This is a genomic window from Actinomyces urogenitalis, from assembly GCF_002861525.1.
Classification (GTDB): domain Bacteria; phylum Actinomycetota; class Actinomycetes; order Actinomycetales; family Actinomycetaceae; genus Actinomyces; species Actinomyces urogenitalis.
In genome coordinates this window covers 1-54,671 of record NZ_PKHA01000006.1, presented here as the reverse complement: position 1 = coordinate 54,671, position 54,671 = coordinate 1, and the positions used below count along the sequence as shown (strand labels likewise).

General features: G+C 69.9%; 55 protein-coding genes, 2 tRNA genes, 1 other RNA gene, 1 pseudogene and 1 riboswitch (1 of these 60 running past the window's edge). Of the genes and pseudogenes, 34 read left to right on the top strand and 25 right to left on the bottom strand.

Annotated elements, in window-relative coordinates; translation table 11 throughout:
- The 6 genes from CYJ26_RS06845 to CYJ26_RS06820 form a co-directional block, all read left to right on the top strand.
- Positions 1-650, top strand: partial view of a protoporphyrinogen/coproporphyrinogen oxidase gene (locus tag CYJ26_RS06845; protein ID WP_101638178.1) — the final stretch only. 976 nt of this gene lie to the left of the window's left edge; only the last 650 of its 1,626 coding nucleotides appear in the window; the start codon falls outside the window, past its left edge; its stop codon occupies positions 648-650.
- Positions 647-1,855, top strand: coding sequence for a hydroxymethylbilane synthase (hemC, locus tag CYJ26_RS06840; RefSeq protein ID WP_006547964.1), 1,209 nt, complete (start codon positions 647-649; stop codon positions 1,853-1,855). Before CYJ26_RS06845 ends, hemC begins: the two co-directional genes overlap by 4 nt.
- On the top strand, positions 1,852-2,766 hold the full coding sequence (locus CYJ26_RS06835) for a uroporphyrinogen-III synthase (RefSeq protein WP_101638177.1): 915 nt from the start codon (positions 1,852-1,854) through the stop codon (positions 2,764-2,766). Before hemC ends, CYJ26_RS06835 begins: the two co-directional genes overlap by 4 nt.
- Before the next feature lie 70 nt (positions 2,767-2,836).
- Positions 2,837-3,892 carry a porphobilinogen synthase gene (gene hemB, locus CYJ26_RS06830; RefSeq protein WP_024035431.1) on the top strand — a complete coding sequence of 352 codons (1,056 nt, stop codon included), beginning with the start codon at positions 2,837-2,839 and terminating at the stop codon, positions 3,890-3,892.
- A gap of 102 nt (positions 3,893-3,994) precedes the next feature.
- Positions 3,995-5,464 carry a glutamate-1-semialdehyde 2,1-aminomutase gene (gene hemL / locus CYJ26_RS06825; protein WP_034236002.1) on the top strand — a complete coding sequence of 490 codons (1,470 nt, stop codon included), beginning with the start codon at positions 3,995-3,997 and terminating at the stop codon, positions 5,462-5,464.
- 177 nt (positions 5,465-5,641) lie between these two features.
- Complete coding sequence (locus CYJ26_RS06820; protein WP_006547959.1) at positions 5,642-5,893, top strand: PspC domain-containing protein; 252 nt, start codon at positions 5,642-5,644, stop codon at positions 5,891-5,893.
- A gap of 20 nt (positions 5,894-5,913) precedes the next feature.
- On the opposite strand, the gene CYJ26_RS06815 is transcribed toward CYJ26_RS06820, so the two are convergent.
- From CYJ26_RS06815 to trxA, 3 genes are all read right to left on the bottom strand, one after another.
- Positions 5,914-6,771 (bottom strand): macro domain-containing protein, encoded by an 858-nt coding sequence (locus CYJ26_RS06815; RefSeq protein WP_101638176.1) that lies wholly within the window; start codon positions 6,769-6,771, stop codon positions 5,914-5,916.
- A 39-nt stretch (positions 6,772-6,810) separates the two neighbouring features.
- Positions 6,811-7,302, bottom strand: coding sequence for a Dps family protein (locus CYJ26_RS06810; RefSeq protein WP_024035976.1), 492 nt, complete (start codon positions 7,300-7,302; stop codon positions 6,811-6,813).
- Positions 7,303-7,398: 96 nt separating this feature from the next.
- Positions 7,399-7,779 (bottom strand): thioredoxin, encoded by a 381-nt coding sequence (gene trxA / locus CYJ26_RS06805; RefSeq protein ID WP_006547956.1) that lies wholly within the window; start codon positions 7,777-7,779, stop codon positions 7,399-7,401.
- Positions 7,780-7,795: 16 nt separating this feature from the next.
- Between trxA and CYJ26_RS10840 the strand changes: the two genes are divergently transcribed.
- From CYJ26_RS10840 to CYJ26_RS06785, 5 genes are all read left to right on the top strand, one after another.
- Positions 7,796-7,972 carry a hypothetical protein gene (locus CYJ26_RS10840; RefSeq protein WP_219619542.1) on the top strand — a complete coding sequence of 59 codons (177 nt, stop codon included), beginning with the start codon at positions 7,796-7,798 and terminating at the stop codon, positions 7,970-7,972.
- A gap of 25 nt (positions 7,973-7,997) precedes the next feature.
- The gene (locus CYJ26_RS06800; protein ID WP_101638175.1) at positions 7,998-9,065 is read left to right on the top strand and encodes an acyltransferase family protein; all 1,068 of its coding nucleotides are present in this window, start codon (positions 7,998-8,000) and stop codon (positions 9,063-9,065) included.
- 51 nt (positions 9,066-9,116) lie between these two features.
- Positions 9,117-9,539, top strand: coding sequence for an acyltransferase family protein (locus tag CYJ26_RS06795; RefSeq protein WP_048685195.1), 423 nt, complete (start codon positions 9,117-9,119; stop codon positions 9,537-9,539).
- A 14-nt stretch (positions 9,540-9,553) separates the two neighbouring features.
- Positions 9,554-9,937, top strand: coding sequence for a DUF418 domain-containing protein (locus CYJ26_RS06790; protein ID WP_034236007.1), 384 nt, complete (start codon positions 9,554-9,556; stop codon positions 9,935-9,937).
- Positions 9,938-10,035: 98 nt separating this feature from the next.
- A complete protein-coding gene (locus CYJ26_RS06785; RefSeq protein WP_101638174.1) occupies positions 10,036-10,956 on the top strand; it encodes a trypsin-like serine protease in 921 nt (306 codons plus the stop codon).
- A gap of 133 nt (positions 10,957-11,089) precedes the next feature.
- Here the strand turns inward: CYJ26_RS06785 and CYJ26_RS06780 are convergent, their stop codons facing one another.
- Together CYJ26_RS06780 and CYJ26_RS06775 are read right to left on the bottom strand one after the other, a co-directional pair.
- Positions 11,090-12,199 carry an aspartate-semialdehyde dehydrogenase gene (locus CYJ26_RS06780; protein ID WP_006547950.1) on the bottom strand — a complete coding sequence of 370 codons (1,110 nt, stop codon included), beginning with the start codon at positions 12,197-12,199 and terminating at the stop codon, positions 11,090-11,092.
- Positions 12,200-12,208: 9 nt separating this feature from the next.
- A complete protein-coding gene (locus CYJ26_RS06775; RefSeq protein ID WP_034236008.1) occupies positions 12,209-13,744 on the bottom strand; it encodes an aspartate kinase in 1,536 nt (511 codons plus the stop codon).
- Positions 13,745-14,154: 410 nt separating this feature from the next.
- Here CYJ26_RS06775 and CYJ26_RS06770 point away from each other — a divergent pair, with 410 nt between their 5' ends.
- Positions 14,155-15,801, top strand: a complete 1,647-nt coding sequence (locus CYJ26_RS06770; protein WP_101638173.1) for an ABC-F family ATP-binding cassette domain-containing protein — start codon at positions 14,155-14,157, stop codon at positions 15,799-15,801.
- A 181-nt stretch (positions 15,802-15,982) separates the two neighbouring features.
- On the opposite strand, the gene recR is transcribed toward CYJ26_RS06770, so the two are convergent.
- From recR to ffs, 3 genes are all read right to left on the bottom strand, one after another.
- A complete protein-coding gene (gene recR, locus CYJ26_RS06765) occupies positions 15,983-16,588 on the bottom strand; it encodes a recombination mediator RecR (RefSeq protein ID WP_006547946.1) in 606 nt (201 codons plus the stop codon).
- A gap of 1 nt (position 16,589) precedes the next feature.
- Positions 16,590-19,355, bottom strand: a complete 2,766-nt coding sequence (locus CYJ26_RS06760) for a DNA polymerase III subunit gamma and tau (protein ID WP_101638172.1) — start codon at positions 19,353-19,355, stop codon at positions 16,590-16,592.
- Between the two features lie 67 nt (positions 19,356-19,422).
- Positions 19,423-19,517, bottom strand: an RNA gene (ffs, locus tag CYJ26_RS06755) — signal recognition particle sRNA small type.
- Between the two features lie 183 nt (positions 19,518-19,700).
- Here ffs and CYJ26_RS06750 point away from each other — a divergent pair.
- From CYJ26_RS06750 to CYJ26_RS06730, 5 genes are all read left to right on the top strand, one after another.
- A tRNA-Ser gene (locus CYJ26_RS06750) sits at positions 19,701-19,788 on the top strand.
- Positions 19,789-19,940: 152 nt separating this feature from the next.
- Positions 19,941-20,600: a hypothetical protein gene (locus CYJ26_RS10735; RefSeq protein WP_006547931.1), complete on the top strand. Its 660-nt coding sequence runs from the start codon at positions 19,941-19,943 to the stop codon at positions 20,598-20,600.
- A 54-nt stretch (positions 20,601-20,654) separates the two neighbouring features.
- Positions 20,655-21,269, top strand: a complete 615-nt coding sequence (locus tag CYJ26_RS06740; RefSeq protein WP_101638171.1) for a septum formation family protein — start codon at positions 20,655-20,657, stop codon at positions 21,267-21,269.
- Between the two features lie 107 nt (positions 21,270-21,376).
- The gene (locus CYJ26_RS06735) at positions 21,377-21,715 is read left to right on the top strand and encodes a hypothetical protein (RefSeq protein ID WP_006547929.1); all 339 of its coding nucleotides are present in this window, start codon (positions 21,377-21,379) and stop codon (positions 21,713-21,715) included.
- Between the two features lie 56 nt (positions 21,716-21,771).
- A complete protein-coding gene (locus CYJ26_RS06730; RefSeq protein ID WP_101638170.1) occupies positions 21,772-22,407 on the top strand; it encodes a LytR C-terminal domain-containing protein in 636 nt (211 codons plus the stop codon).
- Positions 22,408-22,528: 121 nt separating this feature from the next.
- Here the strand turns inward: CYJ26_RS06730 and CYJ26_RS06725 are convergent, their stop codons facing one another.
- On the bottom strand, positions 22,529-23,929 hold the full coding sequence (locus CYJ26_RS06725; protein ID WP_101638169.1) for a uracil-xanthine permease family protein: 1,401 nt from the start codon (positions 23,927-23,929) through the stop codon (positions 22,529-22,531).
- Positions 23,930-24,105: 176 nt separating this feature from the next.
- Between CYJ26_RS06725 and CYJ26_RS06720 the strand changes: the two genes are divergently transcribed.
- The 3 genes from CYJ26_RS06720 (at position 24,106) to CYJ26_RS06710 (ending at position 26,236) form a co-directional block, all read left to right on the top strand.
- Complete coding sequence (locus tag CYJ26_RS06720) at positions 24,106-24,513, top strand: DUF4190 domain-containing protein (RefSeq protein ID WP_244902039.1); 408 nt, start codon at positions 24,106-24,108, stop codon at positions 24,511-24,513.
- A gap of 70 nt (positions 24,514-24,583) precedes the next feature.
- Positions 24,584-25,324: a glutamine amidotransferase-related protein gene (locus CYJ26_RS06715; protein ID WP_006547925.1), complete on the top strand. Its 741-nt coding sequence runs from the start codon at positions 24,584-24,586 to the stop codon at positions 25,322-25,324.
- Positions 25,325-25,360: 36 nt separating this feature from the next.
- Positions 25,361-26,236 (top strand): Sir2 family NAD-dependent protein deacetylase, encoded by an 876-nt coding sequence (locus CYJ26_RS06710; RefSeq protein WP_006547924.1) that lies wholly within the window; start codon positions 25,361-25,363, stop codon positions 26,234-26,236.
- Positions 26,237-26,281: 45 nt separating this feature from the next.
- On the opposite strand, the gene CYJ26_RS06705 is transcribed toward CYJ26_RS06710, so the two are convergent.
- The 5 genes from CYJ26_RS06705 to CYJ26_RS06690 all read right to left on the bottom strand — a co-directional run bounded on the left by CYJ26_RS06705 (position 26,282) and on the right by CYJ26_RS06690 (position 29,297).
- Positions 26,282-26,965, bottom strand: coding sequence for an SDR family oxidoreductase (locus tag CYJ26_RS06705; protein WP_006547923.1), 684 nt, complete (start codon positions 26,963-26,965; stop codon positions 26,282-26,284).
- Positions 26,966-27,064: 99 nt separating this feature from the next.
- A complete protein-coding gene (locus CYJ26_RS06700; RefSeq protein WP_006547922.1) occupies positions 27,065-27,481 on the bottom strand; it encodes a type 1 glutamine amidotransferase family protein in 417 nt (138 codons plus the stop codon).
- A gap of 9 nt (positions 27,482-27,490) precedes the next feature.
- Entirely contained in the window at positions 27,491-27,646 is a 156-nt protein-coding gene (locus CYJ26_RS11050) for a type 1 glutamine amidotransferase family protein (RefSeq protein ID WP_231550179.1), read from the bottom strand.
- Positions 27,647-27,705: 59 nt separating this feature from the next.
- Positions 27,706-28,557, bottom strand: coding sequence for a phosphorylase family protein (locus CYJ26_RS06695; RefSeq protein ID WP_006547920.1), 852 nt, complete (start codon positions 28,555-28,557; stop codon positions 27,706-27,708).
- A 194-nt stretch (positions 28,558-28,751) separates the two neighbouring features.
- Positions 28,752-29,297, bottom strand: coding sequence for a MurR/RpiR family transcriptional regulator (locus CYJ26_RS06690; RefSeq protein ID WP_006547919.1), 546 nt, complete (start codon positions 29,295-29,297; stop codon positions 28,752-28,754).
- On the opposite strand from CYJ26_RS06690, the gene CYJ26_RS06685 reads away from it, so the two are divergent.
- The 3 genes from CYJ26_RS06685 (at position 29,286) to CYJ26_RS06675 (ending at position 34,095) form a co-directional block, all read left to right on the top strand.
- A complete protein-coding gene (locus CYJ26_RS06685; protein WP_006547918.1) occupies positions 29,286-29,804 on the top strand; it encodes a lyase family protein in 519 nt (172 codons plus the stop codon). The two genes, CYJ26_RS06690 and CYJ26_RS06685, sit on opposite strands and share 12 nt — an antisense overlap.
- 77 nt (positions 29,805-29,881) lie before the next feature.
- Positions 29,882-32,602: an ATP-dependent helicase HrpB gene (gene hrpB, locus CYJ26_RS06680; RefSeq protein ID WP_101638168.1), complete on the top strand. Its 2,721-nt coding sequence runs from the start codon at positions 29,882-29,884 to the stop codon at positions 32,600-32,602.
- Positions 32,603-32,733: 131 nt separating this feature from the next.
- On the top strand, positions 32,734-34,095 hold the full coding sequence (locus CYJ26_RS06675) for an amidohydrolase (protein ID WP_006547915.1): 1,362 nt from the start codon (positions 32,734-32,736) through the stop codon (positions 34,093-34,095).
- 48 nt (positions 34,096-34,143) lie between these two features.
- On the opposite strand, the gene CYJ26_RS06670 is transcribed toward CYJ26_RS06675, so the two are convergent.
- Entirely contained in the window at positions 34,144-35,853 is a 1,710-nt protein-coding gene (locus CYJ26_RS06670) for a DUF885 domain-containing protein (protein ID WP_101638167.1), read from the bottom strand.
- A 150-nt stretch (positions 35,854-36,003) separates the two neighbouring features.
- Here CYJ26_RS06670 and CYJ26_RS06665 point away from each other — a divergent pair, with 150 nt between their 5' ends.
- Positions 36,004-36,672, top strand: a complete 669-nt coding sequence (locus CYJ26_RS06665) for a low molecular weight protein-tyrosine-phosphatase (protein WP_101638166.1) — start codon at positions 36,004-36,006, stop codon at positions 36,670-36,672.
- Here the strand turns inward: CYJ26_RS06665 and CYJ26_RS06660 are convergent.
- Positions 36,653-37,657, bottom strand: coding sequence for an alpha/beta hydrolase (locus CYJ26_RS06660; protein ID WP_034235003.1), 1,005 nt, complete (start codon positions 37,655-37,657; stop codon positions 36,653-36,655). The two genes, CYJ26_RS06665 and CYJ26_RS06660, sit on opposite strands and share 20 nt — an antisense overlap.
- Before the next feature lie 147 nt (positions 37,658-37,804).
- Positions 37,805-37,897: riboswitch (SAM riboswitch) on the top strand.
- Positions 37,898-37,901: 4 nt separating this feature from the next.
- Here CYJ26_RS06660 and CYJ26_RS06655 point away from each other — a divergent pair.
- From CYJ26_RS06655 to CYJ26_RS06645, 3 genes are all read left to right on the top strand, one after another.
- Complete coding sequence (locus CYJ26_RS06655) at positions 37,902-38,981, top strand: methionine ABC transporter ATP-binding protein (protein ID WP_101638165.1); 1,080 nt, start codon at positions 37,902-37,904, stop codon at positions 38,979-38,981.
- The gene (locus CYJ26_RS06650) at positions 38,978-39,709 is read left to right on the top strand and encodes a methionine ABC transporter permease (protein WP_006547910.1); all 732 of its coding nucleotides are present in this window, start codon (positions 38,978-38,980) and stop codon (positions 39,707-39,709) included. The genes CYJ26_RS06655 and CYJ26_RS06650 overlap by 4 nt, the downstream gene beginning before the upstream one ends.
- 102 nt (positions 39,710-39,811) lie before the next feature.
- Positions 39,812-40,711, top strand: coding sequence for a MetQ/NlpA family ABC transporter substrate-binding protein (locus CYJ26_RS06645; protein ID WP_006547909.1), 900 nt, complete (start codon positions 39,812-39,814; stop codon positions 40,709-40,711).
- Positions 40,712-40,870: 159 nt separating this feature from the next.
- Here the strand turns inward: CYJ26_RS06645 and upp are convergent, their stop codons facing one another.
- Positions 40,871-41,509 (bottom strand): uracil phosphoribosyltransferase, encoded by a 639-nt coding sequence (upp, locus tag CYJ26_RS06640; RefSeq protein ID WP_006547908.1) that lies wholly within the window; start codon positions 41,507-41,509, stop codon positions 40,871-40,873.
- Between the two features lie 136 nt (positions 41,510-41,645).
- Here upp and tadA point away from each other — a divergent pair, with 136 nt between their 5' ends.
- Positions 41,646-42,077, top strand: a complete 432-nt coding sequence (tadA, locus tag CYJ26_RS06635) for a tRNA adenosine(34) deaminase TadA (RefSeq protein ID WP_048682659.1) — start codon at positions 41,646-41,648, stop codon at positions 42,075-42,077.
- A gap of 135 nt (positions 42,078-42,212) precedes the next feature.
- Positions 42,213-42,301, top strand: a tRNA-Ser gene (locus tag CYJ26_RS10730).
- Positions 42,302-43,570: 1,269 nt separating this feature from the next.
- Here the strand turns inward: CYJ26_RS10730 and CYJ26_RS06630 are convergent.
- From CYJ26_RS06630 to nrdF, 3 genes are all read right to left on the bottom strand, one after another.
- Complete coding sequence (locus CYJ26_RS06630) at positions 43,571-44,404, bottom strand: formate/nitrite transporter family protein (protein WP_006547906.1); 834 nt, start codon at positions 44,402-44,404, stop codon at positions 43,571-43,573.
- Positions 44,405-44,502: 98 nt separating this feature from the next.
- The gene (locus CYJ26_RS06625; RefSeq protein ID WP_006547905.1) at positions 44,503-45,471 is read right to left on the bottom strand and encodes a hypothetical protein; all 969 of its coding nucleotides are present in this window, start codon (positions 45,469-45,471) and stop codon (positions 44,503-44,505) included.
- A gap of 278 nt (positions 45,472-45,749) precedes the next feature.
- Positions 45,750-46,724, bottom strand: coding sequence for a class 1b ribonucleoside-diphosphate reductase subunit beta (nrdF, locus tag CYJ26_RS06620; protein WP_006547904.1), 975 nt, complete (start codon positions 46,722-46,724; stop codon positions 45,750-45,752).
- A 188-nt stretch (positions 46,725-46,912) separates the two neighbouring features.
- Here nrdF and CYJ26_RS06615 point away from each other — a divergent pair, with 188 nt between their 5' ends.
- Positions 46,913-47,578 carry a nucleoside/nucleotide kinase family protein gene (locus CYJ26_RS06615; RefSeq protein ID WP_034235019.1) on the top strand — a complete coding sequence of 222 codons (666 nt, stop codon included), beginning with the start codon at positions 46,913-46,915 and terminating at the stop codon, positions 47,576-47,578.
- 57 nt (positions 47,579-47,635) lie between these two features.
- Positions 47,636-48,352 (top strand): acetolactate decarboxylase, encoded by a 717-nt coding sequence (gene budA, locus CYJ26_RS06610; RefSeq protein ID WP_006547902.1) that lies wholly within the window; start codon positions 47,636-47,638, stop codon positions 48,350-48,352.
- 104 nt (positions 48,353-48,456) lie between these two features.
- Here budA and nrdE read toward each other — a convergent pair whose 3' ends face one another.
- Genes nrdE through nrdH form a run of 3 tightly spaced genes read right to left on the bottom strand, consistent with a single transcriptional unit; the run spans position 48,457 to position 51,333 of the window.
- Positions 48,457-50,610 (bottom strand): class 1b ribonucleoside-diphosphate reductase subunit alpha, encoded by a 2,154-nt coding sequence (nrdE, locus tag CYJ26_RS06605; protein WP_006547901.1) that lies wholly within the window; start codon positions 50,608-50,610, stop codon positions 48,457-48,459.
- Positions 50,595-51,068, bottom strand: coding sequence for a class Ib ribonucleoside-diphosphate reductase assembly flavoprotein NrdI (nrdI, locus tag CYJ26_RS06600; protein WP_006547900.1), 474 nt, complete (start codon positions 51,066-51,068; stop codon positions 50,595-50,597). The genes nrdE and nrdI overlap by 16 nt, the downstream gene beginning before the upstream one ends.
- Positions 51,069-51,087: 19 nt before the next feature.
- Positions 51,088-51,333: a glutaredoxin-like protein NrdH gene (gene nrdH / locus CYJ26_RS06595; RefSeq protein WP_006547899.1), complete on the bottom strand. Its 246-nt coding sequence runs from the start codon at positions 51,331-51,333 to the stop codon at positions 51,088-51,090.
- 547 nt (positions 51,334-51,880) lie between these two features.
- Between nrdH and CYJ26_RS06590 the strand changes: the two genes are divergently transcribed.
- The 3 genes from CYJ26_RS06590 (at position 51,881) to CYJ26_RS06580 (ending at position 53,741) form a co-directional block, all read left to right on the top strand.
- A complete protein-coding gene (locus CYJ26_RS06590; protein ID WP_006547898.1) occupies positions 51,881-52,399 on the top strand; it encodes a transcription repressor NadR in 519 nt (172 codons plus the stop codon).
- A 155-nt stretch (positions 52,400-52,554) separates the two neighbouring features.
- Positions 52,555-52,941, top strand: a complete 387-nt coding sequence (locus tag CYJ26_RS06585; protein WP_101638164.1) for a DUF4956 domain-containing protein — start codon at positions 52,555-52,557, stop codon at positions 52,939-52,941.
- A 14-nt stretch (positions 52,942-52,955) separates the two neighbouring features.
- On the top strand, positions 52,956-53,741 hold the full coding sequence (locus CYJ26_RS06580; RefSeq protein WP_006547896.1) for a polyphosphate polymerase domain-containing protein: 786 nt from the start codon (positions 52,956-52,958) through the stop codon (positions 53,739-53,741).
- A 69-nt stretch (positions 53,742-53,810) separates the two neighbouring features.
- Here CYJ26_RS06580 and CYJ26_RS06575 read toward each other — a convergent pair whose 3' ends face one another.
- Together CYJ26_RS06575 and CYJ26_RS06570 are read right to left on the bottom strand one after the other, a co-directional pair.
- The gene (locus CYJ26_RS06575) at positions 53,811-54,467 is read right to left on the bottom strand and encodes an Ig-like domain-containing protein (protein ID WP_006547895.1); all 657 of its coding nucleotides are present in this window, start codon (positions 54,465-54,467) and stop codon (positions 53,811-53,813) included.
- A 33-nt stretch (positions 54,468-54,500) separates the two neighbouring features.
- A pseudogene (locus CYJ26_RS06570) lies at positions 54,501-54,671 on the bottom strand (IS3 family transposase); the annotation flags it as partial.

Below are 54,671 nucleotides of genomic sequence, written 5' to 3'. Positions count from 1 at the left end.
CGATCGAGGTCCCGGTGGGATCCCCGATCGCGCGGGTCATGCTCGTGGTGCGCAGTGAGGAGCTTGACGCCGCCCCGGTGGGCTCCGGGCTGCTCGTGGCGCCGCTGTCCCCTGGGCAGGTGGAGACCTCCTGCCCCGTCGGCGCCAAGGCCCTGTCCCACCTCAGCGTCAAGTGGCCCTGGATCGGGGAGCAGCTGACCGCGCTGCACGGCCCTCACGTCCACGCCCTGCGCCTGTCCTACGGCCGCCCCGGCGAGCCGCGCCCCGAGATCAGCCTGGACCAGGCGCTGGAGGACGCCACGGTGCTCACCGGCCTGACCTCGCCGCTGCGGCGCGAGGACGTCATCGCCCACATGACCGTGCGCTGGGACGGGACCCTGCCGCCGGTCACCCCCGCCTACCGCGAGCGCACCGCCCGGCTCGTCGGCGACGTCGCCACCCTGCCCGGTCTGGCCGTCACCGGAGCCTGGGTGGCGGGAACGGGGATCGCCGCCGTGGTCGAGCACGCCCGCGCGCAGGCTGCTCGCCTGTCCGGCCCACCCGGGCAGGAGTCCGCGCAGGCAAGCCCCGCCTTGCCCGCAGCGGGTAACGTCGCTCAGGCCGACGGCGCCGCGCCGTCCTCCCTCCACCCCGACCAGGAGCAGGCATGAGCACCGTCCGACTAGGCACCCGCGGATCAGCCCTGGCACTGACCCAGTCCGGGCTCGTCGCCCGGATGCTGGAGCAGGCCGCGGCCCTGGCGGGGCAGGAGCTCCACGTCGAGCTCGTGCCCGTGCGCACGCGCGGGGACGTCGACCCCACGGCACTGTCCCAGCTCGGTGGGGTCGGGGTCTTCGCTACCGCACTGCGTGAGGCCCTTCTGGCCGGCGAGTGCGACCTGGCCGTCCACTCCTACAAGGACCTGCCCACCGCGGCGGTGCCGGGCCTACGGATCGCCGCTGTGCCGGCCCGCGAGGACCCGCGCGACGTCCTGTGCACCCGCGCCGCCACCCTGGGCCTTCATGACCTGCCTGCCGGCGCCCGCGTGGGCACCGGTTCTCCCCGGCGCTCCGCCCAGCTGCTCGCTCAGCGCCCGGACCTGACGATCGTGCCGATCCGCGGCAACGTCCCCACGAGGCTGGCGCGCGTGGTGGGCTCCGTGGTCAGTGCCGACGGCCCCATGGGGGCTACCGCTGAGCCGGACCTGGACGCCGCGATCCTGGCCCTGTCCGGGATGAGGCGGCTGGGCCTGGAGGACTACGCCAGTCAGCCGTTGGCCGCACGCTGTGGCGCCCGCTCCCAGGTCGAGGTGCAGGGCATCCCCGACGGCGGCTCCGCTGCCGGGTCCCCTGCCACGACCGAGCCGTGGATGCTCCCAGCCGCGGCCCAGGGGGCGCTCGCCGTCGAGACACGAGACCGCGTCTCCTGCGAGCTGCCCGTCCTCACGGTGGCGCTCGCCCTGGTCGACGACCCAGTGACCCGTGCCTGCGCTGACGCCGAGCGCTCCCTCATGCGCTGCCTCGCCGCGGGCTGCGCCGCACCTGTGGGCGCACTGGCCCGCCCCCTCGACGTAGCCGGCGAGCCTGCTGCAGGCCGTGACCTGCCCACCGAGCCCGGTACTGCCTTGGAACCCGGCCCTGACCAGGCGCCCGCCATCTGCCTGGAGGCCCTCGTGGCCTCGCTCGACGGCACCCAGCTGCGCCGCGCCAGCGCCACCGGGACGCTGGAGGAGGCCGAGGACCTGGGGCGCTGCGTCGCCGAGCGGCTCCTGGCCGACGGCGCCGCCCAGATCACGGACCTGCAGGCCTCCAAGGGCAGTCCCGGAGCAGGCAGCACCGGCCCGCAGGCCGCCGCGAAGGGGACCGACCGTCGATGACCGCCTCGGTGACCACCCCACCTGCCGGGAGCACACCGCCAGACCCTACTCACAGCGCGGCTCAGCCACTGGCCGGCCGTCGCGTGCTCCTGGGCCGCTCACGCCCCGCTGACCCCTTCGCCCGGGTCCTGCGTGAGGCCGGGGCCGAGGTTGACACCCTGGCCCTGACGGTGACGAGCCCGGGCACGCCTGAGGAAGTCGAACGAGCTCACGCGCTCATCAACTCCGGGTGGCCGCAGTGGGTCGTGGTCACCAGCGCCCAGACCCTTGAGGTCCTTGACCTCTCCCGGCTCGGCACCTCGGAGGAGGCCAACGGTGGTGCCGTGCGGGGCGACAGCCAGGACGGTGTCTCGGCCCGATCCTGCGAGGACGGATGCCTGCTCCTGCCACCCACCCGCCTGGCCGCCGTCGGACCACGTACGGCCCATGCCCTGGCGGCCGTCACCGGCCGCCAGCCCGACGTCGTCGGAGGCTCGGACGCCGAGGCGCTGGCCCAGGCCCTGGAGGAGGCCGGGGTGGGACCCGGCACGCGGGTCCTGCTGCCGCAGTCAGCCCTCGCCCGCCCGGTCCTGGCCGAGCGGTTGGAGGATCTGGGCGCACAGGTTCAGCGTGCCGCTGTCTACACCACCGTCACGGCTCCTGCCTCCTGCCTGCCCCCGGCCTTCGCGACGCACTGGCGCGGTGGCGCCTGGGACGCCGTCGTCCTCACTGCTGGCTCCGCGGCCCGGGCCCTGACCGAGCTGGCAGGACCAGCTCCGGCCAGCACCGCCGTCGTCACCCTCGGCCGCCCCAGCCAGCTGGCCGCGCAGGCGGCAGGGCTCAAGGTCGCGGCGCTCGCCCCGACCCCGACGGCTGAGGGTGTCCTCAAGGCCCTCTGCCAGGTGCTGGAGCGGCAGGCCCCACCACCCTGAGCCGGCCAGCTGGCCCTGCCTGACCTCCTGCCCGTCCTCATCCACCCCCACGACTCACCAAGGACTCCCCATGACCGACTCCTCCACCTCCCCCGCCGCCGACTTCCTCTCCTCCCGCGGCGTCCCGGCCCCCCAGGCACCCACCGTGCGCCCGCGGCGACTGCGCACCACGCCCGCGATGCGCGGGCTCGTGACTGAGACCCGCGTGAGCCCGGCCCAGCTCATCTACCCGGCCTTCGTGCGCGAGGGGATCAGCGAGCCCCAGGCCATCGCGGCGATGCCCGGGCAGTACCAGCACACCCTGGACTCTCTTCGTCGCGAGGCCGTGGCGCTGGTGGAGGCCGGCGTGGGCTCGATCGACCTGTTCGGCGTGCCCGAGGTGCGCGACGCCGCCGGCACCCAGGCCTGGGCGGAGGACGGCATCCTCAACCGAGGGATCGCCGCCGTGCGCAAGGAGGTGGGAGACGCGCTCGTCGTGTGTGCGGACACCTGCCTGGACGAGTTCACCGATCACGGGCACTGCGGCCTGGTACGCGGGCAGGAGGCGGGACACCGGGCAGGCGAAGTAGACAACGACGCCACCCTCGCCCTCTACCAGGCCATGGCCGTCTCCCAGGCGGAGGCCGGCGCCCACATGGTCTCCCCCTCGGGCATGATGGACGGCCAGGTCGCAGCGATCCGCCAGGCCCTGGACGCCACCGGACACGAGGACGTGGCCATCATGGCCTACTCCGCCAAGTACGCCTCGGCCTACTTCGGGCCCTTCCGCGAGGCCGTGGGCTCCACGCTCAAGGGCGACCGGCGCACCTACCAGCAGGACCCGGCCAACCGCCGCGAAGGGCTTCGCGAGGCCATGCTGGACGTGGCTGAGGGCGCCGACATCGTCATGGTCAAGCCCGCCGGCCCCTACCTTGACGTCCTGGCCGACGTCGCCTCCTCCTCCCCGGTGCCGGTGGCCGCCTACCAGGTCTCGGGCGAGTACGCGATGGTCGAGGCCGCGGCCGCCCAGGGATGGATCGACCGCAAGCGCGTCATCATGGAGGCGGTCACCGGCATCGTGCGTGCCGGGGCCGACACTGTCCTGACCTACTGGGCTCGCGAGGTCGCCCGGCTGCTGGCCCGCTGAGCCTAGCCTCCTGCGCCCTGACGGCGAGCAGCGCAGACAGCGCGTCCACCGCCGTCGTCCCTTATCCCACCGACTCCTGCCACCAAACGGAAGGTCCCGACCATGACCACCAACCAGCAGCTCTTCGACGACGCCCGCGCCCTCATCCCCGGCGGCGTGGACTCCCCTGTGCGCGCCTTCGGCTCCGTGGGCGGGGCGCCGGTCTTCATTGACCACGCGGCCGGCGCGCGGGTCACCAGCGCCGAGGGACGCGAGTACGTCGACCTCGTGGGCTCGTGGGGACCGGCGCTGCTGGGGCACTCCCACCCGGCCGTCGTGGCCGCGGTACAGGAGGCTGCGGCCAAGGGGCTGTCCTTCGGGGCTCCCACCGAGACTGAGACCCTGCTGGCGCGCGAGGTGCGAGGCCGCGTGCCAGCAGCCGAGCGAGTGCGCTTCGTGTCCACCGGGACCGAGGCCACGATGACCGCCATCCGGCTGGCGCGTGGGTTCACCGGGCGCGACCTCGTGGTCAAGTTCGCCGGTTGCTACCACGGGCACTCCGACGGCCTGCTGTCAGCCGCGGGCTCCGGTGTGGCCACGGGTGGGCTGCCCGGCAGCGCTGGCGTGCCGGCCGCTATCGCTTCCCAGACGATCGTGCTGCCCTATAACGACGTCGATGCGCTGCGCGAGTGCTTCGCCGCGCGCGGGGAAGAGATCGCCGCCGTCATCACCGAGCCGGCGCCGGCGAATATGGGCATCGTGCCGCCTGCCCCTGGCTTCAACGCCGCGATCCGGGAGGTGAGCGCAGCCCACGGCGCGCTCATGATCGCTGACGAGGTCCTCTCCGGCTTCCGCGTGGGACCGGCCGGCATGTGGGGCCTGGAAGCCCTGGACGGGTGGGCTGACGCCGGGGCGAGCGGGAGGCTCGCGACCCCAGCCTGGCCGGCGCCCGAGGACGCGGCCGGCCGCAGCGACGCCGGTCCTGCGGCCGTGGCGCCGTCGTCGGCCAGCACGTGGGGCGAGGACTGGCGTGAGCGCGCGGCGTGGGTGCCGGACCTGCTGACCTTCGGCAAGGTCGTGGGCGGCGGGATGCCGCTGGCGGCGGTGGCCGGGCGCGCTGAGGTCATGGAGATGCTGGCGCCCCTGGGGCCGGTGTACCAGGCGGGGACGTTGTCCGGTAACCCGCTGGCCACCGCCGCAGGCCTGCTCACGCTCCAGCTGGCCAACGACGCCGTCTACGCCACGGTGGCGCGCCGTTCCCAGCAGATCGGGGAGGTCATCAGCCAGGCGCTCTCCGCTGAGGGCGTGGCGCACCGGGTCCAGCGCTCGGGATCCCTGTTCTCCGTCATGTTCGGGACCGAGGCGGCCGAGCACGGTGTGCGGGACTATGACCAGGCGCGCGCTCAGGAGACCTTCCGTTTCGCCCCCTTCTTCCACGCCTTCCTGGAGGCCGGCGTGGCGCTGCCGCCGAGCGTCTTCGAGGCCTACTTCGTCTCCGCCGCCCACGGCGAGGCCGAGCTGGAGCGGATTGCTGAGGCTGCGCCGTCGGCCGCCCGCGCTGCGGCCCAGGCCAAGGCGCCGGCGCAGGAGTAGCGGCTCCGACCCCCTACTCCTCCACCGACCACGTGCGCCACGTCCGACCATCGCATTCGCGCACATACCGTGGTCGGTGGCGGATCGGGTGGTCGGTGGACACATAGGTGGTCGGCCAGGGCTCAATCAGGGCAGGCCCTGATATCGGGGCTGCGTGGCAGAGCCCAGACTGGAGCCATGACACAGCAGTACCCCTCCTCCGCCGCGACCGCCGCCCCCAGCTTCTCCGAGCGCCTCGAGAGCTGGCGGACCCACCTCCCCCACCGTTCCCGTCGCCGCCTCATCGGCGGAGTGTGCGGGGGCCTGGCCGAGGCATGGGGCGTGGCCCCCACCGTGGTCCGCCTGGGGGCTCTCCTGGCCGCGCTCCTGCCCGGGCCGATGTGGGTCGCCTACGCCGCCGCCTGGGTCCTCATGCCCGAGGCCGACTGACCGCGCCGAGGCCCGCTGCCTCACAGCGTGGCGAGAGCGGCCTCGTAGGCCCGGACGTCAACCTCAGCGAAGGCGCAGATGACGATCCTCAGCGTCGAGTCCGGGTGCCGGTCCAGCCATCGGCCGATCGTGTCAAGGACCAGCGGCGCCGCCTCCTGCTTGGGGTAGCCAAAGACCCCGGTGGACACCGAGCACAGGCCGACGCTGTCGAGCCCGGCGCCCTCGGCCGCGTCCAGGACGCTGCGGTAGCACGAGGCGAGCAGGTCGCGGTGCTCCTGGGTCACTCCGTGGGTGACGATCGGCCCGACGGTGTGGATCACGTGGGCAGCCGGCAGGTGGTAACCGCCAGTGACCAGCGCGCGCCCGGTCTCCTCGGGGCGGCCCTCGCGAGAGTCCATGTAGCGCGCGCACTCCGCCCGCAGCCCAGGGCCGGCCGCCGCGTGCAGGACGTTGTCGATGCAGCGGTGGCCGGGCACGAAGCACCCGAGCATCGCCGAGTTCGCGGCGTTGACGACGCCGCCCGCACGCAGCGTCGTCAGGTCGCCTCTCCACAGGGCCACCTGGGTCCCGAGCCGGCCGGAGACGCCGTGCGTCGCCACCAGGGTCCGCACGGTGAGCGCGTCAGGACTGCCTGCTGAGGCCACTCGCTCACGGCTGCGCGCAGCCAGGAAGTCATCGAGCTCGCGGGCGACGGCGTCGTCAATCGGGGCAGGAGCGCGCACGGTGAGCAGCGCGTCCAGATAGGCGCGCATCGAGCGCGGCGTCATCCGCGCCAGCTGGGCGTCACTGGGCTGGGTGACGAGATCGCCCGCCGTGACCTGCTGCGCGAAGTAGCGCGTGAGGCGGGTCAGGCGGGCGAGCTCGTCAGCTGGGGTCATAGGACCAGACTAGGCAGTGCGCCAGGTCTGGGCACGCACTCACTCAGCGGCGTAGTTCTGGGAGGCGAGGAACCAGGCCTGCTGCTCCAGCTTGAGGGCGATGTCCTCGATGATGCCCGAGGACATCGGGTCAGTCTCGTCGACGACCTTGTGGATCTCACGCAGGGTGGTCACGGTCGCGTTGATCGCCGAGACGGCGTAGTCGACGGCGTCGGAAACGATGACGAGCTCGGCCGGAGCGGCCGGAAGGCTGGAGTCAGCCACCGCGGCGGGTCGGCCGTCCGGGACCGCGTTGAGGGCGCGCATGCGCTCGGCGATCTCGTCGGAGGCCTCACGGGCGATGTCAACGACGACGTCGAGGTTGAGGTGGATGGAGCGGAAGCCCTGGCCCACGACGTTCCAGTGGACCTGCTTGCCGACGAGGCTGAGGGCGGTGACGTCGGTCAGGGCGCGCTGGAAGGCTTCACGCAGCTCAGGGGTGGCCGTGAAGGTGGGCAGGACAGCGGGGGCAGTGACGTTCTTGGTACTCATGGCTCCTACTTTACATCAGCGTCAATCAAAAATACAGGAGTTGATAACTGTCTCTTAGAAGGTGGGATCCTCTCCCAGCCCCCCTCGGCCGGGCGCTCAGCCCTCAGCCTGCTCGCCAGCCTGCTGAGCGGCGATCTTGGCCTTGACCTCATCCATATCGAGCTCCCGCGCCTGAGTGATCAGCGCGTCCAGAGCCTTCGCGGGCAGGGCGCCGGCCTCACGGTAGATCAGGACGTCGTCACGGAAGACCATGAGGGTCGGGATCGAGGTGATACCCAGCGCTCCAGCCAGCGCCTGCTCAGCCTCGGTGTCCACCTTGGCGAAGGTCAGGTCCGGGTTGGCCTCGGAAGCCTTGTCGAAGATCGGGCCAAACTGGCGGCAGGGACCGCACCAGGAGGCCCAGAAGTCGACCAGGGTGATGCCCTCGCCGCGGACCGTCTCGTTGAACTGCTCGCCGGTGATGTTGATCGTGGCCATGGTGGCTCCTTAGGTCGTGAACGGCACCGCGACAGGCGATGCCCGGCTGCTGCCAACACCCACGCTAACCGATAGCACCGCCTATGTATTCCTCCCTCTCAATCAGTCTTCACTCATGGAAATGACCCTCCGCCACGACAACCTGGTCCAGGCCGTCCAGGACGCGATGTGGCAGCCGGTCTATCCGGGCTGAGCACCGAGCTGACAGACTGCAGCCCATGCCGGACCCGCAGCAGCCCACCCTCCCCTCCACGCCCGCGCGCCAGCGAGTCATCGGGCTCGACGTCGCCCGCGCCCTCGCGCTGATCGGGATGGTCAGCGCCCACCTCCTGGCGACGGGAGGCCCTGCCCTCACGGTGACGGACGGCTTTCCCTCTGCCCTGTTCGCCGTCCTGGCCGGGATCTCTCTCGCTCTCATGTCCGATCGCGGCGTGAGGGTGGGAGGGGCGGCGCTGGCCACGAGCCGTCACAGCCTCCTGGTGCGCGGCCTCGTCCTCATCCTCCTTCACCAGGTACTGACGGCGGTCAACGGCCCGATTCAGGTGGTGCTGGAGGCCTTCGGCATGGCCTACCTGGCCATGGCCTGGATGCCGCGGTGGCGCACCCGGACGCTGTGGCTCGCCCTGGCGGTGCTGGCGCTGGCCTCCGGCACCATCCACGCCGTCATCCTCACCTTCTACCCGCCGGTGCCCGCGGTCCTGGACTACCCCTACCCGCTGCTGGGCTGGATGACCTACATGAGCGTCGGTCTGCTCCTCCACCGGCTGGTCCTGCACTCACCCCGACGCCAGGTGGCGCTCCTGGCGCTGTGCGCGCCGGTGGCCGTGGCCGGGACGCTGGTGCGCGAGCACACCGCGCTCGGCCTGCCATCGCTGCTGGAGACGCAGGGAGGTATCCGCGGTGTCCTCTGCCTCATCGTCGACCCCACCTCCCACTCCGCAGGCCTGGCGGACCTGGTGACGACGACGGCGGGCTCACTGGCCGTCATCTGCCTGTGCCTGCTGCTCTTCCGCCATCAGGCGTGGTGGTCCTTCCCCCTGCAGGCCATGGGCTCGATGTCCCTGACCGTCTACGTCGCACACGTCGCCTCCGCAGGACCCGTCATGGCCCGCTCCACTCTGACCTCCTACCCGCTGCTGGGATGGGCCACGATCGTCCTGGCTCTCGTGCTGCCCACGCTCCTTCGCCTGCGCTGGCGCCGCGGCCCGCTGGAGGAGCTCATGCGGCGCCTGACCCGCATCGCCACCAACCCGGCTCTGCCACCCCGTTCCTTCCATCACAGGTAACGGACAGGTTCTTTACGCTGAGCCAACCTCCGGGCTGACAGCCTCGGCTGCGTGCTACAGAGACAGTCACCTACCTCACCACCGTCCACGCGTCCGAGCGACGCCGCAGCCCGCCAGCCTCAGGTGCTGGGCCACGGGGCCGCGGTGCCCTCACGCCCACGCATCATCGGCCTGGACATCGCTCGGGCCCTGGCGCTGGCAGGGATGGTCAGCGCCCACCTCATCTCGATCGACGGACCGGTCGCGATGCTCACCAGCGGCTTCCCGGCGGGCTTGTTCGCCCTCCTGGCAGGCACCTCGCTGGCGCTGATGTCTGAGCGCGGGGTCGCCCGCGGTGGAACCACCTTGGCCCGCAGCCGCCACAGCCTCATCGTACGCGGCGTCCTGCTCGTGGCCGCGCCCGTCACCGCCACCGGGATCGTCCTGCGTGAGCGCGTCCAGGTGGGTTACCCCCCGGCGAGTCAGCGAGCCTGAGCTCCCTGCTGCCCGTGGCTCTCGGCCCCGGCGCCCACACAGGCGGCCTGGCTGACGTGGTGATGACGACGGCGGGAAGCCTGAGCGTCGTGTGCCTGTGCCTGCTGCTCTTCCGCCACCAGACCTGGTGGTCCTTCCCCCTGCAGGCCATGGGCTCAATGTCCCTGACCGTCTACACCGCCCACATCCTCACCGCCGGGCCCACGCTGTCCGCCCACGGGCTGGGCACCTACCCGGCGCCGGGATACGCCACCGTGGCCTTCGCACTGGTCCTGCCCACGCTCCTTCGCCTGACCTGGAGCCGCGGCCCGCTGGAGGAGCTCATGCGGCGCCTGACCCGCATCGCCACCAACCCCGAGCTCCCACCGCGGCAGGTCAACCACCGCGCGCGCTCGTGACCCTCCCGTCCCGCCAATGCATCCAGGACGCGCACCAGGCTGCACGCCCACCTCGACCTCCCTGGCCCCGACGAGGCCAGAGCATTGAAAGGAACACCATGACCCGTACCCGCACGATGACGGCCACGGCCCTGCTGGCGCTGCTCGCCCTGGCACCGGTCAGCAGCGCCCAAGCGCTGGAGAGCCCTCACATGGCCCCGGACAACGCCGAGTCCGCCACGGTGGTGTCAGAGAAGATCACGGACAAGGGCCAGTTCGGCGACTGCACCGGCACGGCGATCGCGCCGCAGTGGGTGCTCACGGCCCGGCACTGCGTCGAAGCGGCCGAGGGTGCCAAGGCCTCGGGCGCGGTGAGGGTCGGCAACGGGGACAACACCCGCGAGATCCCCATCGACCGGTGGGAAGTGGCTCCCGGAGGGGACGTGGCTCTCATGCACACCACCGAGGACATGGGGTTGAGCCACTACGCGGAGATTGACGACCAGGCGTGCTACTCCGGCCAGGCCACCGCCTACGGCTGGTCGCCGTCAGGCAGCGGCAAGGGCAAGCAGCTGCCGGTCGCCAACGCGACGATCACCGGCAAGAGCCAGTACAACCTCTATGAGGGCACGCCCGGCATCAAGGCCCAGATGGAGGAGGGCGCAGCGATCCAGGGAGGCGACTCCGGAGGCCCGCTCTTCTACGAGGGCAAGGTCACCGGCGTCGTCACCGCCAGCATCAACCCTGTGGCGGACGCTGCGGCAGGAAAGAGCGGGGACGGAGCGCTGCCTGACAGCGACGTCGACGTCAAGCAGACGCGCGACGCGGTCTACAGCCCTGTCGCCGACCAGAAGGAGTGGATCACCAAGACGATCTCGGGGCAGGAGTCGGCTTCCACGGCACAGGGTTCGTCCTCCGAGGCATCCTCCTGCACGTCTATCAGCCCCGCCGTGCTCATCGGCGGCGCGGTCGTCGCCGGCCTGGGTGGTGCAGCAGTGACCGGGCTGTTCCTACGGCGCGGACAGCGCGCGGCCCAGTAGCCACCGGTGGGCAGGCACGTGCCACTGAGCCTGCCCGCCGGGTCCGGGCCCGTCGACCCACCAGAGCCCGGACACGGACGCGTCGGGGGCGTGCGCAGTGATGAGACTGCGCACGCCCCCGACTCCTGTCAGATCAGGAACGCGCCTGGCCCAGCTCGGCGGCCACCAGCTCAGCGATCTGGACGGCGTTGAGGGCCGCCCCCTTGCGCAGGTTGTCTCCGACGGCGAACAGCGAGATGCCATGGCCCTCGTCCCACGCCTGGTCCGCGCGCACGCGGCCCACGAAGGTGCCGTCGCGGCCGGCACCCTTGAGGGGGCTCGGCACCTCCTCGTAGGTGACGCCGGGGGCCTGGCGCAGCAGCTCGATGGCGCGCTCGGCGCTGATCTCCCGCTCGAACTCGGCCGAGACGCTTACTCCGTGACCGGAGAAGACCGGGATACGCACGCAGGTGCCGGAGACCTTGAGATCGGGGATCCCAAGGATCTTGCGCGACTCGTTGCGCAGCTTCTGCTCCTCATCGGTCTCCCGCGAGCCGTCGCCGGCGTCGTTGCCCGCCCAGGCGACGGCGTTGAAGGCGATGGTGTCCACGTAGACGCTCGGCTCCGGGAAGGTCACGGCTCGCCCGTCCAGCGCCAGGCCCTCCAGGTCGCCTCCCTGCTCGACGACGGTGCGCACCTGGCCGGCCAGCTCGGCCACGCCTGCGCGTCCCGAGCCGGAGACGGCCTGATAGGTCGAGGCGATGAGGCGCTTGAGTCCGGCCTCGTCGTGCAGGACCTTGAGGGCCGGCATGATGGCCATGGTGGTGCAGTTGGGGTTGGCGATAATGCCCTTGGGGCGCACGCGCGCAGCCTCGGGGTTGACCTCGCTGACCACGAGCGGGACCTGCGGGTCCTTGCGCCATGCGGAGGAGTTGTCCACCACGACGGCGCCGGCGGCGGCGAACCTCGGGGCGTACTCCTTGGAGGCGGCGCCCCCTGCGGAGAAGATGGCGACGTCGATCCCGGCCAGGTCCGCCGTCGCCACGTCCTCGACCTGGACACGGGCTCCGCGGAACTCCACCACCTGCCCGGCTGAACGAGCCGAGGAGAAGAAGCGAACCGAGCGGGCCGGGAAGTCACGCTCGTCCAGCATGGCGCGCATGACGCGCCCGACCTGACCGGTGGCGCCAACGACCGCGACGCACACGCCGTCGGCCGGGCCGACGTACTCGTTGACGACCTCAGACACTGTCTGCGAGCTCATGGGGTTACCTCACCTTCCGGTTCCGCCGTAGACAACCGCCTCGGCGGTCGACGCATCGAGGCCGAAGGCAGAGTGGACAGCGCGCACGGCCTCGTCGAGCACGGAGTCGTCGACCACGACCGAGATACGGATCTCGGAGGTGGAGATCATGTGGATGTTGACCCCGGCCTCGCTCAGCGCGCTAAAGAGCTTGGCCGAGACCCCCGGGTGAGAGCGCATGCCGGCGCCCACGAGGGAGAGCTTGCCGATGTCAGGGTTGAAGTGCAGGGAGCGGAAGCCGAGCTCCCCCTGAGCGGCCTCCAGGGCAGCGCGAGCGTCCGCCGAGTCGCCGTCGGGGCAGGTGAAGGAGATGTTCGTCAGGCCCGTGCCCTCGGCGGAGACGTCCTGGACGATCATGTCGATATTGGCGTCCGTACCCGCGACGATGGCGAAGATCCTGGCGGCGGCGCCGGGAACGTCCGGCACGCCCACGAGTGTGATCTTGTCCTGGCTGCGGTCGTGGGCGATACCGGAGATGACGGGAGCTTCCACGTTGTCCTCCTTTGCGGACGGGCGGGGGCGGGCCTTGGCGCGGGTCTGGATGGCGCGAGAGTGGGCGGCGCCGACGTTCGAGGCGTCCGGCGCGGGCGTGCCGGCGGGGGCGACGACGCGCCCGAGGACGCCGTCGAGGCGGGCGGTGGGCGCCGGAGCGTCAGCGCCGTCGTCGGCTGAGTCGGGCTGTGCGTGCGGTGCGGGCTGCGCGGCCTCGGTGTCCGCCTCGACGACGGCGTTGAGGCGCTCGGCCACGGCCGGCGGGATAAAGCCACCCTCGCGGCGGCCGTCATAGATCCAGGTGCCGGTCTTGTCTGAGAAGGACGAGCGCACGTGGATCGGTACGCCGAAGCGGCGGGCGTACTCCACCGCGCGCAGGTGGAGGATCTTGGCGCCGTTGGCCGCCATCTCCAGCGTCTCTTCGCTGGTGATGGACTCAATGCGCCGGGCCGTGGGGACGATCCGGGGGTCGGCGGTGAACAGGCCGTCGACGTCAGTGTAGATCTCGCACACGTCAGCGTTGAGGGCGGCTGCCAGGGCGACGGCGGTGGTGTCCGAGCCGCCACGGCCGAGCGTGGTGACGTCCTCGACCTCGTTGATGCCCTGGAAACCGGCGACGATGGCGACGGCGCCCATCTGGATGGCGCGGGCCACGCGCTCGGGCAGAACTCCCACGATCGAGGCCTTGCCGTACTTGGAGTCCGTCAGCACGCCGGCCTGGGCGCCGGTGTAGGCACGGGCCGGCACGCCCAGCTCACCCACGGCCATGGCCAGCAGCGCCATGGAGATGCGCTCGCCGGCAGACAGGAGAATGTCCATCTCACGAGCGGGTGCCTCAGTGGTCAGGGCGTCGGCCATGTCGAGCAGGTCGTCGGTCGTGTCACCCATGGCGGAGACCACGACGACGACCGTGTTGCCGGCGTTACGCGTGGCGACGATGCGCCGGGCGACGCGTCGCATCGCCTCGACGTCACTGACTGACGAGCCGCCGTACTTCTGCACGACCAGTGCCATGTGCTACTCCCGTGGTTCCACCGCCGACACACCGTGGCCGCGCTCGTGACAGGCGGCCTCGCAGGTCTCGCAGATCGCTCAGTGCGGGCAGCCCACCTCAGCGTGGCTGCAGGTCAGCATACGGCGTGTCCAGGAAGTGGGCCGCCCCAGTCCTCCATGCTGAGACAGTCAACCTGGCAACGACGTTCAGATCACAGATACTCCTAGGACCGCTCCTGCTAGCCTGCGTGCCATGGAGCTGATTGAGGTCGACAGAGCGTAACCGCGCCGCTCGCTGCTGAGCCTGCGCACCCGCCTGTCTACGAGCCCACCTCTCACCCACCCCCTGGCGAGCCTGGCCTCATGACGCCCTTGCGCCGTCATCCTTGCCGGCCACGCCCGCTGTGGGGCCCGCACAGAAAGCACCTGTCATGCCACAGCATCCTTCTCACCCGCGCTCTCACGCCCCGTTCGCCGGCCCTGCATCCTCACGCGCTGCCGTCACCCTTGACGCCCTCACCTTCGCCTGGCCCGACGGCGAGACCGCGCTGTCCGCCGTCTCCGGCACCTTCCCCGTGGGCCGCTCCGGCCTCATTGGTCGCAACGGCTCAGGCAAGTCCACCCTCCTGCGACTGATTGCCGGAGAGCTGGCGCCCACCTCGGGGCGGGTGGGCACCGAGGGAGAGGTCGCCTACCTGCCCCAGACCCTCACCCTGGAGCAGGAGACCACGATCGCTGACCTGCTCGGCATCGCACCGGTGCTCGCCGCGATCCGCGCCGTGGAGGCCGGGGATGCCAGCACCGAGCACTTCGAGGCCATCGGCGAGGACTGGGACATCGAGGCCCGCGCAGACCAGGCCCTCAGCCTCATCGGGTTCTCAGCCGCTGACCTCGGCCGCCGCGTCGCCACGCTCAGCGGCGGGGAGGCCATGCTCGTAGCCATCACCGGCCTGCGCCTGCGCGGCGCCGAGGTCACGCTCCTGGACGAGCCGACCAACAACCTGGACCGCCCCACCCGCCAGCGCGTGGCTGAGATGGTGGACTCCTGGCCGGGCACGCTCGTCGTTGTCAGCCACGACCTAGAGCTGCTGGAGCATATGGAGCACACCGTCGAGCTCTACGACGGCGAGCTGACTACCTTTGGCGGGCCCTACTCGGCCTGGAAGGAGCACCACGAGGCCGAGCAGGCGGCGGCCCAGCAGGCCGCCCGCAACGCCAAGCAGGCCCTCAAGGTGGAGAAACGCCAACGAGTGGAGACCGAAACCAAGCTCGCACGCCGTGCCCGCACCGCCAGGAAGGCGGCGCGCGACGGCGGGGTAGCCCGGATCGTGGCCGGGAACCTGCAGCGCAACGCCCAGGTCTCCGCGGCCGGGCTGCGCTCCACCATGGACTCCAAGGTGGCTGCCGCCCATGCCGCTCTGGACGCGGCCGACGCCCGGGTGCGCGACGAGGAGGCGATCCACCTGGAGCTGCCTGAGCTTGAGCTGCCCCGCGGCAGGCGGCTGCTGGAGATCTGCGCCGAGGAAGGCGACGTCGTCATCCAGGGACCTGAGCGCGTGGCGCTGACTGGGCCGAACGGGTCAGGAAAGACCGCCCTGCTACGCCAGCTCCTGTCTGGCGAGCAGGCTGCCTCGGGACGCCCACACGGTCGCCTGCTCACCGAGAAGGTGGGCTACCTTCCCCAGCGCCTGGACAACCTGGAGCGGTCGGCCAGCGTCATGGACAACGTCCGGACCGTCGCGCCCGGCACACCGTCAGGCACGATCCGCAACCGGCTGGCTCGGTTGCTGCTGCGTGGCGACGCCGTCGACCGCCCGGTGTCCACCCTCTCGGGCGGTGAGCGCTTCCGCGCGTGCCTGGCCATGCTCCTCCTGGCCGACCCACCCGCTGATCTGCTCATCCTGGACGAGCCGACGAACAACCTCGACATCGCCAGCGTTGAGCAGCTGGTCCAGGCGCTCGCCGCCTATCGCGGGGCGCTGCTGGTGGTCAGCCACGACGAGGTCTTCCTCAGCCGGCTCGGGATCCAGACCCGTCTGGAGCTGGACGGACGCGGCCGCCTGCACCGCCGGCACTGAGGCGGGCCGCCCTCGGGCCTGCGCCTACCAACACCGGCGCAGGCCCGAGGCCGCTCCGCGCCCGGATCGGGCTCGTGGAGCCCTGGCACAGGTCAGCCACGAGGCCAGTGCCTCCTTCTCCCGAGCGGTCGATGTCCAGTTCACCGGCAGGCTGCCCGCCGGCACCTGCACCGAGAGAACCTCAGCCCTCGACCCGGCGGCGACCCTCGAAGGCTCGCCCGAGGGTGACCTCGTCGGCGTACTCCAGGTCGCTGCCCACCGGCAGGCCCGAGGCCAGCCGTGAGACCGGGACCTCCATGGTGCGCAGCATACGGGTGAGGTAGGCGGCGGTCGCTTCTCCCACGACGTCGGGGTCGGTGGCGAGGATGACTTCCTCAACATCTCCTCCCAGCCGCGCCAAGAGCTCTCGCACGCGCAGGTCATCTGGACCAACACCGTTGATCGGGTCGATCGCACCACCGAGCACGTGGTAAAGGCCGCGGTACTCCCGCGTGCGCTCAATGGCGACGACGTCCTTGGGCTCCTCGACCACGCAGATGACCCGCTGGTCCCGACGAGGGTCGCGGCAGATCGCGCACTGCTCGGACTCGGCGATGTTGCCGCAGGTCTCGCAGAAGCGCACCCGCGCCTTGACGGCCCGTAGGGCCTCGATGAGGCGCTCGACGCTGGAGGAGTCGGCAGACAGGACGTGGAAGGCCAGACGCTGGGCGGACTTGGGGCCGATGCCAGGAAGCTGGCCGAACTCGTCAATGAGGTCCTGGACGGCTCCTTCGTAGACCGCTGGCATCTCAGTACTCCTCCGGGTTCACGATGATCTCCTCCAGGACAGTGGCGCCCAGCAGGCGCTTGACGACCTCCAGGCCAACCACCCCGGCCTCCTCGGCGTCCTCGTCATCCTCACTGGGGACGTCATCCTCCAGGGAGACCGTCCGTAGCTCGGCCGATCCTGGGGGCGGAGCCTCTCCCCGCGCGGCGGCCCGCGCGGCCGCCATGGCAGCAGACACTGAGGCGGAGGAACCGCGCGAGGCCCGTCCGGTGCCCCACGCCTCCCCTGGCCCGTCCGGGTCACCCGGTTCCTCAGGCAGCGGGACGCCGTCGGAGAAGGTTGGTGTGGCAGGACTGACGGCCCCTGCGGGCTGCGCGCCGGCCGAGGGTGCGGCAGGCGCTTGATCACTCGGTCCGAGCGACGACGAGGCCCCGCCGGGAATCTCCGGCAGGGCATGAAGGCGGTGGACGGTGGCGAGACGAGGTTCCTCCTCCGTCTGCTCCTCTGGTGGTGAGGATCCTGCCGGGCGGGAGGAGCCTGGGTCCGCTACCGGGTGCGGGGAGGAGACCGTCGCGGGCGTCACCTTCTCGCGAGCCGGATCCCCCGGGGCAGCGACCGCGGTCCGCGGAGTCTGCGGGGACTGAGGCAACAGGTGGTCAGGTCCAGGCTCCGCGGCTCGTGTGGTCTCCGCCGTCTCCTGGGGGCGCGGCGGCTGAGACGCCACGGGTGACTCACTCTGTGAGGAGGCAGGTGGTGAGGAAGTAGAGGAAGCGGGTGGGGCGTCCTCATGGCGCGCTCGCCCGATCGGCGCCACCTCTCCCCATCCCACGGGCTCCGGCTCTGCGGGAGCCTGTGCTGGTGAGGGCGCCGCCTGGGCGCTCGGGACGCTGCGAGCCGGTCCCGCCGGCGCCGCGCCGCCACCGTGTGTGCCAGGAGCGGGCGCGCTCGGGCCGCTCGGGCCGTCTCCACCGGAGGGACCGGAGGGACCTGCGGACGGCCCGTCCGGGCCGACGAGGACCGCGTGAACCTCAACCTGCAGCCCCAAGGCCTGGTGAATCGCCTCAGCCAGGACCTGGGCATGACCGCCGTTCTCAAAGGCGTTGACAAGTCCGGGCGCCGTGAAGAGCACCTGGAAGACGCCACGTGCGAGCGCCCCTGGCTGAGCGTGCTGCTCCACCAGCGCCCAGGTGGCGCGGCGCGTGCGCTTGGCCGAGTCCAGGACCTCCGCCCACCGGGTGCGGATCATCTCTGCCTCAGCAGCCTCGGGAACCGAGGAACGTGGCGCGGAGGAGGAAGCCGGTGCTACGGACGCTGCCACCGGGGCACTCGCTACTGCCGGCGCACTAGGGGCCGCCGGCGCACTAGGGGTCCCCAGCGCAGCGGAAGCGGGTGCCGGTGACGCGGGTGACGCGGAGGGAGGGGCCTCCTGCGGCCCTTGCGCAGCGGCGCCGCCGGGCGCGCCTGCGGGACGGGTCTGCGGCGTGCCAGTCTCCTGGGCGTGCACCGCGGCGGCCTGTCGGGCGAGCTGGGCGGCCAGGGCGCGCCCCTGGCCCGCCGTGGCCTCCTGCGAGGGGACCGGGCCTGTCGGCGCCGAGGCTCCCGGGGCGGAGGATCCCGGGGCTGGGCGGGCAGGAGCGGCAGGCCGCGCAGCCGCTGCGGAGGCCGCGGGCTGCGGAGACTGAACCTGCTGCGAGGGCACGAGCAGACGTGCCATGAGCAGCTCCAGCTGCAGGCGGGGAGAGGTGGCGCCCACCATCTGGGTCAGCGCCTGCGCCGTCATGTCCGCGTAGCGTGACAACGCTCCTGAGCCCAGGGTGCGAGCCTGGACCTCCATACGCTCCAGCTCGTCTGCTGGCAGGGAGCCGAGCGCCGGTCCTGCCTCAGCCCCGGCCAGGGCGATCACCAGAAGGTCTCTCAGGCGCTGGAGCAGGTCCTCGACGAAGCGACGGGGATCGTGACCGGAGGCGATCACTCGGTCCACCACCCGGAAGACTCCGGCGCCATCGGCCCCGGCGATCGCGTCCACGCACTGATCGAGCATGGTGGTGTCCGTGTAGCCCAGCAGGGCGACGGCACGCTGGTAGTCCACCTCGCCGTCGACCGCACCGCCGATGAGCTGATCCATGACGGACAGCGTGTCTCGCACGCTTCCACCGCCAGCGCGGGTGACCAGAGGGAAGACCCCAGGGCCCACCTGCACGCCCTCAGCCTGGCACAGGTGCGCCAGATACCCATCCAGGATGTCCGGCGGCACGAGCCGGAAGGGGTAGTGGTGGGTCCGCGAGCGGATGGTGCCGATGACCTTCTCAGGCTCAGTGGTGGCGAAGATGAACTTCACGTGAGCCGGCGGCTCCTCCACCAGCTTGAGCAGGGCGTTGAAGCCCTGCGGGGTGACCATGTGCGCCTCGTCGAGGATGAAGATCTTGAAGCGGTCACGCGCCGGGGCGAAGGAGGCACGCTCACGCAGGTCACGAGCGTCGTCAACACCGTTGTGGCTGGCGGCGTCGATCTCCACGACGTCCAGGCTTCCGGGGCCACCGGTGGCCAGGTCCCGGCATGAGGGACAGATGCCGCACGGGGTGTCCGTGGGGAACTGCTCGCAGTTCAGGCAGCGAGCCAGGATGCGGGCCGAGGTGGTCTTGCCGCAGCCACGCGGACCGGAGAAGAGGTAGGCATGCGTGACGCGGTCCGCACGCAATGCCGCCATGAGCGGGGCAGTCACGTGCTCCTGCCCGATGACGTCCTGGAAGGTGTCTGGGCGGTAGCGGCGATACAGAGCGGTGGTCACGGTCCGACTCTAAACGGGACCACCGACACGATGCGACGCTCTCAGAGATCGAGCACCGCCACAGAGACGTCAGGACCCCCCGTGCACCCGTCAGAGCCCGCTTACCCTTGCTACCTTCCGGTCCTGGGGGATTCACTGGATGACGCCGCACGAGGGGCCGGAAGACAGTGTACCTGACGCGCGCGACTGCTCATCCCCAGGCCGTGCCCGCCCCTGGCACACATGAGGTCAGCACGCGGTCGTGACCGATGCCACCGTCACGGGCTGGCACCAGCAGGCAGCGTTCCGATATATTCCATTCCCGTTGCACGTACTGTCGCTCCACCGTCAGTACGTGGGACACCTGGAGGATTCGCCTAGTGGCCTATGGCGCACGCTTGGAAAGCGTGTTGGGTGCAAGCCCTCGGGGGTTCGAATCCCCCATCCTCCGCCACCACCTTTCCCCGGAACCGCAACGGTTCCGGGGATCCTTGTTTTCAGCGATCAACACGCGCGATCACCCCCCCCCCCCAGGCCACCACCCACGACTGCGGCCGCCACCCGGACTACCCTGGCCACACCGGACACTTCCCCTCAGGTATGCCCATGAACCACCCCACCTCCTCCCTCCGCTCTCGCGCCCTGAGCCTCCTTCCCCTCCTCCTCTTTGCACCGCTGGCCGCCGGCTGCGCCGCGGACTCCCCGCTCCCCGTCACCGCAACCACCGCCGCCAGCCCGCGCGACACCGCCTCCACCTCCGCGCCCTCGTCCACCCCGTCCGAAACCGCCTCGGCCGCCCCACTGACCAAGGATCAGCCCCTGGCCTCAGCCGCTCCCGCCACCAACCCCAACCTCCCGGCCGGCGCCTACGCCGGGGCCGGCGGTCCCCTCCCGGCCAAGGCGACCCCACTGGTCCCCAACGCCAGCGGAGTCGCCTCCTTCAAGACACCGTCGGGCAACATCGGCTGCGACATCTCCGCCACCTCCGCCGGCTGCGGCGTCATGTCCTACATCACCGACGAGACCTACGGCACCGCGCCCATGACCGGCGACTCGAAGTGGTGGGTCAGCCTGGACGCTCAGGAGATCGGCCTCAAGGGCGACGCCCCCTGGTTCGACTACCCCGGCACACCCACGGCAACCTACGGCGCGCTGGTGTACTTCGGCACCACCGTGTGCGCCAGTGAGGAGGCCGGCCTGACCTGCTGGAATACGACGACGCACCACGGCGCCTTCATCAACCGCGACGCCACCACCTTCTTCTGACCCGGCTGACGGCGTCGTCTTTGTCCGCGCCAGCGTCTTTGACAGGCTTGGCCCATGCGCGCACCTGCTCATACCCTCGCCACTCACGCCGCACTCGTCGCTCTCCTGGCCGCCGGCCTCGGTGCCTGCTCGGGTGGCACAGCGGCCACGGGAAGCACGTCGCCAGCCTCACCTGCCACCACCTCGGCCACCCCCATGGCCGACGACGCAGCCTCACCCAGCGCCTCGACCTCGCCGGATGCTGCCCTCACCTCAGTCCAGGACCTGCAAGCCGGCGACTGCTTCCTGCCCTCCTCCACCGAGCCTCAGACCTCTGCCACTGAGCCAGCCAGTCCTCAGCCCCAGGACTCCAGCGCCCCCGCCCAGGTGCCCAGCCAGATCGACCTCGTCACCGTGGTGACCTGCTCCCAACCGCACCTCTACGAGGTCCTCAGCGTCACCAGGCTGAGCGAGGCGGCTCTGCCCGAGCTCTCCGCGCTGCGCGAGCAGGCTAGCGTCGCCTGCCAGGAGGCCGTCTCCCCGTACCTGGAGAACCAGACCGAGCACCCCACCTACCGGGCCCAGTTCCTCTCCCCCACCCAGACCTCATGGAAGGCCGGGGACCGCACCCTCCTGTGCCTGCTGACCTCCTCAGACTCCACCGAGCTGACCGCAGCGGCCACGCGCTGAGGCTGGCCACCTGACTGCCGGCTGCGTCGTCGTCATCCCTGCCCCGGACCCGGCCGGCTCGTGGAGGGTCCCACCCGGGTGCCACAGCCGGCCGCTAGCATGACCCCGTGATCTTCAAGGCCGTCGGCGACCGCGCCCCTTATCCCGCCCATGGGGTCGAGGCGCAGCGCGACTGGTCCGTCATCGCCCCTCGGCAGATCCGCCTGGACCAGCTCATCACCACGCGCTCGACCCTCGATCTGCGCAACCTCCTCGACGACGACTCGACCTTCTACGGAGACCTGTTCGCCCACGTCGTGGCCTACCAGGGTGAGCTGTACCTGGAGACCGGCCTGCACCGCGCCCTGCGTGCCGCCCTGCAGGGACGCACCGTCCTCCACGCACGGGTGCTGGAGCTGGACAACGAGGGGCGCGCCCTCCTTGCCCCGCCGCCGCCGGCGGCCTGACGGCGCAAGACCAAGGGATCCTGACCCTCGCACACCAACTCGGTTACTGTGGGCGGGTGAGCACTCCCCTAGACCCGCGCGCTGAGTACCGCCGTCGTCTCCAGCACCGCCAGACGATGGTCATCGGAGGAATCCTGGCCACCATGGTGGTCCTGACCCTGGTGTGCCTGCTGCTGTGGACCGGGATCGTGCCAGCCCCCTACGAGCCTGGGTTCTCCAGCGCCAAGGACGAGGCGACCCCCGTGATCCAGCCTTGCCCGCCCGCGGACGCGGCGACTGTTGAGGTCACGTCCATCCCCGTCAACGTCTACAACGGCACAGACACCACAGGACTGGCCGGGGACGTCACCCAGACCCTGACGGAGTCAGGCCTGACCGTGACGGCGACGGCGGACTGGCCCCGTGGCTCTTACGACGGCAACGTCCTGATCACCACATCTCAGGCCGGACTCACCAACGCCTACACCCTCGCCCGAGCCTTCACCGGCACCGTCAACGTCACCATCGACGAGACCGCCGACGCCTCTGACCCGACCGTCAGCGTCGTGCTCGGCGCGGAGTACAAGCAGTCCATCCTCTCTACCGCCGAGATTGGCCAGCTCAAGGCCGGCGAGCCGATCTCGGCCCCGAAAGGCTGCGTTGCCGTGACGGCGGCCCCGACCGAGCAGGCCAGCCAGGCACCGGCGAACTGAGGCAGCGCTTCATCCACGAGTGCGTTCCGAGGTCATTGGGGCGTGCCTCCCAGGTCCCGGGAGGCACGCCCCAATCAGTGATGCACGGTGGCATGCCTGAAGGCACGTCCGAAAGCCGCGCTCAGCCCTTCTTGCGGGCGCGCGCCGCGTAGGCAGGGCCGTCCAGCTCAGTGCCGGCCGGCGCCGAGGCGGGCGAGGCCTGCTCCAGGTTGGTCCCGCGTACCTTCGAGACCCAGCGCATGGCGTGGTAGATCGCGATCGCAGCCACCGAGCCCATGGCGATACCGGTGAAGGTCATCTCGCCCCAGTGCCAGGTGTAGTCGGCGATCGCCACCACCATGGCCACGGCAGCGGTGTTGAGGTTGACCGGGTCAGAGAAATCCACACGGTTCTGCACCCAGATGCGCACTCCCAGCATGCCGATCATGCCGTACAGGATCGTGGCGGCACCGCCGAGGACACCCGCGGGGATGGTAGCGATGATGACGCCGAACTTCGGCAGCATGGACAGTCCCAGCGCCGTGATCGCCGCGACCACGTAGGCGGCCGTGGAGTAGACGCGGGTGGCGGCCATGACGCCGATGTTCTCGGCGTAGGTGGTGGTACCCGAACCTCCGCCGCTGCCGGCCAGCATCGTGGACAGACCGTCAGCGAACAGGGCCCGGCCCGTCACGTCATCGAGGTTCTCCCCCGTCATCGCGGAGACGGACTTGACGTGACCGATGTTCTCCGCGACGAGCACGAGCACCACCGGAACGAACAGGCCCAGCAGGCTCAGGTCGAAGGCCGGGGCCCGGAAGGTGGGGGCACCGATCCAGTCGGCCGAGGCGATGGCGGAGAAGTCCACCTCATCGCGCACGCAGGCGGTGGCGTAGCCGATGAGCACACCGATGAGGATCGCCAGGCGTCCGATGATGCCCTTGAACAGCACGGTGATGAGAAGGATCGCCACGATCGTCACCAGGGCGGTCACGGGCGCGGTCTTGACGTTGTTCCACGCCGAGGGCGCCAGGTTGAAGCCGATGAGGGAGACGATGGCGCCCGTGACGATCGGAGGCATGAGCCGGTCGATCCAGCCTGCTCCGGCAAAGTGGACGATCAGGCCCACCACCACCAGGACGGCACCGGCGCTGATGACCCCACCCTGGGCAAGCGAGGCCAGGTGAGGGTCGATCGCCTCGCCGCCGCCGGCCACGTAGCCGGTGACGGCGCCGATGGGAGCGATGAGAGCGAAGGAGGACCCCAGGTAGCTGGGCAGACGCCCCGCCGTGATCCCGAGGAAGAGGAGGGTTCCCACGCCGGTGAAGAACAGCGTGGTCGAGGGCTCGAAGCCGGTGAGCAGGGGAACGAGGAAGGTCGCACCGAACATGGCGACCACGTGCTGGACGCCGATACCGATGGTGCGGGGCCAGGTCAGGCGCTCAGCCGGAGAGACGACCTCACCGGGAGCGATCGAACGGCCGTCGCCGTGAAGGCACCAGCCGCGCGTGAGCGCGGGGCGGTCTGAGGAGGAGGTGGGCACAGGTGCTCCTGTCGCGAATGGGAGGGGACGGGTGGCAGCGCGCGAGCTGGCTCCCGCGCCACGCGTCAGGACCCGGCAGAGCCCTGCCGGGGCTCCAGTCTAGACGCCCCGACGTTTCAGGCTCGTACACGCCCTATGCCCACGACGCCCCACAGGTCATAGGGCATGATGGAGGCGTGACGACGCCCCACTCGCCCTCGACCACCGCCGGCACGACCGCCACAGGCCCTCGTCCTGGCCTGGCACAGACCGGAGCGGGCGCGGGGACGGCGTCCTACCCCCGAGCCGAGGCGCGCCGCCCCTTCCCCGGTACTGAGCAGCTGCGGCCCGCGGAGGTCTTCGCCGGCCCTGGCTACCAGGCACCTCGAGCCCGCACCAGCCCCCTGGCGGTCACCGCCCTCGTCCTGGCCCTGCTCTCCTTCGTCCCGGCCCTCGGGCTCATCGCGGCCGCGATCGGGGCGCTGGCGCTGTCGACCATGCGTCACCGCTACGAGACTGGCCAGTCCCTGGCCTGGTTCGCGATCATCGTCGGGCTGGCCTCCTGCGTAGCCTGGCTCGCCCTCATGCTCCTGGTCTCCGCGTAAGCCTCCTCGCTGCGCCGCCCGGTGGGTGGGACGCAGCCGCGCCTCAGCCCCGGGGCCTTACAGTGGACCTGTGAAGCCCTTCATCATGGTGTCGACGCGTCCGGAGATCGAGGCTGCCGAGCAGGAGTACGAGTCCTTCCTCCTGCAGGGCGGCCTGGAGCGTGACCAGCTTCAGCACGTGCACCTAGAGGAGGTCGACTTCCTCGGCTCCTTCCAGGCCGGCGACGTCTCCGGCGTGCTCATTGGCGGCAGCCCTTACGACCTGTCCACCGCGGAGGCTTCCAAGACCCGCACCCAGGTGCGTGTGGAGGAGCAGGTTCGCGAGCTGCTGGCGGTTGCCCTCAGGGAAGGCGTGCCCGTCCTCGCCACCGGCTTCGGGCTGGAGGTGCTGGCCGGCTACCTCGGCACACCCACCTCGCGCCGCTACGCCGAGGACCTGGGCGCCACGGACATCTTCCTCACCGCCGAGGGGCGCGCGGACCCCCTGCTGGAGGGGATGCCCCAGACCTTTACCGCCTTCGTCGGGCACCACGAGGGCGCGGCCGCAGTGCCTGAGCACGCCACGCTCCTGGCCAGCTCGGCAGACTGCCCGGTCCACATGATTCGGGTGGGACGCAACGTCTACGGCACCCAGTTCAACCCCGAGCTCGACGTCGAGCGCTTCCTGCAGCGCGTGTCCATCTACGCCGACGCCGGCTACGGCGACCCGGGCCTCATTGACGACGTCCTGACCGAGGCTCGCGCAAGCGTGGACGAGCACCAGGCCGGCCGCGTCATCCGCCGCTTCGTGGAGTACTTCGCCCAGGACTGACCGGGCAGGACAAGAAAGAATCGGAGGAGACCGGCGATGGAACCGGCGCACCACAGCCAGCCGGAGGAGACGACGCCGCAGCCCGACCAGGTGGCCGAGGCCGGCGAGGCGGTGGCCGCGCTTATGGCGGGCCGACGCACGCTCGCCGTCACCGGGGCCGGCATGTCCACCGACGCCGGGATCCCCGACTACCGCGGCCTGGGAACCACACCGGTCGAGCCGGTCGACTTCCAGCAGTTCGTCTCCGATCCGGTGTGGTACCGCTGGGTGTGGGCGTGCAACCACGCCACCTGGCAGCTCCTGGAACCGCTTCGCCCCACGCCGGGGCACCGGGCCCTGGCGCGGCTGGAGGAGGCCGGCTACCTCACCGGCGTCGCCACCCAGAACGTCGACCGCCTGCACTCGCGCGCGGGACAGTCCACCGTCTGGGAGCTTCACGGCGCCTACGACCGCGTCGTGTGCCTGGAGTGCGGACGGGTGCTCACGCGCGCCGAGGTCGATCAGCGTCTGAGCGCCCTCAACCCCGACTACCCGCGCCAGAGCGACCCGGCGCGGGTGGCGATCACCCCGGAGGCTGATCGCGCGGCGGCCGAGGCCTGCAGCTTTCAGACGGTTACCTGCTCGAAGTGCTCCGGCCTGCTCAAGCCGGACATCGTGTTCTTCGGCGAGTCCCTGCCGCCAGCGATGGAAAAGGCGATGCAGGCCGCGGGTGAGTGCGACGTCGTCATCGCTGCGGGCACCAGCCTGGCCGTGCTCACCGGCCTGTGGATCGTGCGCCAGGCCGTGGCCAAGGGCGCCGATCTCGTGGTCATCAACCGCGGGCCCACGGCGGCTGATGAGCTGGCCACGATCCGTGTGGAGGGCGGGACCAGCCAGGTGCTGGCCGCCGTCGCCGATCGCCTGGCGCGTTGAGGAGAAGGTCAGCCGAGCCAGCGCGCCTGACCCACCTTCTCCTTCTCAGGACAGGTCTGCGTAGTCCTGCGGGACCTGGGACAACGCTTGGACGATCGGGGTACGGCCGTCGTGGAAGGGGATGACCTTGCGAATCGTGGCGTCGTCCTCCAGGGCACCGAGGATGACGCGGGCGACGTTCTCGCGCGAGGTCGGCAGGGAGCCGCCATCCTCATCACGTTCCACCGTGATCTCACCGGAGGCCGGCTCGGTGGTCAGCGTGCCGGGACCCAGGATCGTCCAGTCGAGGTCGCTGGCCACCAGGTGGCGGTCGGCGTCAAGCTTGGCCATGGCGTAGGCGCGGAGCGGGTGGTCCGCCGGCACCGGCTCGTGCCCGTAGGAACCCGCCCACGAGACCATGAGGTAGCGACGCACTCCAGCCTGCCGGGCAGCCTCCATCGAGCGGATGGCGGCCTTGCGGTCGACGGCGTCTGTACGCTGCGGACCTCCCTTGCCCCCGGCTCCCGCGGACCAGACGACGGCGTCCGCACCGCCAAGGGCGTTAGCCAGCGCCTCCTGGGTCGCGTCCTCGACGCTGAGCAGCAGCGGACGCGCGCCTGCTGCCTCAACCTCGTCAGCGTGCTCGGGGTTGCGGATCACGGACACGACCTCGTAGCCAGCGTCGCGCAGGAGCGCGGAGGCCGCGAGCGCGACCTTGCCGTGACCACCGATGATGACAACACGGGACATAGCGGAACCTCTCTCACCACAGACCCTTTGCCAGGACAACATGGCGACGCCCGGCGTCATTCCCGGGTGCCTCTTCGTCGACGGCGTGAGGCCAGAGATTCAGCGGCGTAGATCTCCACGAAGTGTGGCGTACAGGTTGTTCTTGATACGCAGCATCTGGATCGGGCAGGCCTGGGAGGTCGCCAGCACCACGGCGCCGGGCGGCGGCACGCTGATGGCGTCGTTATGCGCCACGAAGGCCCGGAAAGGACTGGTCATGCCGGCGCACAAGGGATCTGCCAGCCCCTGCGGCGTCAGCGTGATCTGCGGGGCATCCACCTCCTCGGCGTAGCGAGAGTCGATGACCGCGCCCTGGTGGCGCGCCAGCGTGCCGATGCCGTAGCAGGCGCCGAGGAAGGGAAAGTCCTGCGCCACCAGGCGGTCCAGCAGCGCGTCGAACTCCGCCTCCACGCGCAGCTGGACGGCGGACTTCTCCTCCTGCGGGGTGGTGGTGTTGAAGGGAGAGCCGCCCACCATGATTCCTGACTACTGGTCGAGGTCCAGCTCCGGCATGGGCTCAGCCTCCAAGCGGTGGCGAATGAGCTCACGCTCGCTGAGCCCCGTGCGCGCGAGGAGGGCCTCGTACTCGCCGTCGGCGGGGCCTTCGTCGTCACGCGTGGCCAGCAGGAGGAAAGGCTTCATGAGGCTGGAGCCTCACGGTCCAGGTGGGTAGGAGAAGGGGCGTCCGGGTACTGGGCCGCTCAGCGCAGGGTGGCCAGTACCGTCTCCACCGCTGCGCGCACGACGTCGGGCGCCGGGCGATGCGTCACGGAGGCCTCCTGGCTGGGCGCCGCGGCACGTCGCCCCGGACGGCGAGCGGGAGCCGCCGCGTGTGCCTCGGCCACGTGATCCACATAGGCCAGGCCCGCCACACGCACGCCACGCGCGGCCAGGGCCATCGCCTCAGCCACACCGTCCATGACAACGGCGTCCGCTCCCAGCCCGCTCATCAGCGTCACCTCAGACCTGGACGGGCGCACCGGACCGGGCACAAGCGCTGCCACACCCGCGCCGCGCACGCCGTCGATCCGCGAGACGGCGTTGGTGAGGTCCTCGTCCCAGGAGGCGTCCACGCACTGGGTGGCGGGGAAGAGGGGCGAGCCCGTGAGATTGAGGTGGTCAGCCACCGCCAGGAAGTCACCCAGCGAGGCCTGGCCAAGGCTGGAGGCGCGCGAGACCATGAGCGCGGCACGCACGCCGGCTCCTGCGGCCAGGCGAGCCAGTCCCGTCACCCGTCGCGCGGGCTTGCCCTCGTACAGGCAGGTGCGACCGCGCGCCACGAGCACACCCAGGCCCCCGCGGTCGTGAGAGGTCAGCAGGTCCTCTTGGCCGGGCACCTGAGGAGCGGAGACTCCGGGGAGGAAAGACAGTCGCACGCGGGCGGCAAGACGTCCCCACGCGGCGTCAAGCTCAGCCAGCAGGGCAGGCTCAGCGACCACGAGCAGGTCGTGACGCGGCCGACCCGTGGCCAGGAGGATCGAGGCCGCCGTCGGGTCCTCGTCCCAGGTGCCGGGATGTGCGCCGGCAGTGACGCCAGTGGGCTTGGGCGACACGGCTCCTCCTCGTCGCGTGATCAGTTGCCTCCTGGCTGAGGGTACCCGGCTTAGGCACTCATGCCTTCCCCCTGAGGAAGGAGACGATGATGACGGTGATCGCCCTGAGTGTGTCCGGGAGGAGCTATCACCGTTGTTACCAAGCTCAGAGCGTGCGAGGCCAGCGCCCTGCGCGGAGCGGCTCGCACCCACGTCTATGAGGTGACATAGCTCCCGGCGCGCTCGAAGAACTCCTCGATCCTGCCCGCTCGCTCGTCAGCACCCTCCACCCGCACGCAGATCGCGTCCAGGAGGGCTTCCAGCACGGCCATGAGCGGGACCCGGCTGCGGAACATCGGGCTGGACTGGCTCGTGATCGCCAACAGGTGGTCGACCTCTGCCGTCAGGGGTCCGCCCGGACGGTTGGTCACCATCACCGTGCTCGCGCCCGCCTCGGAGGCAGTCTCGATCAAAGCGGCAACGGGAGCGGGTGAGCGGTCGAACACCGAGACCATGACGACGCTGTCCGAGTCGATCCCGGCAGCAGCGTGAGCCCACACGTCCGGACCGTCCAGAAGGACGACATTGCCCCGTAGGTACCCAAGGAGCGTGGCGAAGTAGCGCATCACTGGACGTCCTGAGGCCACCGCCGCCAGGTGGAGCCGACGGTTCTCATCGGCCAGCAGGTCGGCGACCTTCTCGAACACGGCAGCATCCAAGGAACGGGAAGAGGCCTGAAGGTCGAGGTCATGGACGCCCATGCCTCGGGCTCCTCCGCCATGCCTCAGAAGCGCAACCCCTTCGCCACGATGAAGACGGCCGTCGGAGCGCGTGTGGTCACGGGTGCGACGGCGTCCCTGCTCATGTCACCCCCCGCGGCCCACGAGCGCGACCACCGCCAGCTCGAGATCGAGCGTGACACCCTCCCGCGTGTCCTGGTGACCCTGGGTGGCGCGCAGGCCAAGCTCCTAGGACTTCTCGGCCGCCTCCACGTCAACGAGGAGGCTCTGCGCAAGGGCGCTGAGCTGGAGGGGCCGCTCCTGCTGACCGAGCACGTCCTCATGCAGCTCGCTCCTGCCATCGGCCACGAGAAGGCACACGACGTCCTGCAGGAGTACGTCACGCAGTACCAGCGCACAGGCGTCAGCCTGCGTGAGTACCTGGAGTCACGTCCGGACACCCGCGAGACCGTGGCTGGTATCGACCTGGAGGCCGCCACAGACCCGCGCAGCTACCTGGGCCTAGCTCGTGAGGTTGCCGAGTTCTAGGAGCACCCACCCCCTCAACCGGCTGGGCCGGACAGCAGTGCCTGACACTCGCTGTCCGGCCCAGCCACAATGGCCGCGTGAGCAGCACGCCGTCCGAACCTCCCTCCGACCCCATCGCCCTCCTGCTGGCCGACCCGCCGCAGCTTCCGGTGGTGGCTGGCCTGCCGCGCCTGCGTGAGCTGCTCACCGCTGAGGCGACGACGCCGCAGCAGGGCGCGTGCGTCGTCGTCACCGCCCCGCCAGGGACGGGAAAGACCACCCTCGTGCCGCCGCTCGTGGCCGACGTCGTCGCACGCCGCAGCGCAGGGCACGCCCCGGGCGCCGCCTCCCAGCCCGGCCGCGTCCTGGTCACCCAGCCCAGGCGAGTCGCGACCCGGGCCGCGGCTCGGCGCCTAGCCAGCCTGCTCGGCGAGGAGATCGGCCAGAGCGTGGGTTACGCCGTGCGCGGGGACCGGCAGGTCGGCCCCGCCACACGCATCGAGGTGGTGACCGCAGGCCTGGCACTGCGCCGTCTGCAGGCTGAGCCTGACCTGCCGGGTGTCGACGCCGTCATCCTCGACGAGGTCCACGAGCGCTCCATCGAGGGCGACCTCTTGCTCACCCTGCTGCTGGACGCGCGAGCCCTGCGCGAGGACCTCACGCTCGTCGCCATGTCCGCGACCCTGGACCTTGCGCGCCTGCCGCAGATGCTGGGCAGCCAGGGCACGCCGGCCCCGGTCCTCGACGTCCCCTCTGCCCTGCACCCGCTCCAGGAGCGGTGGGCGCCCCCGCCCGCAGGCGTGTCCCGGCTCGCCGCCCACGGCGTTGCGCGCGAGTTCCTCGCCCACGTCGCCTCCACCACGCTCCAGGCGCTGGAGGGTTCCGGGGACGTCCTGGTCTTCCTTCCCGGGGCCCGGGAGGTCGACGACGTCGTCGCCCGCCTGCGCAGCCAGGTGCCGCCCGGCGTGGACGTCCTGCCGCTGCACGGCCGCCTGGGGGCTGCGGCGCAGGACGCGGCCCTGGCCCCCTCGTCTCCTGGCCGGCGACGCGTCGTCGTGGCGACGAACGTCGCCGAGTCCTCGCTGACCGTGCCGGGCGTGCGGATCGTCGTCGACGCCACGCTGGCACGTGAGCCTCGCGTGGACGTGGCCTCTGGGATGTCCGGCCTGGTGACCGTCGGCGAGTCCCGGGCGGAGGGGATCCAGCGCGGCGGGCGTGCCGGGCGCGAGGGGCCGGGCGTCGTCGTGCGCTGCTGCACGCAGGTGGACTGGGCCCGCGCGCCCCAGGCGCCGACGCCCGAGATCCTGTCCTCGGACCTGACCCGCACGGCGCTGGAGCTGGCGGTGTGGGGCGCCCCGGGTGGGCGCGGCCTGATCTGGCTCGATGCCCCGCCCGAGCCTGCGATGGCGGTGGCCTCACAGGCCCTGAGCGAGTTGGGCCTGATCGATGAGGCTGGCAGCGTGACGGCGCTGGGACGTGCGGTCGCGGCGGTTCCCGCTCCGGTCCGTGAGGCTCGCGCGCTGCTCCTGGCGGCCGAGGTTGTGGGGCAGCACCGGGCAGCACAGGCGACGGCGCTGCTGACCGCAGGGCTGCGCGCTCCCGGTGGCGACCTCACGGCCTTGGCTCGCTCGGTACGCGCGGGTGGGGACGGCGCGCGCTCCTGGCACGAGGAGGCCCGGCGTCTGGAGCGTGCTGCGGCCCACGGCCGCACGTTGGGCGGAGGCGAGGCCCTCGCCGCGGCCGTCGCTGAGGTGGCATCCCGCACGAGTCAGGCCCTTGGCCAGGCGCCGACCGCGAGCGTGGACGCCGTCGGCCTGGTCGCGGCCCTGGCTCATCCGCAGTGGATCGCCTGCCGCCGTGGTTCCCTGCCTGCAGCCGGTCAGGAGGCGAGGTACGTCGGGGTCGGAGGTGTGGGGATGCGCGTGGCAGCAGGCTCCCCTCTGGCAGCCTCCCAGTGGCTGGCGGTGGCTGAGGTTGACCGCGCGCCTGGACGCGCCGAGGCGCTGGTACGTGGTGGCGCCCCTGTTGACGAGGAGCTGGCGCTCGCCGTGGCTGCCAGGTGGCTGACCGAGCGCGAGGAGGTCAGCTGGGAGCAGGACCGGCTGCGAGCCCGCCGGGTCCGTGGCCTGGGCGCGATCACCCTGTCCCAGACGCCGCTGTCCGTGCCCTCGGCGCAGGCGGTGGCACGCGCCGTCGTCGAGCGCGGCAGCGAGGAAGGACTGGACTTCCTGCCCTGGGAGGTTGGCGAGCATCCTGCCGGCGTGCTGCGGGCGCGGCTCGCACTGCTGCACCGGGTGCTGGGGGAACCGTGGCCTGCCGTTGATGACGCGTCCCTGCTGGCGCGCGCCGAGGAATGGCTGGTACCAGCGGTCCGGGCGGCGGCCGGCGCAGGCAGGCGCTTCGAGGTGGGACGCCTTGATCTCACGACGGCGCTGCGCACCCTCCTGCCCTGGCCACAGGCCGCCAGGCTCGACGAGCTGGCCCCCGAGCGCCTCACGGTTCCCTCAGGATCCCAGGTGCGGCTGAGCTACCTGGGTGAGCAGGGCGAGATGCTTGAGCGCCCCGTCCTGGCAGTGCGGGTCCAGGAGTGCTTCGGCTGGGCGAGCACTCCGCGGGTGGCTGACTCCCGCGTGGGCGTGCTGCTGCACCTCCTGTCTCCCGCACGCCGGCCCGTGGCCGTCACAGACGATCTGCGCTCCTTCTGGGAGGGGCCGTATCAGCAGGTGCGCCGCGAGCTGCGCGGACGCTACCCCAAGCACTCCTGGCCCGAGGACCCGTGGACGGCTCCGGCGATCCGGGGGACCAAGCGCCGGGGCTAGCTCTCCCCCTCCCCCGCTCGCCTCACCACCGGGGTTTTCTGCTCTGGACCGGGGGCTAGGCGCGGTGCAGTCCCCGGTCCAGAACACGAAACCCCGGTTCTGATGGTCCGGGCGCCGCGCACAATGAGTCCATGAGCGAGCTGCGCGACCTGTCCCGTCCCACCACCCCTTCCACTGCCGTCCAGGACCTCATGGCACGTGAGACGGCGGCACGGCAGGCCAGCGTGCCGCCCGCGCAGGAGCTCGCCGAGCAGGCCGGAGCAGATGCGGCGGCGCGCCAGCATCTGGCCGAGGTCATCACGGAGCTCAGCCCCCAGATCGTCGCCCTCTCACGTGATATCCACGCCCATCCGGAGGTCGGTTACACCGAGCACCACGCCGTCGCGGCTGTGGCTGGTGTGCTGCGACAGCACGGGATCGAGCCGGATGAGGCGGTCTTCGGGATGGATACGGCCCTGCGGGCGCAGGTCGGACCGCAGGAGGGCGTGGGCACGATCGCGATCCTGGCCGAGTTCGACGCTCTGCCCGGCATCGGCCACGGCTGCGGTCACAACGTCATGTGCGCCAACTCCGTGGGGGCCTTCCTCGCGCTGGCAGAGCTCGAGCGCCGTCAGCCCGGCACGCTGCCCGGCCGCGTCATCCTGCAGACCACCCCTGCTGAGGAGAGTGACACCGCCAAGGAGCGCCTGGCCGTGGCCGGCATGCTCGACGGCGTGGACGCCGCGATCCAGACCCACTCCTACGCCCACGACGTCGTCGACCAGCCCTGGCTCGGGGTGCGTCGGATCCGGGCTGTGTTCACCGGCGTGCCGGCGCATGCCGCCTCCCAGCCCTTCATGGGGCGCAACGCGCTGGACGCCGCCACCCTGGCCCTGACCGGGATCGGCCTGCTGCGTCAGCAGATCACGCCCTGGGACCGCCTCCACGCCGTCATGGTCGACGGCGGCCAGGTCGCCAACATCATCCCCGAGCGCACCGAGCTGTCGATGTTTGTGCGCTCGAAGTACGCCGCCACTCTCAAGGACCTGGTGGGACGGGTCGAGGACGTGCTGCGCGGGGCCGCGCTCATGACCGGCACGGGAGTGGAGATCATCACCGCGGACTACTCCAACGAGATGCCGGTGCGCGCCAACGGCCCGCTGCTTGAGTCCTGGACCCGCTCCCAGCGTGCCCGCGGCCGCGACCCGCTGGCGGCCGACGTCCTGCCCGAGCAGGTGGCCGCAGGCACCGACTTCGGCAACGTCTCCCAGCGGGTGCCAGGCATCCACCCGCTCATCAAGGTCACGCAGGACGGGGACGTGGCCCTGCACACGCGCGAGATGACGACGGCGGCAGGCTCCCCCACCGGCGACGCGGCGGCGGTCGACGGCGCCTACGGCCTGGCGGCGGTGGCGCTGGACTGGCTCTCGGACGCCGACCTGCGCGAGGCCGTGCGAGCCAACTTCGAGGCCAGCGGAGGCGTGGTCGACGTCGAGCACTTCTGGGACGAGTAAGCCCCTCCCCCTCAGGGCCGTGGCTTCGATAGAAGGACAGGCGCCGCCTCAGTCCGCCAGCGCCTGGCGCAGGACGTCCAGGCCCACGCTGCCCAGTCGCAGGGCGCGCATGTGGAAGTTCTTCAGGCTCGTGCCCCGGGCCACGGCCTCGTCACGCACCTGCTCCCACAGGCGCTGGCCGACGGCGTAGCTCGGCGCCTGCCCGGGCCAGCCGAGGTAGCGGTCGAGCTCGAAGCGCAGGAACCCTTCGCTCATCGCCACGTTCTCGCGCAGGAAGGCCCAGGCGGACCCGTAGTCCCAGCGGCCCTCGCCCACCCCGGGCAGACACGCCAGCTCAGCCGGGCGCTCCTTGCCCAGGTGCACGCCGATGTCGAGCACCACGCGCGCCGCGCGCAGCCGCTGGGAGTCAAGCATGCCCATCCGGTCGCCCGGGTCGTCCTGGAAGCCGAGGTCCGCCATGAGCTTCTCGGCGTACAGCGCCCAGCCCTCGCCGTGGCCGGAGACCCAGCAGCCCAGACGCCGCCAGGAGTTGAGCTCGTCGCGCACGTAGGTCTGCATCCCCACCTGCAGGTGGTGGCCAGGCACGCCCTCGTGGAAGACGGTGGTGCGCTCCTGCCAGGCGGCGAAGGTGTCAGTGCCCTCGGGCACGGACCACCACATCCGGCCCGGCCGGCTGAAGTCATCCGAGGGTCCGGTGTAGTAGATGCCGCCCGTGGCCGAGGGGGCGATCATGCATTCCAGCGTCCTGAGCGGGGCCGGGATGTCAAAGTGCGTGCCGTCCAGTGCAGTGATCGCCGCGTCAGAGGTCTCCTGCATCCACTGCTGAAGGGCCTTCGTGCCGCGGATGGAACGGGCCGGGTCCTCGTTCAGCCGGTCCAGGGCCTCACGTACGCTCGTGCCCGGCCCATAGAGCCGGCTCGCGATCTCCCGCTGCTCGGCGTCGATCGCCGCCAGGCGCTCGCGGCCCCACTCGTAGGTCTCGTCCAGGTCGACGACGGCGCCCAGGAACTCCCGGCTGAAGCGGGCGTAGCGCTCGCGCCCCACGCTGTCGGCCTCGCCCGAGCGCGGCATGATCTCAGCCTCCAGCATCCGGGCCACGTCATCGTAGCCCTGGCGCGCTGCCGCGGAAGCCTCCTCCAGGTCAACCTTGAGGGCCTCAGGCAGCTCGGCGCCGTCGGCGAGCCTGGCCTGGCCAATGAGAGTCGTGTACGAGCTCGTGGCCGCCCCGGCCTGGTCCCGGGCCTGCTCGATGCAGGCGCGCACCTGGCGGCGGGCCGCGACGTCCCCGCGAGAGGCGGCCAGGCGCAACGAGGTGGCGTACTCACTTAGCGCGCGCGGGACGTCCCGCAGGCAGGAGGCGAAGTCTGACCAGTCCTCCTCGGTGGCCGTGGGCAGGTTGTCGAAGAGGTCACGCAGGCCTTGGATCGGCGAGGCGATGTTGTCCAGCGCGCGCAGACGCTCGCCAGCATCAGCCAGCTCGACACCCACCCCGAGCCGCTCGCGCATGGCCGCCACGGTGACGCGGTCGACGTCGTCAGCCGGCTGGACGCCGTCGAGCTCGGCCAGCGTGCTGCGGTCCAGCTCGGTGGCCTCCTGGAGGGCCTCGGGCGAGTAGCCGTCCAGGACGCCCCGCTTGCCGGGCAGTCCGACGGCGACGGCGAACTCTGGGGAGAGCTCGCACAGGCGGGTCATGTAGCGCTCGGCGACCTCGTCGACGGCGGTGGGGCGGCGCGCGGGCAGGGCCTGGGTCTCAGTCATGCCCCGAGGGTACGGCCCGCTGGCGCCACGCGCCGGTGATCTGGCCCTGCTCCGGCCGCCAGGCTCGGCGTCGGGCGGCGTACTCCTGGTGTTCACCTGCTGTCACGGCGTCGTCACCGCCACGACAGACCGGCTTGGAAGGCTCGCCCCATGAGCGAGACCATGACCCTCGTGTCACCCATCATCACCCCCGCTGATCTGCCCGCCCCGCGCACCACCACCGAGCCCTACCGGATCGTCATGGTCTGCACCGGCAACATCTGCCGCTCGGCCATGGCCGAGGTCGTCCTCATCGACCGCCTCACGGCTGCGGGCGTGCCCACGGACGGTGCCGACGGCGTCCTGGTCACCTCCGCGGGAGTCTCGGACGAGGAGCTGGGCAACCCCGTGGACCGGCGGGCCCGTCGGGTCCTGGCTAACCATGGCTACGGAGTCGGAGCCTCTCCGGCCGATCGTGCATGCGCTGGCGCCATCGCCACGCACCACGCCCACCGGCTGTCTGACCGCGAGCTCGCCGACGCCGACCTCCTGCTGGCCATGACCTGCGGACATCACCGCGAGATGACACGCCGTGCCGAGCGGCTGGGCCTGGACGCCTCACGAATCCGGATGTTCCGCGAGCTGGATCCTCACGCTCTTGCCCAGCGTCAGGAGCTCGCCGAGGGCGCCGGAGCACGCTACAGCCTCGATGTGCCCGATCCCTGGTACGGGACGGTGGAGGACTTCGTGGAGACCCTGGAGGTCGTCGAGCGCGTGAGCGACGCCCTCACCCCCGCGCTGGTCGAGCTCGCTGCTGGATCTAGCCCAGACGGGCGGTGAGCCAGCCCGTCAGTGCCTGCAGGTACTGCGTCCGCGCGGGCTCAGGCGAGAGCGCCAGGTCGTGAACGCCTCCCTCGATCTGGCGCACTGTGACGTCGTTGCCCAGGTAGGGCGCCCGGTCAAGCATCTGGTCCACGCTGAGGACGACGTCGCAGCGCAGTGCCTCCTCACGCGTCGCCTCGGCCCCGGCCGACGCCGTCGAGCAGCACAGCAGGATCGGGACCTCGATGCCGAGTCCGTGGTGGACCTCGCGCTGAAGCCTGCGGATACCCGCCAGGAACCCTGCCCGGACCGGGAAGGACGGACTGGGTTTGAGGGTGAGGTCCCAGTCCCACTCCCCGCCCCACTGCCGGTGAAGGCTGTGGGCGTACAGGTCAGCGTCCTCGGCCTCAGCCTCGGCCGGGTTGTCAATGACTCGCTCCGGGGCACGCCGTGAGAGCAGGTCGACAAAGGCCGAGCCGTAGGAGCGAATGAGGGCGGAGGAGTTGAGGTCCAGCCACGGGGAGTTGAGAGTCAGGGCCTCGACGCTGCCCGGATGGTCAGCGGCCCAGATGACAGCCTGCAGCCCGCCGGTTGAGTGGGCGTTGAGGACGACGACGTCATGGCCGTGCTCCTGCCGAATGATCCGCAGGGCCTCAGCGATCTCCTCGTCATGGACGCGCAGGTCACGCACGTCGTGGGGCGACCAGTAGCCCAGCCCCGCCCGCCCGCAGGCGCGCAGGTCCAGGGCGTAGAACTCGTAGCCAGCCTCGTCCAGCGCGTCAGCCACCCAGGTCTGGAAGAAGTAGTCGCTGCGACCGTGGAGATAGAGCACGGCGCGAGCGTGACGCGGCCGCACGCCGTCGGCCGGCTCGGCCTGGCGGCGGTAGACCAGCATGGCGTGGTCAGCACCTGGGGCCGCCTCGGACTCGGTGACGGGGATCCTGCGGGCGAGCCAGGGCTGGCCCAGGATGTCAGTGGTGACGTTGGCGCTGGTGGCACTCATGCACTGATCCTGGCACCGTGGCAGGAGTGTGCGCAGCCGTTTTTCGCCCGTGGCTGCCATGGCCGACCTCGCCGGGGCCAGCGTGACCTTCATCCCTCTGCACCGCGCGTACTTGAACGGCCCGCTGGACGCTGCCTATCGTTGCCATGACCATCCAGAGCAACCGAGAGACCTGGCTCGACGACGTTGCAGCAACCCCCGCTCATGCGGTGAGGGTGCTTCCGCCAGGACCGATGGAGGAGCTATGAGCGCAGTCTCACCACATCCCACCGCCATCGACGTCCCTGCTGGCCCCGATGCAGCGGACGCCGGTGCGGCCGCAGGCGGGGAGCCGATGATCTCCCTCAAGGACGTCCACAAGGTCTACCGCCTCTCCGACGGCAGCGAGGTCCGCGCGCTGGACGGGCTGAGCCTGGAGATCCAGCCCGGCACGATCCACGGCATCGTCGGCACCTCCGGCGCAGGCAAGTCCACCCTGGTGCGCTGCCTGACCAGCCTGGAGCCGGTGACCAGCGGTACCGTGCGCGTGGCCGGCAAGGACATGTCCTCCTTGTCCGCCCGCGAGCTGCGCGAGGCCCGCCGCTCGATCGGCATGGTCTTCCAGCACGCCAACCTCCTGGAGCAGCGCACGACGGCGCAGAACATCGCCTACCCGCTGGCGATGGCGGGCGTGCGCAAGGGCTCGCGCCACGAGACCGTGGAGAAGATGCTGGACCTGGTGGGTCTGGCCGACCGCGGCGCCTCCTACCCGGCCCAGCTGTCCGGGGGCCAGAAGCAGCGCGTGGGAATCGCGCGGGCCCTGTCGGACCAGCCCTCGGTGCTGCTGTGCGATGAGCCGACCAGCGCCCTCGACCCGGAGACCACGCGCTCCATCCTGGAGCTCATCCGGGACGTGCGCGACCGCCTGGGCGTCACCGTCGTCATCATCACCCACGAGATGAGCGTGGTCCGCGCGATCTGCGACTCCGTGAGCCTGCTGGAAGCCGGCCGTATCGTCGAGTCCGGGCCCATCGAGGAGGTCGTCTCGGACGTCACCTCGCGCCTGTCCCACGAGCTCGTCCCGGTCCCTGTCATCCCCGACGCCGCGGTGCACGAGGGCGAGGCCGTCATCGACGTCGCCCTGACCGCTCACCCCGGTCAGCCCGCCGCCGCCCAGGTCCTCGCCCTGGTGGCCGAGCAGGGCGCTGACGTAGCAGGCGGCGTCTTCGAGACCCTTGGCCAGGCACAGGTCGGACGCCTGGCACTGACTCTTCCCGCTGAGCGCACGCAGGCCGCCCTTCAGGCCCTGCGAGGTGCCGGCGTCGTCGCGGAGGTGCGCGCATGAGCGTCCTGACTACTGCCCTGACCAGCCCCCTTGCGACCGGGCTGCTCGCCGCCGCCGAGGACGGCACCTGGTTCGAGCGCAAGGTCATTCAGCGCAAGCTCGTCTCGGCGACCATGGAGACCCTGGGCATGACCTTCGTGTCCGGGGCGCTGACCATCGTCTTCGGCCTGCTGCTCGGCCTGGCGCTCGTGTCCACCGGCAAGCGCGGTCAGCACCGCAACCGGACCGTCTACGAGGTCCTGTCCCAGATCGTCAACTTCGGCCGCTCGATGCCCTTCATCATCCTGCTGGTCGCGATCATGAGCTTCACGCGCTTCCTGCTGGGGACCTCGATCGGCTGGCAGGCCGCCTGCGTCCCGCTGACAGTGGGTGCGATCCCCTTCTACGCCCGCCTGGTCGAGACCGCGATCTACGACGTCGACCGCGGCAAGGTCGAGGCGGCACTCATGATGGGAGCCTCGGGGCGCCAGATCACCTGGGGCGTGCTCGTGCGCGAGGCGCTGCCCGCCCTCATCTCCTCGGCCACCGTCACCATCGTCACGCTGCTGGGCTACTCCGCCATGGCCGGCACCGTGGGCGGCGGAGGCCTGGGTGACCTCGCGATCCAGTACGGCCACAACCGCAACTGGACGGACGTCATCATCATCACCGTCGTCGTCATCGCCGTCATCGTGGCGATCATCCAGGTGCTGGGCGACGCCCTGGCGCGCCTGGCCGACCACCGCTGACGTCTCCTGACTCGCTACCGCCGTCGTCATCCGAACCTCGGCGGCGGGTGCCATACCCACCACAAGCCTCCTGACCCAACCAAGAGAATAGGAACCCACGCCATGTCCCTCACAATCTCCCGTCGCTCCGCCGTCGCCGGCGGCCTGGCAACCGCCCTGGCCGCTACGCTCGCCGCCTGCGGCAAGAGCTCCGACTCCGCCTCCAGCTCCTCGACCGCCTCGGCTGCCTCCGGCAGCTCCGACGGCGAGGTCGACGGCATCACCGTTGACGGCGACGTCACCACCATCTCGGTGGGCGCCACCCCCAACCCGCACGTCGAGATGCTGCAGTGGATCCAGGACAACCTGGCTGCCGACGCCGGTCTCAAGCTCGACATCGTCGAGATCACCGACTACCAGACCCCCAACTCCTCCCTGGATGACGGCTCCCTCGCGGCGAACTTCTACCAGACCCCCAACTTCCTCAAGCAGCAGGAGGAGGAGAAGGGCTACGACTTCGAGGCCATCGCCGACGTCCACATTGAGCCGATGGGCCTGTACTCCTCGAAGTACAAGTCGGTTGACGAGATCCCCGACGGCGGCACGATCGTCCTCAACAACGACCCGGCCAACACCGCCCGCGGCCTGAAGCTCCTGGAGCAGGCTGGACTGATCAAGCTGGACGAGTCCGTTGAGATGCCCTCGGACCTCGACGTCACCGAGAACTCCAAGAACCTCACCTTCACCACGGTCGACGGCGCCCAGGTCGCTCGCACCATGGAGGACGCCGACGCCGCGGTCATCAACGGCAACTACGCCCTGGAGGCCGGGCTCAAGCCCAACGAGGACGCCCTGGTGCTGGAGAAGGCGGAGGGCTCCCCCTACGCCAACCAGCTCGTGGTGCGCGCGGCGGACAAGGACAACGAGTCCCTCAAGAAGCTCGCCGAGCTCATGAACGCCGACGCCTTCCGCACCTGGATCGAGGAGAACTGGACCGACGGCTCGGTCCTGCCCGCCTTCTGATCCTCTGCGGACCTTCTGGCCCGACGCGTCGCCCGTCCTGCGCCTACCTGCGCGGGGCGGGCGACGTCGTCTCCCTGACAACGACGGCGGGGCGCAGCCGGGTGCCGCGCCCCGCCGTCGGCGAGGTTGAGGAGGTAGGCGTCAGGTGAGCCGGCTGGCTCAGTCGACGATGCCGTAGAGGCGGTCGCCGGCGTCGCCCAGGCCCGGGACGATGTAGGCGTGCTCGTTGAGGTGATCGTCAACGGCAGCGGTGACCACCGTGACGTTGGCACGCTCGCCCACCGACTCCTCCAGCTGCTTGACGCCCTCAGGCGCGGAAATGAGGCAGATCGCGGTGACGTCCCGGGCGCCACGCTCCAGGAGGTAGTCGATGGCGGCCACGAGGGTGTGGCCCGTGGCGAGCATGGGGTCGATGACGAAGCACTGCCGTCCGGACAGGTCCTCCGGCAGGCGGTTGGCGTAGGTCTCCACCTCCAGGGTGTCCTCGTCGCGCTTCATACCGAGGAAGCCGACCTCGGCGGTGGGAAGCAGGCGGGTCATTCCCTCCAGCATGCCCAGGCCGGCGCGCAGGATCGGGACGACGATCGGACGAGGGTCAGCCAGGTGGCGGCAGTTGGCGACCGCGACCGGGGTCTGGATCTCAACCTCCTCGGTGCGCACGTCGCGCGTGGCCTCATAGGCCAGGAGTGTCACCAGCTCGTCGACGAGCTGGCGGAAGACGGCGGACGGAGTCTCCTTGTCTCGCAGGACGGAGAGCTTGTGGTCAATGAGCGGGTGGTCAGCAACGTGCAGGCGCATGGTCCAAGCCTACGGCGTGGGGATCGCTCATCGCCGCCCGGAGGGAGCTGAGCCTGCCAGGACCGGGATGCGGGGCTGAGACAGGTTGTGGGAGGCTCGAGGCGTGAGCATCACTGAGGAGTGCTACGGCCGGGCGATGAGCCGGGCGCTTGAGCTGGCCCGAGCGGCAGCAGAGGACGCAGAGGTGCCTGTGGGCGCCGTCGTCCTCGATCCTGGCGGCCGGGTGATCGCCGAGGCCGCGAACGCCCGCGAGACCGAGCACGATCCGACGGCGCACGCTGAGGTCCGGGCGCTGCGTGCGGCTGGCGCGCGGCTGGCGGACTCGCATCTGGACGGGTGCACGCTGGTGGTCACGTTGGAACCGTGCACGATGTGCGCCGGGGCGATCCAGCTCGCGCGGCTCCAGCGTGTGGTCCTGGGGGCGTGGGAGCCCAAGACCGGAGCGTGCGGGTCTGTGCGTGACGTGCTGCGGGACCCGCGTGCGAACCACCAGGTTGAGGTAGTCGCCGGCGTGGGGGCCTCGGAGTCAGAGGCGCTGCTGCGCGAGTTCTTTGCCCGGCGCCGGTGAGGCGACAGCGGATCAGGCGCCGCAGCGCAGCGGAGCAGCGGAAGGAGGATCCGCTACCTCAGGCGCTGGCGTGAGCGACCTCGCAGCGCGATGGAATTGGGGATAGGCACGGTGACGTGTACCCTCGATCTGCGAGGTAGTGTGTCCGAGCGGCCGAAGGTGCAGATCTCGAAAGTCTGTGTGGTTCATAGCCACCCTGGGTTCGAATCCCAGCACTACCGCCACGGGAAGCCCCGCCATTCCAACGAAAAGTCGGAGTGGCGGGGCTTCTGCGTGTAGCGCGTGCAACCCGCGTGCAACAACGGGAAGACCTTGAGGAACAGGTGCCCTCTCACGGGAGGTTCCTGGTCTCTCACAGGAGAGCGTCTCCGGGTCACGAGGCTAGGTGCCAGTAGTGTGTTGACCGCCTTCACCCGGCAACTCTCCCCCAGAACACTGCTGTCCGCTGCTGGGGAGGAGAGGAGTCAGGGAGGGGGTGAGGGCCGTGCCGAGACAACCGAAAGGCCGTCACGCACACGTCCGCGAGACAACGGACACGGCCCGGACGGTGAGCGTCATGTTGAACGCAGTCGCTCACGTCATCCGGGCCGTTGCTGTCCTTGTGGATGCCCTCAGTGAGTGGTTCAAGTAGCCGCTCACTATCGGGGCCTCACCTGGTTGCAGCCGGGTGAGGCCCCACCATTATCGCCGCCCACCTCCCTCAGATTCAAGAGGACGCCGGGCACAAGGAGAAGTGGTCGGGGTTGAAAGTAGTACTAGTACCTTCAAACCCGGCACGCTCCAAGGGTATCCAGGCGTACGCAAAGACACCCCCTGTGTCCCACCTCAAGGGCGAGACGACGGTGAGGCTGTAACGAAAAAACTCCCGCAATCGCCCTGTACGGGCACGAGACCACGCCCTCCCTCCGGGGGGGCGCGGCGGCGGGTGCCGGAGCCCCTACGGGCCTGCCAGCAGCGTCCTAGAGGCCCAAAAAACAGAAGGTTCACGACGCACGCAGTGCCGGGGCTGCTATCCAGCGGTTCCAGGGAGACCCAGGGAGGGGGAGGCACCCCCACCCCCTCACCCTTCGCATCGCTCCGCGTATAGGCACTCGGATTCTGTACGGGTTTGAGAGTCGCCCTGAGGGCACGGCCCCGGCGGCATAGCGGGATCTCTCCCCGCCGTTTTTCTCCACCGGCTCCCCAAACAGGGGTACGCGATGATTGCCTGCCCTCCAGCAACAAGCCCCCTGGGATACACCTCACCCCGGCCCCTTGCTCCGCGAGCGCGAGGGCGTGAATCTTTGAACCCCTCACGCACTTCCTGCCGCTCCCCGCGGTCTGCGCACAGCGCCGTTCGCTCCCTCCCCCGGGGTATCGAAAGCATGGACATCCTCAGCAAAGACGGGTGCGGCCCCGCAACCGGTCTGGTCACAGGGCCGCTGTCGAGAAATGCCGAGCACGCCGGAAGCGACGAGGGGGGTGAAAGCAGCGCAAGCCCCCCCGTCACCGGCTCAGGAGGCCTTGGCGGCCTCCTTCTGCTCCTGTTCTGCACGAGCCTCGGCAGCTCCCGCCTCGATCTTGTGGGCCGCCAGGTAGGCCAGGGCCACGAAGACGGCCCCACCCACGATATTTCCGGCACCCACGATGAGGATGTTGCGGGCCGCCGCGGCCAGGGTCCCGCCGTCGACCCCCTCGAAGATGCCCAGGGCGAAGGTCGTCATATTGGCCACGACGTGCTCGAACCCGGAGGTCACGAAGGCTGCCAGGCACCACGCCATGGCGATCATCTTGGCGACCTCGCTGGTGGATCGGGTCACGCACCAGATCGCCAGGCACACCAGGACGTTGCACATGATGCCGCGGGCAAAGAGCTGGATCGCGGTGTAGTGGCTGCCCTTGTTGAGCACGGCGGCGGCCAGCATCGCGCCGCCTGCCGTCTCAGGCCCGAGCACACCTGAGAGGTGGACCAGGTAGGCCAGGACGATCGAGCCTAGGAGGTTGCCCACGAGCATGAACAGCAGGACGCCGACTCCCTTGGCCCAGGTGATGGACTTGCGCGCCCCGCCGATCGTGAAAGTCATCATGGCGCTGGTCGCGAGCTCACCGCCGGCGAAGACGCACAGGATGAGTCCGATGCCGAAGACGAGGCCGCCTACAAGCGGCGCCCAGGGGTCGCCAGCCTCCTTCATGGGGCCTGCAGCGGTGAACATGAAGACGTCGGCGATCCCGATGTAGGCGCCGGCGAGCATGGTGGAGATGAGGAAGGGGAAGGGCTTACGTGCTCCGCCGGTACGGGTCACGGCGTAGCCGCCCTGGTACTCGACGTTCTGGGTGACAGTCAGCATAGGAAGATGATCCCTCACCCTGGGGCTGCACGCATGACTTTCGACCCAGACGCCGGAGCTGGCAGGGTCGGCACCGGGCCGGTCGCCCCCCAGCGCGGTCAGTCCGGGATGATGAAGGAACAGCCGAGGGCAAAGGGGAAGCCCGGCTGGAGGATCGCGTCGACGACGGGCTGCGCCATGGCGACCAACCGCTCAAGGTCGAGGGACTGCTGGGCAGGGTCGGCGTGCGCACCGTGGGTCCTGGTATCCGCCAGGAGGCTGGCGTAAGGCACGTCGAGGTCGAGCAGCGCCATGCCGCCGGAGTGCTGGGCCTGCTCCCACGCCCCGCCCTCCATCTCCAGCAGGGTGCCGAGGTGGAAGTGCAGCACGCCGTCGTCGTCAACCTCGCTGGGTGCCGAGAGCAGGTGGTGGGCCTCAGGATCATGGGGGGCCCGAAGCGTGAACAGGAGGATGGCGCGGTCACGCGCGGCGCGCAGCATGAGCCGGGCGATATGGACCGAAAAGCCGGTGATGTCAAAGTCGCCAGCGGTCACCCCCATCGCCTCCTCGATGCTCAGCGGTGCCGACAACGGCACCGGAGCACCCGTGCCCGGGTCGTTGATCGCCCGGCGTCCCGACGGCGTGATGGCCTTGAGCATGAGGACCGGGCCGACGGCGCAGCCAGGCTCCGCCCCTGACGCTGCGGCGGCGTCGTCCAGCACGGGGCACGCATCAGCGTCAGGTGCGGTAGGAGGAAGGAGCGTGCCGGTCTCAACGCGCTCGCTCCAGCCCTCAGGGACGGGCGAGGGCCCGTCCTCCGTCTCGACGTGCCCCAACCCCAGGACCTGGGCGAGGTCGGTGCCGTCTGTGGGACGGTGCCAGGTGATCTCAGCGCCGTCGTGCCAGATCGGGACGACGCCGTTAAAGGGCACCCCGAAGCGCACGTGCTGCGGACCAGTGGGGGCAGCAGCGGCCGTCAGGTCATGGTCGGCGTCGTCCTGCGGCGGAAGGCCGGGGATCGCAGGCTCCATCGGGTCCTGCGATCCGTGCCTGTCCCGATCCGCTCGCCCCACGAAGTACTCGCTCATAACCACAAGCCTACGGGCTGAAGAACATCAGGCCTCGTTCAGCAGGACGTCCAGCACCTCAGGTGCCACGAAACGCCTGGGGTGCCAACCAGGTACAGGTCCCTCTCACTTTCCGGGCCATACGGTCCGTTGATGACTAACAAGTGGCACTTGTCAGTCATCAAAGCCGTCTCGATGCCACACATCGCCCCTGTCCCAGACACGACAAGACGTGTGTGCTCCCCGAGCGCACAGGCTCGGGGAGCACACACGTGTTGCAGGATCGGCTCAGTCGAGCGTCAGAAGTCCCAGTCCTCGTCCTCGGTGGCCTCGGCGGTGCCGATGACGTAGGAGGAGCCGGAGCCGGAGAAGAAGTCGTGGTTCTCGTCCGCGTTCGGGGACAGCGAGGCGAGGATCGCAGGGTTGACGTCCACGGCGTCGGCCGGGAACAGCGCCTCGTAGCCCAGGTTCATCAGCGCCTTGTTGGCGTTGTAGCGCAGGAACTTCTTGACGTCCTCAGTCAGGCCGAGCTCGTCATAGAGGTCCTCGGTGTACTGCTCCTCGTTGTCGTACAGCTCCATGAGCAGGTCGAAGGTGTAGTCCTTGAGCTCCGCCTGGCGCTGCGGGGAGGACTCGCGCACGGCCAGCTGGTACTTGTAGCCGATGTAGTAGCCGTGGACGGCCTCGTCGCGGATGATGAGGCGAATGAGGTCCGCGGTGTTGGTCAGCTTGGCGTGGCTGGACCAGTACATGGGGGCGTAGAAGCCGGAGTAGAAGAGGAAGGACTCCAGCATGGTCGAGGCGACCTTGCGCTTCTCCGGGTCATCACCGCGGTAGTAGTCCAGGATGATCTTGGCCTTGCGCTGCAGGTTCTCGTTCTCCTCGCTCCAGCGGAAGGCCTCGTCGATCTCCGCGGTGGAGATGAGGGTGGAGAAGATCGAGGAGTAGGAGCGCGCGTGCACCGACTCCATGAAGGCGATGTTGGTGTACACGGCCTCCTCGTGGGGCGTACGAGCGTCCGGGATCAGCGAGACCGCACCCACCGTGCCCTGGATCGTGTCCAGGAGGGTCAGCCCCGTGAACACACGGGTGGTCATGTTCTTTTCCGCCTCATTGAGCGTGGCCCAGGACTGGACGTCGTTGGACAGCGGAACCTTCTCCGGCAGCCAGAAGTTACCGGTCAGACGGTCCCAGACCTCCAGATCCTTGTCGTCAACGAGGCGGTTCCAGTTGATCGCCTGGACGCGGTCGATGAGCTTGATCGGCTCCGGCATGGGCTTCCTCCGTGATGGTGCGAGCGTGGTCTCATGCTACCGATCAGCACCGAGCAGAACAGGCCGCCCCCGCCCGGCAAATCTCACCTGTGCCGGTCACCTCACCGACGCCTCACCATGCGCCCACCCCGCGCTCATCAGGTCCCGCCCGCCTTCGGTGCGACCCCAGGGCCCTCATACTGAGGTCCATGAGCCGTTCCTCCGCCTTCACGCCTCGCCTGCCGTCCCTGGTGACCCGGCTGAACGCCATGCTCGACGACGGCGCCGACCGTATCGTCGTCGGGCTCGCCGGCGCGCCGGGCTCCGGCAAGTCCACCCTGGCGCGACTGCTTGCACGCCGCCTGGACGAGCGCGGCCTGCTGGCTGGCGAGGTGCCCATGGACGGCTTCCACATGTCCAACGCCGTGCTCGACCAGCTCGGCCGTCACGGGCGCAAGGGGGCACCCGACACCTTCGACGTGGCCGGATACCTGGTCATTCTCGACCGCATCCGGCGCACCGGTCCCGACGGCCCCGCCGAGGTCCTCGCCCCGGTCTACCGACGCGACCTGCACGAGCCGGTAGCCGCAGGCACGCGGGTGCAGGGGCGCGGCGTCGTGGTCACCGAGGGCAACTACCTGGCCCTGGACTCCGGCGGCTGGGAGGGCGTGCGGGAGCGGATCGACCTGCTCATCATGCTTGAGGTCCCTGAGCACCATCTCATCACCCGCCTGATCCGCCGTCACAAGTCCTTCGGTCGCACGCACGCGGACGCCGCCCACTGGGTGCGAGCCGTTGACGTCCCCAACAGCCGCCTCGTGGCGGCCTGCGCCGGACGCTGTGACGAGGTGTGGCACCTGGAGGAGCAGGACTGAGCGGCCGCGCACCGAGCACGGCCACCGCTGAAGGCTCCCGGCTCCTACCCTGGAGCCATGCAGGTCACCCGGCATGAGATCTTCCAGACCAGCCTCATCACCGCCCTCGCCCAGGGCGTCTACGAGGATGAGATGACCCTGGCCGAGCTGCTGGGGCACGGCTCCTTCGGGATCGGCACCTTCAACGAGCTCGACGGCGAGATGGTGGTGCTGGGCGGCACCTGCTACCGCCTGCGCTCGGACGGATCGGTGAGCGTACCGGACCTGAGTGAGCGCACGCCCTACGCCGTCGTGACCAACTTCGTGCCGACGATCCGACGCACCATCACGGGGCCGCTGAGCCGCCAGGAGTTCTCGCAGGTCGTGGACGGCCTGGTCCCCAGCTCGAACTACATGTACGCCCTTCAGGTCACGGGCCGCTTCGAGTGGGCCAGCGCCCGCACGGTCGAGCGTCAGGAGCGGCCCTACCGCCCGATGGTCGAGGCCACCGACGGCGAGGAGGTCGTGGTGCGCCGGGACTTTGCGGGCACGATCGCGGGCTTCCGCACGCCGCTGTATGAGTCAGGGATCTCCGTGGCCGGTTGCCACGCGCACGTCATCAATGACGAGCGCAGCTGGGGCGGGCACCTGGTGGACTTCGTCCTGGCCGAGGGACGGGTCGAGCTGTGCCTGGGCACGGACTTCCGCCTGTGTCTGCCGCTGACCGAGGAGTTCGGCGCCGCGGACCTGAGTGAGGACATGAGCGAGGAGATCAAGCAGGTCGAGCACCACTGACGCCCAGACGCTGGAACCACGCGCGTTGGGAACGACGGCGGGGCTCGCCTTCCGCGTGGAAGGCGAGCCCCGCCGTCGTCAGCCGCTGACCACGAGCCGAGGCCTCAGAGCATGCAGGACACGCAGCCCTCGACCTCGGTGCCCGTGAGCGCCGCCTGGCGCAGACGGATGTAGTAGAGGGTCTTGATGCCCTTGCGCCAGGCGTAGATCTGGGCCTTGTTGACGTCTCGCGTGGTCGCGGTGTCAGGGAAGAAGAGCGTCAGGCTCAGTCCCTGATCCACGTGCTGGGTGGCCACGGCGTAGGTGTCGATGATCTTCTCGGGGCCGATCTCGTAGGCGTCCTGGTAGTACTCCAGGTTCTCGTTAGTCATGTAGGGCGCCGGGTAGTAGACGCGCCCGATCTTGCCCTCCTTGCGGATCTCGATCTTGGCCACGATCGGGTGGATCGAGGAGGTCGAGTTGTTGATGTAGGAGATCGAGCCGGTCGGCGGGACCGCCTGGAGGTTGCGGTTGTACATGCCGGTCTCCCGGATCCGCTTGGCCAGGGCCGCCCAGTCCTCGCGGGTGGGGACCGTGATCGAGGAGCGCTCGAACAGCTCCTTGACCTTGTCCGTGACCGGCAGAAAGTCCTGGGCCGTGTACTTCTCGAAGAACGCCCCCGAGTAGTAGTCCGAGTCCTCGAAGCCCACGAAGGACTCCCCGCGCTCGACCGCCAGCTCGTTGGTGGCCGTCAGGGCTGCGTAGAGCACGCAGGCGAAGTAGACGTTGGTGAAGTCCAGGCCCTCCTCGGAGCCGTAGAAGATGCGCTCGCGCGCCAGGTAACCGTGCAGGTTCATCTGCCCCAGGCCGATGGCGTGAGACTCGTGGTTGCCACGGTTGATCGAGGGTACCGAGGGCAGGTCCACCTGGTCGGAGACGGCGGTGAGTCCTCGCACGGCGGTGCGGATGGTGCGCATGAAGTCCGGGGAGTCCATCGTCTTGGCGATGTTGAGGGATCCCAGGTTGCAGGAGATGTCCTTGCCCACGTGCGCGAAGGACAGGTCCTCGTTGAGCGTGGAGGCCTCAGAGACCTGCAGGATCTCCGAGCACAGGTTGGACATGATGACCTTGCCCTTGATGGGGTTGGCCTTGTTGACCGTGTCCTCGAACATGACGTACGGGTAGCCGGACTCGAACTGGATCTCGGCCAGGGTCTGGAAGAACTGGCGAGCGTCAATACGGGTCTTGTGGATGCGCGGGTCGTCCACCATCTCCCGGTACTTCTCCGTCACCGAGATGTCGGAGAAGGGCACCCCGTAGACGCGCTCGACGTCGTAGGGGCTGAACAGGTACATCGGCTCCTTGTTCTTGGCCAGCTCGAAGGTGATGTCCGGGATGACCACGCCCAGCGAGAGGGTCTTGATGCGGATCTTCTCGTCCGCGTTCTCACGCTTGGTGTCCAGGAACCGCATGATGTCCGGGTGGTGGGCGTGCAGGTACACCGCCCCCGCCCCCTGGCGGGCACCGAGCTGGTTGGCGTAGGAGAAGGAGTCCTCCAGCAGCTTCATCACCGGCACGACGCCGCTGGACTGGTTCTGGATGCGCTTGATGGGCGCGCCCATCTCACGCAGGTTGGTCAGCAGCAGGGCCACGCCGCCTCCGCGCTTGGACAGCTGGAGGGCAGAGTTGATCCCGCGGGCGATGGACTCCATGTTGTCCTCGATACGCACGAGGAAGCAGGAGACAGGCTCACCACGCTGAGCCTTGCCCTCATTGAGGAAGGTGGGGGTGGCCGGCTGGAAGCGACCGGTCATCATCTCCTCAACCAGGTCCAGGGCAAGCTGCTCGTCACCGTCAGCCAGGGCCAGGGCCACCATGGACACCCGGTCCTCAAAGCGCTCGAGGTAACGCTTGCCGTCAAAGGTCTTGAGCGTGTACGAGGTGTAGTACTTAAAGGCGCCCAGGAAGGTCTGGAAACGGAACTTGTGGGCGTAGGCGGCCTTGAAGACCTGCTTGACGAAGTCCGGGGAGTACTTGTCCAGGATGTGGCCCTCGTAGTAGCCCTCCTCGACCAGGTACTCCAGCTTCTCCTCCAGGTCGTGGAAGAACACGGTGTTCTGGTTGACGTGCTGGAGGAAGTACTGGCGCGCAGCCTCGTGATCGGCGTCGAACTGGATCTGCCCGTTCGCGTCGTAGAGGTTCAGCTTGGCGTTGAGGGCGTGGTAGTCGAGGCTCGGGTCAACAGTCTCCGAGCCGGTGTCCGTCAGCGTGTCTGCCAAAACGTGTCCAATCCTTCTTTGACGCGTGCCACGTCAGTGGGGGTGCCGAGGAGCTCGTAGCGGTACAGGAAGGGCACCTTGAGCTTGGCGGAGATGATGTCACCGGCGATGCAGTAGGCCTCGCCGAAGTTGGTGTTGCCAGAGGAGACCACTCCCCGGCACAACGCGCGGTTGTCCGGGTTGTTGAGGAACTTGATGACCTGCTTGGGGACAGCGCCGCGAATGCTGCCACCCCCGTAGGTGGGGACAACAAGCACGTACTCACGGTCCACCGTGAGCGGCTCCTCCTTGGGACGCAGTGGGATCCGCGCACTCGGGTAACCCAGCTTGGTGACAAAGCGGTGCGTGTTCTCCGAGGTGGAGGAGAAGTAGACGAGGAAGGGGCCGTCGTCGGCCTCAGTCCCCGAGGCGGCTGAGGCCGACGACGCAGCCTCGTTCTGCGTGGTCGAGGCGCTCACGACTGCGGGTCGCCCCGTCTCAGATCGCGACGGCCTCGACGGCGGAGGTCAGGGCCTTGATCTTGTCCGGGCGGAAGCCAGACCAGTGGTCCCCACCAGCCATGACGACCGGCGCCTGGGCGTAGCCGAGAGCCTTGACCTGCTCCAGCGCCTCGACGTCCACCGAGATGTCCACCGTGGAGTACTCCAGGCCAGCCTTGTCCAGGGCACGGTAGGTGGCGTTGCACTGGACGCAGTTGGGCTTGCTGTAGACGGTGATCGCCATATCAGTCACTTCCTGGCTCTGGTCTGGACGGGTGGTCAATGTGGTTCCGCACGCCTGACCGAGGGGCACCCTGGCGGGATTCCAGCGGTGTAAGCACACGGATGTAGTTCGCGGGAGGGCAAGGGCGCCTCGCGAAGCAAGACACTACCCCTTGGGGTAGGGGCACGCCATCACCCCAAGATGATGTGGCCAGTGTGTCGTTGTGCATCACAACCTTCCTTCCTGTGGACAGCTCACGTACCCCTGTGGGTAAGTGCGGCCGGAGGGCCTCATGCACCCTCGACCACCCCCCTGTTGGCAGGTCCGTGAAACGGCAGAACCATCGTCCCCTGGGGGTACGACACAAATTCCCGCACTCAACCCACAGGCACCCACCCCACCCCCATCCCTCCTGTCCCCACCCTGGGGACAAACTCGGCAAACTCACCTTGCTCACACCCCCGGCCTCGGCGTGTCGCCCGCACCCCAGGCCACAGACCCACCGTGCTACGTTCCACATATCTCACCGCACCCCACATCGGCCTCACAGCCGAGCAAGGAGGAGGACATGGAGGCTGCTCGACGCCGCGAGGCGATCCTCACCCGGCTCTCCCAGGCCAGCACGCCCGTAGCCGCCGCCACGCTCGGCGAGGAGATGGGCGTCTCCCGCCAGATCGTCGTCGGCGACGTCGCCCTCCTGCGGGCCGCAGGGCACCCCGTGCGCGCCACCAACCGCGGATACGTCCTAGCTCGCCCGTCCCGCGCCCCCAGGCGCTCAGTCGCCGTGCGACACAACAGCAGCGAGACTGCCGCCGAGCTGCGAGCCGTCCTGGCAGCCGGCGGAACCGTGCTGGACACCTCCATCGAGCACGGCCTGTACGGACAGATCACCGTTGACCTCCTCATCCGCTCACCCGAGGACCTGGAGGACTTCCTCACCCGCCTGGACCGGGCGCCGGGAGCCACTCCCCTGTGCACCCTCACCGACGGCTGGCACACCCACACGATCGAGGCTGAGAGCGAGGAGGTGCTCGACGCCGTCGAGCAGGCCCTGGACAGGCTCGGTTTCCTCCAGAAGCAGGTCTGAGGCAGCCGAGCTCCACTGCCAGACCAGACGAGCACCACCCCACACCCACCCACTTCCCACTCAGTCCACACACAGGTCACACGCCCTTCACAGGCACTTCACGGACTTGCCTCGTTCACTCAGGTCATCACCACTACGACTCGAGGAGTCCGTCCATGAGCCTGACCACGCTCGCCTATATCGGCGTCGATCTCATCGCCCTCGCGGTCCTCGTCGGCGCCCTCTACCTGCCACGTCACCGCCACCAGGTCATCTTGCTGGACCGCGCCTTCGCCGATGAGAGCGCCCTGCGCAGCCACCTGGAGAGCCTGCTTGGCGCGCAGGTCCGTTCCCTGGTGGTGCAGCGTCTCGACCTGGTCAACGACATCACGTTGGTGGACGTGCGATACAAGGTCCTGGCACGTCGCGCCGGCTCTGCCGCTGTGCCGTCGCACTCTGCTTCCTCCGCCGCGACGGCGGCCGGCGAGGCGTGGACCGCGCCGACCCAGCTCGCTGACGTCCCGCGTTCCTACCAGCCGCGCACCGCCCACCCGGCTGCCTAGCGAGAGGGGCCATCATGGAGGTGCTCAGGACCGGCGACCTGCGCCCGATCTCGCTGGAGGAGCTCAACGCCGCCGCCAGCCTCCTCACCCGCGTCGACCGCAAGTACCTCGTGCCAGCCCACGTGGCCCAGGGACTCGTGCAGGCACTCGCGCCGCGCGCTCGGGTGCTTGAGATCGAGGGCACGCGCAGCTTCTCCTACGCCTCGACCTACTTCGACACCCCTGCACTGGAGAGCTACCTGGCCGCAGCCCGCAAGCGCCGTCGTCGTTTCAAGGTCCGCACGCGCAGCTACCTCGACTCCGGGCTGACCTTCCTAGAGGTCAAGACCCGCGGTGCGCGCGGTGCCACCGTCAAGAAGCGGGTGCCTTACGGGGCCGACGATGCCGACCGCCTCACGCCGCCTGGGCGCACCTTCGTCGCCCAGCGCCTGGGCGAGGCCGGGATCATCCCTACGGCTGCCGGTCGCCTGGAGCCGGTCATGGCCACCACGTACTCGCGCAGCACCCTGCTGCTGCCCGACGACGACGCCCGCCTCACGCTGGACACCCGCCTGACGTGGCAGGAGGCCCTGCCAGGCGGTGGCCGAGGGGCACGCCGCACGGCTCACGGTCTCGTGGTGGCGGAGACGAAGAACCCGGCCACGCCCTCACCGGCCGACCGCTGGCTGTGGGCCGCCGGGTACCGGCCGGCAACGATCTCGAAGTACGCCACCGGGATGGCAGCGCTGCACCCGCAGCTGCCGTCCAACAAGTGGCACCGGATCCTCGGTAGAGAGCTGGCGGCCGCCTGCCAACACTGAGCGGGCCTGCTGCGAGTACGCACCGTGACGGTGCGGCCTCGCGGCAGGCCCGCTCAGCTATCTGAGGACTCAGTGGGCGCGCTTGCGCGCGGTCACCGCAGCCGCTCCGCCCAGGCCAGCCAGGGCGATGACGGCGACCCCGAGGCCGAGGGCGTCAACACCGGTCTTGGCCAGGCTCTTGCCCTTGACGACCTTGGTGGTCTTCTTGCCACCGGCGGCCTTGTCGGCAGGCTTGTTCGTACCCTGCTCACCGGCGGGAGCGCTCCCGTTGTCGGTGTTGCCACCAGGCTGCCGAGGCTTGTCCGTGCCGCCGTTGCCAGGCTGCTCGGTACCACCGCTGTCCGAACCACCGTTGCTGGGCTGGTCGGTCCCGCCATTGTCGGAGCCACCGTTACCCGGCTCCTCCGGAGTGGTGGACTTCGCAACGACCGTGACGGTCGCCTTGACCGGGAAGCGCTTGGTCTGCGAGGCGGCCTCTGTATCACGATCCATGGCAGCAGCCGGCAACGCCACCGTCACTGTGCCGTTGACGGCGAAGACGTTCTCCTCGGCGTACTTCGCCTCTGCGTAGTCATCCCAGGTCACAACCTCGTCGGTCTCGTCTCCGTTGCTCCAGATCACCGTGACAGTCGTGGGGAGCTCAGGGCGGGTACCAGCGATGGTCTTGACCGCGATCTCATCCGCCGCGGGCTTGACCGGCTCGGCCGGAGCCACGACGACGGTCACTGGGACTGCTGAAGGTTTGGTTGACCTCCGGGTTTATGCCGCCAGTGTTGCGGTTGGTTTCATGATGAGTTCGAACTCGACGGGGGTGAGTTTCCCGAGTCGGCGTTGACGGCGTTTGCGGTGGTACTTCCCCTCGATCCAGGACACGATCGCCAGCCGTAGTTCCTCTCGTGTGCTCCAGGACCGTCGGTCGAGGACGTTCTT

What these genes read in the sequence shown, in the direction of transcription:
- hemC (WP_006547964.1), top strand. Translation starts at nt 647, where the DNA reads ATGAGCACCGTCCGACTAGGCACCCGCGGATCAGCCCTGGCACTGACC.
- CYJ26_RS06770 (WP_101638173.1), top strand. Translation starts at nt 14,155, where the DNA reads ATGCCACAGCATCCTTCTCACCCGCGCTCTCACGCCCCGTTCGCCGGC.
- CYJ26_RS06615 (WP_034235019.1), top strand. Translation starts at nt 46,913, where the DNA reads ATGAGCCGTTCCTCCGCCTTCACGCCTCGCCTGCCGTCCCTGGTGACC.
- CYJ26_RS06665 (WP_101638166.1), top strand. Translation starts at nt 36,004, where the DNA reads ATGAGCGAGACCATGACCCTCGTGTCACCCATCATCACCCCCGCTGAT.
- CYJ26_RS06660 (WP_034235003.1), bottom strand. Translation starts at nt 37,657, where the DNA reads ATGAGTGCCACCAGCGCCAACGTCACCACTGACATCCTGGGCCAGCCC.
- CYJ26_RS06650 (WP_006547910.1), top strand. Translation starts at nt 38,978, where the DNA reads ATGAGCGTCCTGACTACTGCCCTGACCAGCCCCCTTGCGACCGGGCTG.
- upp (WP_006547908.1), bottom strand. Translation starts at nt 41,509, where the DNA reads ATGCGCCTGCACGTTGCTGACCACCCGCTCATTGACCACAAGCTCTCC.
- CYJ26_RS06580 (WP_006547896.1), top strand. Translation starts at nt 52,956, where the DNA reads ATGGAGGTGCTCAGGACCGGCGACCTGCGCCCGATCTCGCTGGAGGAG.
- CYJ26_RS06705 (WP_006547923.1), bottom strand. Translation starts at nt 26,965, where the DNA reads ATGTCCCGTGTTGTCATCATCGGTGGTCACGGCAAGGTCGCGCTCGCG.
- trxA (WP_006547956.1), bottom strand. Translation starts at nt 7,779, where the DNA reads ATGGCCACGATCAACATCACCGGCGAGCAGTTCAACGAGACGGTCCGC.
- CYJ26_RS06675 (WP_006547915.1), top strand. Translation starts at nt 32,734, where the DNA reads ATGAGCGAGCTGCGCGACCTGTCCCGTCCCACCACCCCTTCCACTGCC.
- tadA (WP_048682659.1), top strand. Translation starts at nt 41,646, where the DNA reads ATGAGCCGGGCGCTTGAGCTGGCCCGAGCGGCAGCAGAGGACGCAGAG.
- recR (WP_006547946.1), bottom strand. Translation starts at nt 16,588, where the DNA reads ATGCCAGCGGTCTACGAAGGAGCCGTCCAGGACCTCATTGACGAGTTC.
- CYJ26_RS06740 (WP_101638171.1), top strand. Translation starts at nt 20,655, where the DNA reads ATGCGCGCACCTGCTCATACCCTCGCCACTCACGCCGCACTCGTCGCT.
- CYJ26_RS06645 (WP_006547909.1), top strand. Translation starts at nt 39,812, where the DNA reads ATGTCCCTCACAATCTCCCGTCGCTCCGCCGTCGCCGGCGGCCTGGCA.
- CYJ26_RS06655 (WP_101638165.1), top strand. Translation starts at nt 37,902, where the DNA reads ATGAGCGCAGTCTCACCACATCCCACCGCCATCGACGTCCCTGCTGGC.
- nrdH (WP_006547899.1), bottom strand. Translation starts at nt 51,333, where the DNA reads ATGGCGATCACCGTCTACAGCAAGCCCAACTGCGTCCAGTGCAACGCC.
- CYJ26_RS06810 (WP_024035976.1), bottom strand. Translation starts at nt 7,302, where the DNA reads ATGAGTACCAAGAACGTCACTGCCCCCGCTGTCCTGCCCACCTTCACG.
- CYJ26_RS06775 (WP_034236008.1), bottom strand. Translation starts at nt 13,744, where the DNA reads ATGGCACTGGTCGTGCAGAAGTACGGCGGCTCGTCAGTCAGTGACGTC.
- CYJ26_RS06630 (WP_006547906.1), bottom strand. Translation starts at nt 44,404, where the DNA reads ATGCTGACTGTCACCCAGAACGTCGAGTACCAGGGCGGCTACGCCGTG.
- CYJ26_RS06785 (WP_101638174.1), top strand. Translation starts at nt 10,036, where the DNA reads ATGACCCGTACCCGCACGATGACGGCCACGGCCCTGCTGGCGCTGCTC.
- CYJ26_RS06690 (WP_006547919.1), bottom strand. Translation starts at nt 29,297, where the DNA reads ATGGGCGTCCATGACCTCGACCTTCAGGCCTCTTCCCGTTCCTTGGAT.
- CYJ26_RS10735 (WP_006547931.1), top strand. Translation starts at nt 19,941, where the DNA reads ATGAACCACCCCACCTCCTCCCTCCGCTCTCGCGCCCTGAGCCTCCTT.
- CYJ26_RS06585 (WP_101638164.1), top strand. Translation starts at nt 52,555, where the DNA reads ATGAGCCTGACCACGCTCGCCTATATCGGCGTCGATCTCATCGCCCTC.
- hemB (WP_024035431.1), top strand. Translation starts at nt 2,837, where the DNA reads ATGACCGACTCCTCCACCTCCCCCGCCGCCGACTTCCTCTCCTCCCGC.
- hemL (WP_034236002.1), top strand. Translation starts at nt 3,995, where the DNA reads ATGACCACCAACCAGCAGCTCTTCGACGACGCCCGCGCCCTCATCCCC.
- CYJ26_RS06780 (WP_006547950.1), bottom strand. Translation starts at nt 12,199, where the DNA reads ATGAGCTCGCAGACAGTGTCTGAGGTCGTCAACGAGTACGTCGGCCCG.
- CYJ26_RS06670 (WP_101638167.1), bottom strand. Translation starts at nt 35,853, where the DNA reads ATGACTGAGACCCAGGCCCTGCCCGCGCGCCGCCCCACCGCCGTCGAC.
- CYJ26_RS11050 (WP_231550179.1), bottom strand. Translation starts at nt 27,646, where the DNA reads ATGAAGCCTTTCCTCCTGCTGGCCACGCGTGACGACGAAGGCCCCGCC.
- CYJ26_RS06710 (WP_006547924.1), top strand. Translation starts at nt 25,361, where the DNA reads ATGGAACCGGCGCACCACAGCCAGCCGGAGGAGACGACGCCGCAGCCC.
- CYJ26_RS06685 (WP_006547918.1), top strand. Translation starts at nt 29,286, where the DNA reads ATGGACGCCCATGCCTCGGGCTCCTCCGCCATGCCTCAGAAGCGCAAC.
- nrdF (WP_006547904.1), bottom strand. Translation starts at nt 46,724, where the DNA reads ATGCCGGAGCCGATCAAGCTCATCGACCGCGTCCAGGCGATCAACTGG.
- budA (WP_006547902.1), top strand. Translation starts at nt 47,636, where the DNA reads ATGCAGGTCACCCGGCATGAGATCTTCCAGACCAGCCTCATCACCGCC.
- CYJ26_RS06835 (WP_101638177.1), top strand. Translation starts at nt 1,852, where the DNA reads ATGACCGCCTCGGTGACCACCCCACCTGCCGGGAGCACACCGCCAGAC.
- CYJ26_RS06800 (WP_101638175.1), top strand. Translation starts at nt 7,998, where the DNA reads ATGCCGGACCCGCAGCAGCCCACCCTCCCCTCCACGCCCGCGCGCCAG.
- CYJ26_RS06625 (WP_006547905.1), bottom strand. Translation starts at nt 45,471, where the DNA reads ATGAGCGAGTACTTCGTGGGGCGAGCGGATCGGGACAGGCACGGATCG.
- CYJ26_RS06590 (WP_006547898.1), top strand. Translation starts at nt 51,881, where the DNA reads ATGGAGGCTGCTCGACGCCGCGAGGCGATCCTCACCCGGCTCTCCCAG.
- CYJ26_RS06820 (WP_006547959.1), top strand. Translation starts at nt 5,642, where the DNA reads ATGACACAGCAGTACCCCTCCTCCGCCGCGACCGCCGCCCCCAGCTTC.
- CYJ26_RS06815 (WP_101638176.1), bottom strand. Translation starts at nt 6,771, where the DNA reads ATGACCCCAGCTGACGAGCTCGCCCGCCTGACCCGCCTCACGCGCTAC.
- CYJ26_RS06700 (WP_006547922.1), bottom strand. Translation starts at nt 27,481, where the DNA reads ATGGTGGGCGGCTCTCCCTTCAACACCACCACCCCGCAGGAGGAGAAG.